The organism is Nonomuraea guangzhouensis (genome assembly GCF_019396345.1).
GTDB classification, from domain to species: Bacteria; Actinomycetota; Actinomycetes; order Streptosporangiales; family Streptosporangiaceae; genus Nonomuraea; species Nonomuraea guangzhouensis.
On record NZ_JAHKRM010000011.1, the window covers coordinates 1 to 57,671 of the forward strand.

Sequence of the window (57,671 nt, forward strand, 5' to 3'; positions counted from 1 at the left end):
ACATCCCCAGCGCGACCACCCCGTCCGCCGAAACCCCCGGCTCCACCGGAGGCGGCGGGGGCGGGGATGGGGGTGGGGGTGACGACAAGGGCAAAGGCGGCGACCAGACCGGCGGCACGGACACCACCGGTCTCGGGAAGGACGCCAAGCTCGCGGGAGGTGGCGTCGGCGGCGGCTGGCGCAAGGCCCACCCCGACGTCATGGAGAAGCTCGGCAAGAAGATCGGTCCTACCGAGGACGGCAAGGGCGACACCCCGGGCGACCACATGGGCGCCGCCGAGAACACGGCCCGGAACGTCGACATCGGCTTTCCAGGGTTCGGCCTGGTGGGCTCGATGACGTTCGGCTCCGCCTACAGCTCGGCCCGCACGTCGGCCGCCGACTATCTCAAGAGCGCCAAGAACCAACTGGGTGTCTGGGACGCGCAGCTCCGAGAGGGAGCCGGCGTCGTCCGGGAGGCCAACGACAAGAGCACCGCGAAGAAGAGCTGATCCCGGGGACGACATGGACTCTTACGAATATGGCATCAGCATGTACACCGCGGCGATAGGCGCCTGCTTCGTCGCCTCGGGCCTGCCATCGAACCCCGCGATCCAAACGATCTGCAGGTTCTCCGGCACTCTCATCGGCACGGTTCTCTCCAGCCCCAGCGACATCCGTGAAGCGGCCAGGAACACCCGCGAGATGACCACCACGGTCAACAACGCGGCGGCGTCCATCGACACCGCTTTGGACACCATCGACCACGACGACTGGGAGAAGATGTCGCGGCCGGAAGTCGACACCGCGGTGAAGAAGTTCACCACGCAGGCGAAGAACAGCTCGCAGGCCTACTCCGAGCTCGCCGGAGCGCTCGACCAGCTCGCCGGACACTCCTTCCAGATGGCCGTGGCCAGCGTCTCCGTGGCCACGGTCCTGGCCACCCTCTCCGCCCTCAGCGCCGCGGGCAAGCTCTTCCCGCCCACGGCGGTGGCGACGGACATCAGCGCCACCGCTTCGAGCAGCGCGGCGCTCGTCGTGCTGAGGTCGATCGTGGGCAAGAGCAAGGCCGTCTACATGGCGGCCGGCGGCGTCGCCACGGCGGCGGGCATGTTCATGGGCCAGAGCGCCTCGGAGAACATGACCAAGGCCGTCACCCCCACGGACCCCAAGAAGATGCCGGCGTTCGAGCAGGTCTACATCCCCAACCTGCCCACGTTCGACAAGGACGGCCAGCCCCTGGGCCCGAAGAAGGAGGCCTAGTCAGAGGTCCAGGCGGCGGCGGATGCGGTCGAGTTCGCCCATGACGTCCTCGAACGTCCGGTTGTAGGCGGACTCGGCCTCCTTGATCTTGCTCAAGGCGGCCTCGGGGTCCTCGACGTACTTCATCGGGTTGTCCTCGTCGCCGAACGCCTGGCCCATGGCCTCGGTGACCTGGCGCTGCAGGTCCGCAGTCGCGGCCTGGAGCTGCTGCTTGATGAGCTCGGACAGCTCGCCCGAGCTCAGCCGCATCGCCTTGGGGTGGAGCAGGAGGTCGCGTAGCCCCTCGCTGCCGTACGCGATCGTGACCAGGCCGTCGTCGTCCTGGGCCCGCCCGACGATGTCGGCCATGTTCTTCTGGAGCTCTTCGATGCGCGCGAACTGTTCGTCCGCGCCCTTGAGAAGCTTCTCGATGTCGATGTTCGCGAAGTCCCCGAACTCCTGCATCTTCACTCCACTCTCACAACATTGTTAAATCGCGCAGCAACCTATCAGCCCGACAAACCGCGCACCCAGGAATAGACCTCCAGAACGCCCAGCGCAAGCGGGAAGAGCTCGACGATCAGGATGACGTCCACGATGTCCGCCGCGCGGCCCCAGAACGGCGACGGCCGGCCCGTAGGCAGCCAGAGGCCGATGCCGACGGCGGTCAGGGCCAGCCACAGCATGACGATCGCCACGGCCACGGCCCCGATGACGCCGGACTTCGGGCCGAGGGTCATCGCCAGCAGGCCGAACGCGGCGAGACCGACGGTGATCAGCCACAGCCGCTGACGGAGGCCGCGGAAGACCCGGGCCCGCATCATCAGCGTCAGTCCGAGCGTTCCGGTCATGAGGGAGGCGACCCAGCCGCCGTACGTCGCCAGCAGCACCTCGGAGACCAGCGCCACCAGCCCGACCGCGATGATCATGCCGGTGGCGTAGCGCTGGGCGATGACGGTCCGCTCCTGGATGGCCGCGCTGTCCAGGCGCTGGTTGTCGGCCCGCAGTTCCTCCGCGGTGGTGGGCATGGCCGGGAGCGGCACCTTGGCCAGGCGGAAGGACAGCGTGGGCACCAGCGGGCTCAGCCCCAGCAGGATCGACACCGTCACCGCGGCCACTCCCGCGGGCGGCGGGCCCCACACCATGACCACGGCCGCGCCGATCGCCCCGCAGGTCGCGGCGACGGCCGTACCGAGGAATCCCGGTACGCCGTCGGAGATCAGCGCGCCCGCGATGGTCGCCACCAGCGCGGTGCAGGCGAGCGCGGCCAGCAGGTGGGGCGGGCCGACGCTCAGGACGCCGCCGCTGGCCGGTGCGAACAGGCCCGCCATGAAGCCGTACGGCAGCGCCGCGTGCCCGATCAGGGCGCCCGCCAGGGAGTCGCCCACCGCCCTCGACAGAGCCGCGCCCGTGGCCACGACCACCAGCGCCATCAGGCCCGCCACCACCGTGACGACCAGCGGGGACGCTCCGGAGAGCGCCAGGGCGAACGCGCCGACGACCAGCAGCCCGAGCGCGCCGCTCGCGCCCATCAGCCGGGTGTGCTTGGGTTCCCAGGTGCCCGAGGACTTCTTCACCCCGGTCGCGACCACGTCGGCCACGTCGTCGTACAGGGCGGGCGGCAGGATCGCCTCGCGCGGCCTGAGGTAGAGCACCTCGCCGTCGAGTATGCCCAGCGCGCCGAGGCTCTGGCCCAGGTCGAGCGGGGAGCCGCCGAGCCGCTGCAGCGTCCACCCCGGCGCGGCGGCGGACTCGCCGCCCAGCTCGTCCAGGGCGCGCAGCAGTCCGGGCAGGACGTGCGGGAGCGGGATGTCGGCGGGCAGCGCCAGGTCGGCCTTGCGCCGTGGTCCCACGATCGTCACGTGGCACAGCGGGGGCAGCGGCACGTGCACCTGGGCGAGCGAGCTGACCTGCATGGGTCCCGGCGGGTGCGGGGGGCCCTGCAGGTGCGGCGGACCTGGCAGGCGCGGTGGCCCCTGCGGAAACGGTCCCTGAACGGACGGTCCGTGGACCATCGATCCCATCGCTGGACTCCGTCCCACGAGCATCATGGACAAGAGAGAACATATCGGGTCGCTTCTGGTAAGAAGGTCAGCAACCGATACGGAGGACCATTCCACGGTGAGCATCGTCGTTGTCCGGCGACCCGAACGTCGTCCCAGCCCCAAACCTCCGCGCGGGGAGATCCTGCTCGAATCGCCTCCTGAGATCCCCGAGGTCCAGGGCCAGGGCTTCATGCTGGTGCTCACGTATCTGCCCATGGTGGCGGGCGCCGCCGCGATGGCCCTGATGTTCACCGCGGGCGGCAACTCCAATCCGATCATGTACGTGGCCAGCGGCATGTTCGCGGTGTCCATGGTCGGCATGACGCTGGGGCAGATGGGCCGCCAGGCGGGCGAGCGCAAGCACAAGCTCAACGGGGCCCGCCGCGACTACTTCCGCTACTTGTCACAGGTACGCAAGAAGGTCAGGCGGGCGGCCAAGCAGCAGCGCGAGGCACTGGAGTGGAGCGGCCCCGAGCCCGACGCGCTCTGGTGGATCGCGATGGGCCCCCGCCTGTGGGAGCGCCGGCCGCGTGACGACGACTTCAGCACGGTACGGCTCGGCACCGGTGTGCAGAAGCTGGCCATCCAGCTCATCCCGCCGGACTCCAAGCCGGTGGAGGACCTCGACGCGCTGTCGGCCGGCGCGCTGCGCAGGTTCGTCAGGGCGCACGCGACGGTGTCGGAGCTGCCGGTGGCCGTGGCGCTGGGCTCGTTCGCGCGCATCAAGCTCACCGGCGACGCGATGGCCATGCGCGAGCTGGTACGGGCCATGATCGGCCAGATGGCGGTGTTCCACTCGCCGGACGACCTGCGGATCATGGTGTGCGCCGGCCAGGAGTGGATGGGCCACTGGGACTGGGTCAAGTGGCTGCCCCACGCGCTGCACCCCGACGAGGTCGACGCCGCCGGGCCGGTGCGCCTGATGGCCGAGAACATGAGCGAGCTGGACCGCCTGGTGGGCGCCGAGCTCAAGGAGCGGGCCAGGTTCCGGCCCGGCTCGCCGGCGGACGCCCTGCCGTACCACGTGCTCATCGTCGACGGCGGGCACGTGCCGCACGACTCGCAGCTCGGCGTCGACGCCATCCAGGGCGTCACAGTGATCGACCTGTCCGGGGCCACCGGGCCGGTGGAGGAGAAGGCCACGCTCCGGCTGGAGATCCAGCTCGACGGCTTCCACATGATCAAGCTGGACCACGCCGGCAAGGAGAACAAGACCCGGCTCGGCAACCCCGACAAGCTCGACTACCTGCGGGTGGAAGGGCTGGCCAGGCAGCTCGCGCCGCTGCGCGCCTCCGCCACCAGCGGCGGCGAGGTCGAGGACGTGCTGTCGGTCAACACCACGCTGACCGACCTGCTCGGCATCGGCGACCCCCTGCGGCTGGACCCGGCGCTGACCTGGCGCCCGCGGGCGGGCCGCAACCGGCTGCGGGTGCCGATCGGCCTCGGCGCCGACGGCCGGATGGTCGAGCTGGACATCAAGGAGTCGGCGCAGGGCGGCATGGGCCCGCACGGCCTGGTCATCGGCGCCACCGGCTCCGGCAAGAGCGAGCTGCTCCGCACGCTGGTGCTCGGCCTGGCCGTCACCCATTCGTCGGAGATCCTGAACTTCGTCCTGGTCGACTTCAAGGGTGGCGCCACCTTCCTCGGGCTCGACACGCTCACCCATGTCTCCGCGGTCATCACCAACCTGGAGGACGAGCTCCCGCTGGTCGACCGCATGTACGACGCGCTGCACGGCGAGATGGTGCGCCGCCAGGAGCTGCTGCGCTCGGCCGGCAACTACGCCTCGCTGCGCGACTACGAGCGGGCCCGCGAGCAGGGCGCCCAACTGGCGCCGATGCCGACGCTCTTCGTGGTGCTGGACGAGTTCAGCGAGCTGCTGTCGGCCAAGCCGGAGTTCATCGAGCTGTTCGTGATGATCGGACGGCTCGGCCGCTCGCTCGGCGTGCACCTGCTGCTGGCCTCCCAGCGGCTGGAGGAGGGCCGGCTGCGCGGCCTGGACACGCACCTGTCGTACCGGATCGGCCTGCGGACGTTCTCGGCCATGGAGAGCCGCGTCGTGCTCGGCGTGGCCGACGCCTACGAGCTGCCGTCCGCGCCGGGCAACGGCTACCTGAAGTTCGACACCACCGGGATGACCCGGTTCAAGGCCGCGTACGTGTCCGGCCCCCACCAGAGCGACCCCCGCCACGCGGCCCCCGAGGGCGACGACAGGACGATCCGCCAGGTCGTCGAGTACGGCCCGGCCTACGCGCCGCTCCCGGTCGTGGAGGAGCCGGCCAAGGAGGTCGCCAGGACCGACGAGGAGAAGGGGCCGCGAAGCAGCCTGCTCGACATCGTCGTGGAGCGGCTGTCCGGGCACGGCCCCGCCGCGCACCGGATCTGGCTGCCGCCGCTCGGCGAGCCGCCGACCCTCGCGCACCTGCTGCCGCCGCTGACCGTCACCCCCGAGCTCGGCCTGTCCACGCCCGGCTGGGAGGGCAGGGGCCGCCTCGCCGGGGTCGTGGGCATCATCGACAAGCCGTTCGAGCAGCGTCGCGACCCGTACTGGCTGGACCTGTCGGGAGCGGCCGGTCACGTCGGCGTCGCGGGCGGCACGCAGAGCGGCAAGAGCAACGTGCTGCGCACGCTGGTGACCAGCATGGCGCTCACGCACACGCCGCGCGAGGTGCAGTTCTACTGCCTGGACTTCGGCGGTGGCGCGCTGGCCGCGCTGGACGGCCTGCCGCACGTCGGCGGCGTGGCCACCCGCATGGACGCCGACCGGGTACGCAGGACCGTCGCGGAGATCGCCACGATCCTCGCGCAGCGCGAGCGCGACTTCGCCGCGCGCGGCATCGACTCGATCAGCACCTACCGCCGACTCGTGGCCTCGGGAGAGTACGAGGGCGACGGCTGGGGCGACATCTTCCTGCTCATCGACGGCTGGCTGACCATCCGCCAGGAGTACGAGGCGCTGGAGGGGGTCATCACCGACCTCGCCGCCAGAGGGCTCGGGTACGGCATCCACATCGTCGCCTCCACCAACAAGTGGTCGGAGTTCCGGGCGGGGATCAGGGACCTGTTCGGCACCCGGCTGGAGTTCAAGCTCGGTGACGCCTACGAGTCGGAGGTCAGCCGCAAGGCGGCGCTGGCCGTACCGGAAGGCGTGCCGGGGCGCGGGTTGACCAAGGAGGGCATGCACTTCCTGTCCGCGCTGCCGCGCATCGACGGGGTGCGTGGTGCCGACGACCTGTCCGCCGGCGTGCGTTCGCTGGTGGAGGTCGTACGGGCCTCCTGGCAGGGTCCTGCCGCCCGCCCCGTGCGGCTGCTGCCGGCGATGCTGCCCGCCGCGTCGCTCCCGGAGCCCGCCCTGACCGGGCCGAACCGGATCGCCATCGGCATCGACGAGGCCGCCCTGGCGCCGGTCGCGCTCGACTTCGACGTCGACCCGCACTTCATCGTGTTCGGCGACACCGAGTGCGGCAAGTCGAACGTGCTGAAGCTCATCATGGAAGGCCTGGTCGCCAGGAAGACGCCCAAGGAATGCATGATGATCGTGTTGGACTACCGGCGCGCCCTGCTCGACACGGCGGTCACCGACCACCGCATCGGGTACGCGGCCTCCAGCACCGCCGCGGCCGAGCTGATCCAGGATGCCCGCACCGCGCTGCTCAAGCGGCTGCCCCCGGCGGACCTCACGCCGGAACAGCTCAGGGAGCGCAGCTGGTGGCAGGGCTCCGACCTGTACATCATCGTGGACGACTACGACCTGGTCGCCACCTCGAACAACCCGCTGGCACCCCTGGCCGAACTGCTGCCGCAGGCCCGCGACATCGGCCTGCACCTGATCATTTCCCGCCAGATGGGTGGCGCGAGCCGGTCCATGTTCGACCCGGCCGTCCAGCGGCTGAAGGAGATGGCGAGCCCGGCTCTGATCATGTCGGGCAACAAGGACGAGGGCGCGCTGTTCGGCAACGTACGTCCGCAGCAGCTCCCGCCGGGCCGCGGCTTCTACGTGGACAGGAGGTCGGGCGCGCGCCTGATCCAGACGGCGTTCCTGGACACGCCGTAGGTTGGCAGCCGTGTCACATGTGCGTTATCGGCTGACCGGCATGTCCTTCCCCGGCGCCGTGGACCTGACGGTGCCGGCCGACGGGCGGGCCCGGCTGGAGCACGCGCGGGCGAGCGGCCTCCGGGCCTGGACGGCCGAGCTGGACCGGGCCGTGTGGCCCTGGCTGCTGGACGCGCTGCGCGCTTCGGGCTTCCCCGAGGTGGCGGCGCCCGCGCCGGTGCCGGGCTCCACGCTGCGCGAACTGAGCATGATCGATGGCGAGCTGACCGGGTCGGTGCTGTTCGGCTGGGACGACGGCGGCGAGCTGGGGTTGGAGCCGGCTCTGCGGATACTCGACGCGCTGGTGCACCAGGTCAGCGGGGGTGCCGTCAGGGAAACGGCGAACGAGCTGCCGAGGCTGGCCCACCGCTCCGCGCCGGACCCCACGCTGCCGCCGCCCGATCCCGGCTCGCCGGCCGCCGCCGCCTTCGGCACCGTGGGCGGGCTGCCCGCCTACGCGCTGTCCCGCCCCGGTCGTACCTTCGCCCTGTACGGGCTGCCGTACGAGGAGGAGCTGGGTGCCGCCACCGTCACCGACGCGCCCACCCGGGCGATCGCGCTCGGCGCGGCCGGTGGCCGGGAGATCGTCGCCACCGGCGGCGACGACCTGGTCATCAGGGTCTGGGACACCGGCACCGGACAGCAGCTCCACGCCGCGGCGGGCCATGACGGCCCGGTCCTGGCGGTGACCGCGGCCGGCGGGCTGATCTACACCGGCGGCGCCGACGGCGTCCTGCGTGTCTGGGACGCCGCGGGATCGCTGGGCTCGCTGGCGGACCGGCACGAGGGCGCGATCAACGCGGTGCGCGCCCACGGCACCCTCCTGGTCGCCGGCTCCGACGACGGGATGGTGCGGCTCACCGACCTGTCGAACGGCCGCACCCTGCACTCGCTGTACGGCCACGAGGGCTGGGTGAACGCGGTCGCCACCGGTGACGGGCTCGTCGCGTCGGCGGGCGCCGACCGGCTCGTCCGGATCTGGGACGCCGGCACCGGGCAGGAGCTACGCGCGCTGGAGGGTCACTCGTCGAGCGTGACCGGGCTGGTGTTCCTCACCGTGGCGGGACGTCCGGCGCTGGCGTCCTGCGCGCTCGACGGCCGGGTGACCATCCACGACCCGCACACCGGCACGCTCCTGGCGGAATGGCGGTCCGGCGACTGGGCCGCCGACATCACCACCGCAGCCCCCCAAGGGTCGGCAACCACCGCGTCCGCCGCAGCGCCGGAACGGCTGGTCACCGCAGGTGACGGGGTCCGGGTCTGGGCGGTCGACGGCACGCTGGTGCGGGAGCTCACCGACTCCGTCGCGGACGCGGTCGCCACCGATGGGACGCTCCTGGCCGCCGGGTCCCCCGACGGCACGTTGCGATCCTGGCGGCCGGCCGACGGCTTCCGGCCCAGGGCATCCGCGGACGGCGGCACCACCGCACCCAGCGACAGCATCCCCGCCGCCCCCACAGATGGCGGCATCACCAGCCTGGCGTTCGACGGTGGAAGCCTGGTCTGCGGCACCGGCAGTGGCACCGTCCGCGTACACGATCCCGTGGGCGGTGTGGTCGCGGTGCCGACCCCGCACACCGGCCAGGTGCTCGCGCTCGCCCTCGACGGCGACCTGCTGGTCTCCGGCGGCATGGACGGCACGGTCAGGACCTGGGACGCGACCTCGGGCCGCCCGCTGCGCCGCCTGACCGCACACACGGCGGGCGTCACGTGCGTGGCCACCGGCCGGTCCGGCGACCGGGTCGTGATCGCGTCGAGCGGGTACGACCGGGTGCTCAGGACCTGGGACGCGGCGACGGGCCGGCCGCTGTCGGCCGTGCATGGGCACCCGCTGCCGGTGTACGCGCTGGCGTTCGGCACGGTCGGCGGCCGGGCGGTGCTCGCCTCCGGCAGCTATGACGGGCTGGTGCCCGTGCGCGACGCCGAGACGGGCGAGGACGTCGTGGTGCTCGGCGGCAACCCGGGCACGGTCAGATGCCTGCGCTTCCTCGGTCCCGACGTGCTGGCGGTGGGCTGCGACGACGGCACCGTACGGCTGTGGCACCTGCCGGACGGCGTGCAGGCCGGCGAGACCCGGCTGGGTGCCGTCCCCCTCGCCCTGTCCGGCGATCTGTACGCGGTCACCCAGAACGGCCTGAGCCGCCTGACACCCCCAGAACCGCACCCCGCCACGCCCCCGTAAGAGCGCCGTCTACCCCGGGCCGAGCACGTCGTCCATGCCCAGCTGATCAAGGACCTTGAGCGCCAGCTCGGCGTATGACGCCTCATAGAGGAAGTCGAACGACCTGCTGCCAGGTGCCTCGTCGCGGTGTCCGATCGTGACACCGCGCAATTCCGTCGGCGCGAACTCCGCCCGTACAAGCAGCACCGAGCCGTCCGGCAGCACGTACCTGCCGTCGACGAACCGGCTGAGAGCCGCCCGCACGCGCCTGCCGAAGTAGCCCAGGTCCGCCTGTGACATGTCGGACCGGTAGGCGAACTTGACGGTGTACTCGGTAACGCGCCGTACCACTCCGTCTTTTGGTTTGAGGGTCAGGTCGCGACGCTCGATGGCCGCGCCCCCCGGATCACGTGCCCCCATCTTCACCGGCTCGACCTGCCTGCGCGCGGCCACCAGCTCGGCCGGGCCGAAGGCGTGCGGTTTCCCCCCGTGCGGCGTGGCCCCCCAGTCGGTGACCGCCTCGCCCACCCTTCGCATGTCCCATGCCGCCTGCCTGTGCGCGGCTACGGCGTCCGGCCTGGGAGCCGGTTCGGTCGTCTGCGGGGGGCCGAGCACGTCGTCCATGCCCAGCTGATCGAGGACCTTGAGCGCCAGATCGACGTGTGACGCCCCGTGGGGGAAGTCGGACGGCTTACTGCCAGGTGCCTCGTCGCGGTGTCCGATCGTGACACCGCGGCGTTCCGCCGGCACGAACTCCGCCCGGACGAGCAGCGTCGAGCCGTCCGGCAGCACGTACCTGCCGTTGACGAACTGGTCGAGACCTGCCCGCACGCGCGTGCCAAGGTGACCCAGCGGCGATGTGTCGGACCGGTAGGCGAACCTGACGGTGTACTCCGTGACGGGCCGCATCACTCCGTCGCGTGCCTTGACGGTCAGGTCGCGACGCTCGATGGCCGCGACCTCCGGGTCACGTGCCCCCATGTGCACCGGCTGGACCCGCCTGCGCGCGGCCACCAGCTCGGCCGGGCTGAAGGCGTGCGGCTTCCCCCCGTGCGGCCTGGCCCCCCAGTCGGCGACCGCCTCGCCCACCCTTCGCGCGTCCCATGCCGGCCCTTTGTTCTGCGGGTGCCCCGCAGGAGCCTTGGGCGGCCCGGCGGGCTGCCCGCCTCCCTGGTCGTCGTGCAGTTGCTCCACGAGCGTGCCGAAGTCATCGCCGCCGTACGCGCGGCCCTGCCACTCGCCCCCCTGCCTGGCCCTCAGTTCGGTCGTGACGCGGACGTAGTCAGGCGATCCGTCGGCCAGGACGGGCGAGCGCTCCGCCGCCTCGCTGAACAAGGTGGCGGCGCGGCGGACGCCGGCCTCGCTGGGTGGCTCGCCGAAGAACTCTCCGGCCGCCCTCCGCATGACCTGCGGTCCTGTCTCGCCCGGTTGTGGCCGCCCGTCGGTGTAGGCGAACCACTCGCGCAGCCTCGACAGGCCCTCGATCATCCTCGCGTCGGCATGACCGCCCCCCAGCACCGCCTCGCTCCGCGCCCTGACCCAGGCCCCGTCGAGCGGTCCCACGTCCGGCTTCCAGCCGAGGAAGGTCACCAGGCCGGACAGTCGGCGCAGATCTCGTACCGTCACGGCATCGGGGGCGGCGCCGTAGAGCGAGTGGGCGGTGTCCACGAGCGCGCGGACGTAGTCGAGATGGCGCTGGGTGAGCCGATCGCCGAACAGGGCATAGGCGCGATCCAGCATCCGCACGTGGTCGATCAGGTCGCCGTCCCGATGCGGGAATTTGCCGAGCAGGTCTCTCAGGTGGTCGGACAGGCGCAGCTGTTCCGGCCTGTACGCGGCCCGCGTCCACTCGTCGGCCGGCTGCCGGAACCCGGCCTCCCCCTCGACGAACCGCTGCGACGCGGGCACCAGGTCGTCGAAGTGCACCAGGTGGTGGTCGCGCAGCGCGGCCACCGGCGGGACTTCGTGGCCCGCGTGGTCCAGCAGCACGCCGCCGTCCGCTTTCACGCGGAGCGCGTCGCCCATCAGGTTGTCGCCCGGCTCCATGTGCCGGTCGGTGAGCGTCCGGCGGCCCCGCTCCGGGGGTTCGAGGTACTCGTCCGCCAGCCCGAGGTGGTGCCCGATCTCGTGGGCGTGGATGTGCCCGTCGTTGTCGGCGTACCAGGTCAGCATGTCGGCGCGGCCATCGGCGGCACGGAAGGTCACCACCTCGAGATCGCCGGGCTGCGCGTTACGCACTTCCTGGAACTCCAGCCGGACGTGCAGCTGGCTGCCGTCGCGGAGCCGGTGCTGGTGGTTGTAGTACCGGTCCACACCGTCGAGCGCGTTGGACTTGAGCCGCGCGACCTGCTCGGACGTCATACCCTTCTCGGCGACGTACTTGATCTTGACCGTGAACTCGGTCACCGTCCGGACCTCGTCGCCGCGGATCGCGAAACGGCGTGCCTCCACGAGAGCGCTGGCATCGAGCACCGGACGCTGCGGGTTACGGCTCTCGACCACCCACGGATCCGCGTTCTTCCTGAGGTGGGCCCATTCGCTCGCTCTGACCGCCTGCCGCGGGTCTATGCAATTGGACAGAACGCCCCGGAGCTTGTCCAAGACGGACTCGCCGTGGACCGGCAGGAGCGGAGTGCGGTAGTCGGGATCGAACTCGTAACTGCGGACCGGGCGCGCCCGCATACGGTCGCCAGAGTCGCCGGCCGACGAGGGCCGCTCCGGCGGGACGGCGTCCGGCGCGCGAGGCGGTGTGGTTCCCTCGAACGTCCGGGGCCGCTGCCCGAACTCCGGGCCCGCCGCCCGCGGCTCCACGATCATGGACCCGGGGGGCGCGTCCAGCACCGACACCGTGCCGCTGGCGTTCTCCGCGATCTTCTCGAAGGCGAACTTGACGCTGGCGTACCAGTCCTCGTGGCCGCGGAACTCCGTCCGCAGCGCCTCGATGCGCGTCCGCAGCGTCTCGACGTCGCTCTTGCTGAGCGGGTTGGGCGCCCAGTCGGCCAGCACTCCCTTGTCGCGGAAGAAGTGGCGGACGAAGGGACTGTCCGTGTCGGGCAGCCGCCCGGTGAAGGTCTTGTCGCCGTCGTAGCCCCTGACGATGCCGTCGCGGCCGGCGAGGAAGTCGTGCGTGGCGCGGCCCGGGGAGAAGCGGTCGTGGTTGCCGGTCAGCGCGTCCAGCAGGCCGAGCAGGATCCCCTCGCGGGTGTTGTGCAGCCGCGACATGTACCACTTGTCGTCCGGCTCGCCCCGGACCGGCACGTGCTCGCCGTCGACCCAGTCGATGAGCAGGTGACGCTCGCCGGTGATGTGGGTCGCGGGGACCTCGGCGCCGACCGTGCGGCCGAGCCGCGAGTTGAGATGCTCGCGGTCCCGCCGGTCCGTCCCGGAGAACTCCTTCTCGACGGCGTGGCTGCCGTCGGCCAGCGTGGCTTTGTCCAGCTTCACGGTTTCACCGCGGGCCCCGCTCAGCGGCTCGCGCGCCACCACGCCGCGGGAGGCGCTCTCGCCGAACGCCGCGTGGTCCCTGAGCCGGGGGGATCCGGGCTCGCCCGAGCGCGACCAGTTGATCAGCTCGTCGACACTGCGCTGCGTGGTCCGCGGGTGCGGCGGGGCGTCCCCGCCGTCGGGCAGCGTGCGGTGGCCGGTCTCGCCGGCGTCCGCGAGCCTGGTGTATCCGGCGTCCGCCGCGTCATCGGGCCTGGTGCCGTCCGGAGGGCCGTCCCGAAGGCCTGGGTTGTCGGGACGCGCGTGCCCGTCCGGCGGCCTGGGTCCGACGTGGCCGCCGTCCGGGCTCCAGCTCGCCCAGTGCGAGTCGGCGCCACCGATCACGCCCGACGTCAGGCCCTTCAGCACCAGCAGCCCGTCGATGTGCTCGTCGCCGTCCCACAGCTGCGAGATCAGCACGGTACCGGCGTTCGCCACCCCCGACTGGCCCATCAGCATCCACAGCGAGCGCGTCGGGAACGCCCACGCCAGCCCGGTCAGCAACCCCCCGGTCAGCGCTCCGGTGGCCGCCGACGACCCCACCTGCCGCCAGTCCACCCCCTCCCGGCGCGACTGCGTCAGCTGGACCAGGAGATCCATCCCGCCGAGCAGCCCGCCGAACAGCGCGATGTTGATCAGCAACCGGCGGGCGAACTGGCGTACCGTCCACCGCGCCGCCTGGGCGCGTACCCCCATCAGCCGTAACGTCAGCCCGCCCGCGGGCGACACCAGCGCCCACATCAGCCACGCCAGCTGCACCACCAGCAGCAGTACGGCCAGCCGCATCATCCGTTTGGTGAACTCGAGCTGCACCCCCAGCTCGTTGCAGGCGAGCGCCAGGTCCACCAGGGACCGCACCAGAGCCGCCTGGCGGCCGCCCACGTCCTTCGACACCCGCTTCTGGAAAGCCCGGAGTGCCGCTCCGTCCCACCCCTCGGCGCCCAGCCGTATGCCGTCGCCGTCCGCTCCGGCGGCCACGTCGCGGGCCGCCTTCACCAGCCCGTCGGCCAGCCGGAACAGACCGCCTTCCTTCCCCTTGGGCCAGTCCGTGCCCAGCACCCAGCCCGCCCACGGACGGGCCCACTCGGGCACCGGTATCCCATCAAGCAGCACGCGGGTCAGCCCTGAGTGTCGATCTCGGCGGCCTCGTACGTGTTGGCGTTGACGCGCATCCCGTCGCCGACACCTTCCAACTCGTCGATGTAGTCCTCGAAGCCCTTGAAGATGGCCTTCGTCCGGAGGGGGAAGCTCTTCTCGAACTCCGCGCCGTACTGGTCGTCCCCCATGGGCCGCCCCTCGGCGATGAACACGTCGCGCAGTGCGTCACGGACCTTGCGCACGTGCTCGGCCTCCTCCTTCGCGACTACGGCCCCCTGCCGGATATTTGCCCATTGCGCAGAGTAGCTGCCTTCCTGCCCCAATCGTTTCTCCTTCCTCAAGGACATCTCAGATAACTGTCCACTATGCTCATGTTTCGTGCACTTCACAGCAGAACGTCTGGGGGTCCGATGAGCGGCTGGGTCGATGTGCACTACCAGGCGCTCGAAGAATGCGGAAAACGGGCCCGCAAGGTGGCGAACATGCTCGACCTGGACGACGCGTTCGAGGGCACCAAGTCCTCGGCACCGACCGGGCAGACCTCGTCGAAGACGTTCGGCGCCCTCAAGGACTCCGGCGACCTGGCCACGGATGTCGACAAGGTGTGGCGGGCGCTCGAGGAAGAGTTACAGGCGGGCAAGAGCCGGCTGAACAGTGTCGAGAAGGCGATCGACCAGGTGGAGACCAACCTGCGCAAGGCCGCGAAGGCCTCCGGCGGATGAGCGGGGTCAGCGACCTGCCCGGTGGTGACCGGCTCGCCGCGCTTCTCACGAAAGTGACCGGGAATCCACAGGCGATCAGGAACACCGCCGGCGCCTGGCGGGCGGCGGCCGGTCACGTCACCAGGTCGACCAACTCCCTGACCAAGGCGGTCGGCGAGGTGGACAAGGCGTGGCAGGGCGGCTCGGCCGACGCCTTCACCAAGTACATGAACGCCTACCCACGGGCGAGCACCGATCTCAACGAAGCGCTGACGGCCTGCGCCGACGCTCTCGACAAGGCGGCCACCTCGCTGGAGGACGCCCACGGCAAGGTCAACGCGCTCTGCCAGGACGCGGTCGAGCGCGCGGCAACGTACAAGACCCAGTACGCGAAGCTGAACCCCAAGGCCACGGCGCAGGACGCCGAAGCCGCGCTGGCCCGTACGACGATCGTCAGCGGCAACGTCACGCAGGCCGAGAGCCTGGTCGAGAAGGCCGAAGGCGACCTCGAGGACGCCAAGAAGGCGCTGGCCAAGCAGCTCGGCGCGGATGCCGGGTTCGGCTTCTTCACCAAGGTCCCCCTGCCGGACGGGGCCGACTTCGAGGCGGGCGACCACAAGGTCGAGTGGGTCAGGACGCCGTTCGATGACAAGCGCACCACGCTGGAGTCGGCGGCCGCCGCCGGTGGCAGCGACGGCGGCGGCGCGAGCGGCGGCGCCGGCTACGCCTACAGCGGCGGCGTCTCCTCGGCCGGCAACACCCCCGCGCCCAAGCCCGAGGTCGTGGCATGGATCAAGGAGGCACTCCGGGTCATCAAGTCGCCGGAGATGGCCGCGGAGCTGCGGAAAAGGGGCCTGCTGGACAAGCTCCAGGACCTCGACCCGAACGACCCCAAGGCCATCGAGCGGATCTGGGCCATCATCCACCACGAGTCCGGGGGCAACCCGAGCGCCATCAACAACTGGGACATCAACGCCAAGAACGGTGTGCCGTCACAGGGACTGATGCAGACCATCCCGCCCACGTTCGACCACAACAGCCTGCCGGGATACAAGCAGATCCTGGAGCCGGTGGACAACATCATCGCCGGGGTGCTGTACACGTACGACCGGTACGGATCGCTCGCCAACCACCCGGGCATCGAGTCGATGGAGCAGGGCGGCCCGTACCGGCCCTACTAGGTCGTGTGCTGCTCGGGCTCCACCCAGTCGAACTTCTCATAGCCCTTGGGCAGGTCGCCGGGCTTGTCCGGCGCCTGGAACGACGGGAACCCCTTCGCGTTGATGGTCGCCTGCTCGAAGTCCACCTCGGCGGCGCCGCTCGGCTTGATGTAGCCGAACTGGTGCTCCTTCTTGACCACGGTGGACATGATGTCTCCCGCTCCACGCAGACCCGACACCAGCGTCAAGGTCATGATGGCCACCGCGCCGTTGGTTCCGGAGGCGATGAACTTCTCCAGCAGGCCGCCATACAGCTTGGTGTGCGGGAACGCCTGCAGTCGCTTGGCGAACAGCAGCAAGGTGAGCGTGGTCACGCCCAGCGTGGCCAGTTTGACCCAGTAGCTCCGGTACCCGGCGGCCACCTCGTCGACCATCCCACCCACGTCACCGAGCACGCCGCGCAGCGCGCCGATCTCCCGGTGGAAGATCCACACGACCCGCTCGAACTCCTGCTGGTCGAGGGCGATCCAGCCGCTCCGCGACGTGGCGACGAGCTGGGGCAGCAGTTGCTTGACCCCGTCGTCGAGCCGGCCCGCGATGCCGTTCTTCCAGTTCGTGGCCGCCTGCGCCATGCCCGGCTCGTTGGCGATGGCCGTGCCCGCGACGACCACGGCGGGGACGAGCCAGGCCGAGATCCGGCCCAGCCTCTTCAGCGACTCCAGCACCTTGGGCCCGATCGGCTCCGGCATCGTCGGAGGCGGCCCGAAGGTGGGCGGCTTGTAGGGGTTGTAGGCGCCGTACGAGGTGGGCGAGTTGTAGCCGGGATATCTGTAGGGCGAGTAGCCGGTGTTCGCGGTGGGGGGCGTGTTGTAGGCGGGGTGCGAGTAGTTGCGTATGTTCCCGTACTCGCTCATTTGCGATACCTCACGGCGCTGTGCTTCTCGGCCGCGCGCCAGTTGCGCTCCCCGATGCTGAGCGCCCCCACCCAGCTGTCCACTGTCTCCTCCGCCTGGCCCAGCGTGCTGTCGGCCCAGCGACACATGCCGTCGTAGGTGCCGCCCAGCACCATTTCCCCCAGTACGCCGAAGCCCGGGGCCTCGACCCCGACCGTGCCGACGAGGCTCCTGACGAAGGAAATGGCCGCCTTCAGCTCGTCGTCAACCCGATCGCGCGTGTGACCGATGGCCGTGGAGGTGACATAGATCTCCTGCCCCGGCGCAACCGCTTTCGTCGTCATATGTACGAATTCTTCCCGATGTCGTCCCTTACCTCCCTGTTTGCACGGCAGTCTTAATGATCAGTTAGACGATTGGACGGCTGCCGATGGCTGTTCGTTAACCTGCTGCCGATGCCGTGGAGCGCATGGATTCCAGTGACCCCCGTCTCGACGAGCTCGACCGGCTCGTACAGGCCAGCGAACGGACGATGCGCGAGCTCGAAGAGGCCACGCGGGAGCTACGTCAGCTGACCGGATCAGGCGAGAGCCGCGGCGGAACGGTGTCCGCGCGGGTGGACGCCGACAGCAAACTCGTCGAGGTGCGGATCACCCATCGGGCCATGCGGCTGGAACCGGAAGAGCTGGGCCACGACGTGGTGGAGGCCGTACGCGCCGCCCAGGAGGACCACGAGCGGCAGGCCCGCGAACTGCTCGGGCTGCAGCCCGTCGGCGAGGATCTGCTGGGCACGTTCAAGCGCGACCTGGACGAACTGCAGGACGCCTACGCCAGGGAGACCGGCGAACGACTCGAAGGGATGCGCCGCACGCAGCGCTCCTGGGAGGACTGAGCGCCAACGACGGCGGGGCCGGTGAGGATCGCTCCTCACCGGCCCCGCTGTTCGCTTACGGGCTGTCTCAGCCGCAGTTGCTGTATCCGGCGTTGGTGCTGCCGGAACCGGCGCTGCCCGAGAACTTCACGCACTTGCCCTTGGCGGGCAGCTTGACCGGACCGGCGTAGTACTCATAGCTGCCGGAGTCGGTCCTGCTCCCCCCGCCCTGAACATCGAGCGTGGCGCTGACCGGGGTCTTCTGACCCACGTTCGCGGTCTTCATGGTGACCACGCAGTTCTCACCGGTACCGCTGTTGTAGAGCTGGTACGTCACCCCGCCCGAGAACGCGCCGCTGCGCTGCACGCTGAACCCGCCTCCGCAGACCTGCGCCGGCGTGTAGGGGTTCGTCTTGGGCGGCGTCGGGGTCGGCTTGGCGGTGGTCTTCGTGGGCGTCGGCTTGGCCGTGGTCTTGGTCGGCGTGGGCGTCGGCTTGGCGGTGGTCTTGGTCGGCGTCGGCTTGGGCGACTGGGTCGTCTTCGTCGGCGTCGGCCTGGGTTCCTCGGTGGTCTTCGTCGGCGTCGGCTCCGGCTCCCTGGTCTTCGTCGGCTCCTGCGTCGGCGTGGGGTCCGGGTCCTTCGACTTCGTCGGCTCCTGCGTCGGCGTCGGGTCCTTCGACTCGGTGGGAGTCGGGGTGGGCCGGTGCTTCCTGTTCTTGCGCTCGCTCGGCGTGGCGGTGGGCTGCGTCGCCGTCGGCTGGGCCGCGGGCTGCGTCACCGTCGGCTGGGTCACCGGCTGCGTGAGGATCGGCTGCGGCGTCGGCACCGTGCTGAACTCCGGAGCGGTGGGCGCCGACGAGGGATAGTCGGTCGGCAGCACCAGCGGGGCCACGTCGGTCGGGTCCGGGCTCGCGGAGGCCCAGGGCACCGTCACGTCGGGCTGCGACTGCTGAGGATTGGGCTGGCCGGGCAACTGCTGCTGCGGCTGCCCCTGCCCCTGCGTGGACGAGTCACCGCCGCCCCCGCCGATCGCGAGCGTGCCGCCCTTCTTGGCCTCGGCCGCGGAGTTGGACACCGGCTCCAGCTTGGCGTAGTGGCCCGCGCCCCACAGCCCCACGCCGGACAGCAGCGCGACCGCCGTGACGGCCGCGGCGAGCCCGATGGGGAACGACTTGCGCCGAGGGGCGGCGCCGCCGCCGTGCTGCGTTGGCGCCTGCCATACCTGGGACGGCGGCTGCTGCCCGCCGGGCGCCCCTTCCCACGGCCCCTGCTGCGGCACGGGCGGCGGGCCCCACGTCTGCTGCGGGACCGGCACCCCTTCGAGCGGCGCCTGGTGCTCGGCCAGCGCCTGGTGCTCGGTCGGCGCCTCCAACGGCGGGAGCTGGATGGTCTGCGGCGGGAAGAGCTCTCCCTCCGGCGCCTGCGGGGGCGGCGGCACCGTGGCGACGACGCCCACCCGCGGCGCTGCGGCGCCACTCTTGTCGCCGAGCAGTTGCAGCAGCGCCGTGTAGGTGGTCGGCCGCTGCGCGACGTCCTTGGACAGAGCGGAGAGCACCACCCGGCGCAGCGGCTCGGCCAGCGCGCCTACCTCGGGCTCCCCGTTGAGCACCGCCTGGGCGTCGTGCCCGAAGGGGGGCTGCCCGGTCGCGGCGAAGACGATCGTGGCGGCCCAGGCGAACACGTCGGCGTAAGGGCCGTATCCCAGCCCGCTGAGCTGCTCGGGCGAGCGGTAACCGAGCTCGCCGGCGGCCTCGCCGAGGTCGATGTCGGTCACGCGGGGGCCGTCCGCGGCGAGGAGCACGTTGTGCGGGGTGAGCCCACGGTGCGTGACGCCGGCGAGGTGCACGGCGGTCAGCGCGGTCAGCACGCCGACGGCCACCCGCTCCAGGGTGTCGCCGTCGAGCGGCCCATCGGCCGCCACCGCCTCTGCCAGGCTGCGGCCCTCGATGTGCTCGCGCACGATGTACGGCTGCTCGTCGTGCATTCCGGCGTCCAGCGTCCTGGCGACGTACACGCTCGAAATACGCTGGACACCCTTGTACCGCTCAGCGTCCTGCGGCCCCGCGCCGGGCACGGCGGGGAGCAGCTTGATCACTCGGGTGGGTCCGTCCTCGGACTCCTTGCCGAGGTACGCGACTCCCCGCGGCCCCTCGTCCAGCCGTCCGGAAAGGGTGTGAGCTCCTAAACGCTCAGGATCACCCGGCCGCAGAGGGTGCATCTCTTTCCCTTCAAGTCAAAACTCGATGCTGCAAGTGCATTCAACCAAATCTGTCACAGCTGTATCAGTAGTTTCGGACGTAGCCCGACATTTAACCCTAATGACATCAAGTGGCCGGACGGCCGGGACGCCATCCGCGGCGGCGGCCCAGCGGAATGAGCGCCGCCGCGGCCGCCGCGGCGGCCGCGATCCCCAGCGCGCCGACCGTCACCAGGAGGGCGACGTTCGTCGCGTGCTCGTCCGGCTGCGGCGCCTTGGCCACCGCGTCGGCGGGCAGCGGCGAGGGCGGCGGGGGGGCGACCACGGGGGCGCCCGCCGGGTCGAAGGACAGCGACGCGGTGACGGCCATCAGCGGGTTGACCATCCCGGCTCCGGTGCCGGTGCCCACCGAGCCGTCGGCCGTGGCGGTGATGCGCTGCCGGACCTGCTGCTGGGTGAGCTTGGGGAAGCGGGCGCGGACGAGCGCGGCGACCCCCGCCACGTACGGCGCGGCGAAGCTGGTGCCCTCCAGGCCGCGCATGTAGCTCTTGCCCGTCCACGGGGCGGTGATGTCCACGCCCGGCCCGAGCACGCCGACCGGCGTGGCCGTGTTGGAGGAGTCGGCGCGGCGGCCGTCGCTGTTGGCCGAGCCCACGGCGAGCACGCCGTCGTAGGCCGCGGGGTAGGCGGGCTCGGGTGGCCCGTCCTCCTTGGTGATGTTGCCGGCGGCGGCCACGATCACGATGTCCCTGGACAGCGCGTACTGGACGACCGCCTTCAGGTCGGGATGGTCGGCGGCCCGCACCGAGACGTTGATCACGTCCGCCTTGCGGTCCACGGCCTCCTTGATCCCCTTGACCAGGTCGGCGACCTGGCCCTCCTCGCTGTTGCTCTGCTTCACCGAGATGAGCTGGACCTCGGGGGCGACGCCGTGGAAGGGGACGCCGGCGAGGTAGCGGCCGGCGATGATGCCCGCGACGGCGGTGCCGTGCCCCACGCAGTCGCGGTAGCCGGTGTGGGTGATGTCGATGAACTTGGAGATCTGGATCTGCGGGTGCTGGTAGTCGACGCCGCTGTCGACCACGGCGACCTTCACGCCCGCGCCGCGGGTGATGCGCCACACGTTCTTGATGTCGAGCCTTCGCTGCGCCCACGGCTCGGTGCCGGGCAGTTGCGTCGTCCCCTTGCGTGGCTTGCACTCCACGGGCGCGCTTCTCTCGGCCCGCACCTGCACCTGCACCTGCTCCGCGGCGAGCGCGGGGGCCGAGGTGAGCTGCAGGGCGAGCACGCCCGCCGCCAGGGTCCGTCCGATCATGGCGGAAGAGCGTAGCTTGCCTACCTGAACGAAAAGAAGCCCCGGTGGTCAGACCGGGGCCTCTCCGCGAGGCTCAGCGGGTCGCGGACTCGATGTTGCCCCGGTAGGTGTTGATCACCCGGGAGGCCTCCTGAAGCTCTTCCGTCATGCGCTGGAAGGCCGTCCGGTAGTTCTGCCAGGCCCCTTGGAAGCGCTCGGCTCCCGGGCCCGTCCAAGCGGTGCCGACCTTGGCGGCCTCGCGGTCCAGCGCGGTCATCGTGGTGCGCACCGCCTCGGACTGCTGGTTGAACTGGGTGGCCATCTGCTGCATTTCCGCGGGGTCGCCACCGAGCAGGCTCTGGCTCATGCATACCTCCTGGATCGACTGAAAGCGCCCTCAACATAAGCGCGTCACTCACGCCTCGCTCCTGTTATGCCGAGCGGCTATGGTCTTCCAGAGGAATATTCGGATCTAAGGAGATTCCGGCCATGCGCGAGGTTGTGGTCACCGGCGGTGGCACCGGGATCGGCTACGCGATCGCCGCGGCGTTCGTGGCCGCGGGCGACCGCGTCACGATCACCGGGCGGCGCGAGCAGGTGCTGAAGGAGGCCGCGGCCCGGCTCGGCGCCACCTACCTGCCGTTCGACGCCGCCGGCCCCGCCGCCGTGAAGGACGCGGCGGGCCGCCTGCCCGAGCGGGTCGACGTCCTGGTCAACAACGCGGGCGGCAACACCAACCTGGACCGGCGGCAGTCCGACGACCTGCTGGACGTGGCCGAGGGCTGGCTGGCCAACCTCAACGCCAACCTGCTGTCCGCCGTGCTCGTCACGACCGCGCTGCTGCCCCGGCTCGCCAAGGGCGGGCGGATCATCACGATCGGCTCGATCGCCGCCCGCGGCACGGGCTCCGGCTCGTACGGCGCGGCCAAGGCGGCCGTCGAGGCGTGGACCGCCGACCTGGCCGCCCAGCTCGGCCCCCGGGGCATCACCGCCAACGTCGTCTCCCCCGGCCTGGTGCTCGACACCGAGTTCTTCCGCGGGCGCCTGACCGAGGAGGGCATCAGGGCCCGCGTCGAGAACACCCGCAACGGCCGCCCCGGCACCCCGTCCGACGTCGCCGACAGCGTGCTCTTCCTGGCCTCTCCGGGCGCGCGGCACCTGACGGGGCAGGTGATCCATGTGAACGGCGGCGCTTATCTGGGTCGCTGACCGGCGGCCGACAGCGAACACTTACACTCCGTCTCAGTGCCCGGCGCGGAAGGATGCCAAGGAAAGGACGTAGGTCGGTGCAGAAGGTTCTGATCGCCAACCGGGGCGAAATCGCCGTCCGGGTCGCACGGGCGTGCAAGGACGCCGGGATCGGCAGCGTGGCCGTTTACGCCGACCAAGACCTCGACTCCCTGCACGCCAAGATCGCCGACGAGGCGTACGCGCTGGGCGGCCAGTCCCCCGCGGAGACCTACCTCGACATCGGCAAGCTGCTGGAGATCGCCCGGCGCTCCGGCGCCGACGCCGTGCATCCCGGTTACGGGTTCCTGGCCGAGAACGCCGACTTCGCCCAGGCCGTCATCGACGCGGGCCTGATCTGGATCGGCCCGCCGCCGGCCGCCATCGCCGCGCTCGGCGACAAGGTCCAGGCCAGGCACATCGCGCAGAAGGTCGGCGCGCCGCTGGTCGCGGGCACCAAGGACCCGGTCTCGGGGGCCGAGGAAGTGGTCGCCTTCGCCGAGGAGCACGGGCTGCCCATCGCGATCAAGGCCGCGTACGGCGGCGGTGGCCGCGGCATCAAGGTCGCCCGGCGGCTGGAAGAGGTCGCCGAGCTCTACGAGTCGGCCGTACGCGAGGCCATCGCCTCGTTCGGCCGCGGCGAGTGCTTCGTGGAGCGCTACCTCGACCGCCCGCGGCACGTCGAGACCCAGTGCCTGGCCGACCGCGACGGCAACGTGGTCGTGGTCGGCACCCGCGACTGCTCACTCCAGCGCCGCCATCAGAAGCTGGTGGAGGAGGCGCCCGCGCCGTTCCTGTCCGAGTCACAGGTCGAGACCCTCTACACCAGCTCCAAGGCGATACTCCGCGAGGCCGGTTACGTCGGCGCGGGCACCTGCGAGTTCCTCGTCGGCCAGGACGGCACGATCTCCTTCCTGGAGGTCAACACCCGGCTGCAGGTCGAGCACCCGATCACCGAGGAGGTGTCGGGCATCGACCTGGTACGCGAGATGTTCCGCATCGCCGACGGCGAGTCGCTCGGCTTCGGCGACCCGGCGCCACGCGGTCACTCCTTCGAGTTCCGCGTCAACGCCGAGGACGCCGGCCGCAACTTCCTGCCCGCGCCGGGCACGCTCACCGTCATGCGCCCGCCGTCGGGTCCTGGTGTGCGGCTCGACTCGGGGTTCGAGGCCGGGATGACCGTGCCTCAGACGTTCGACTCGCTGGTGGCCAAGCTGATCGTGACCGGCCGTACGCGTACGGAGGCGCTGGAGCGCTCACGCCGGGCGCTGGCCGAGTTCGAGATCGACGGCATGCCGACCGTGCTGCCCTTCCACCGCGCCGTCGTGTCCGACCCGGCCTTCACCGCCGAGCCGTTCGCCATCCACACCCGGTGGATCGAGACCGAGTTCGACAACACGATCGCGCCCTACGCGGGCGACGGCGCCGCCGACGAGCCCGCCGCGCGCGAGTCGGTGACGGTCGAGGTCGGCGGCAAGCGCCTCGAAGTGGTCCTGCCCGCCGGCCTCGGCACGTCCGGCGTCTCCAGGGGCGGCGCGCAGCCCGCGGGCAGGAAGCCCAAGCGCGGCGGCGCGAAGAAGCCCGCGGCGGGCGGCGACACGCTGGTCAGCCCGATGCAGGGCACCATCGTCAAGGTCGTCGTGGCCGACGGCGACACGGTGGCCGAGGGCGACGCGATCGTGGTGCTCGAGGCCATGAAGATGGAGCAGCCGCTGACCGCGCACAAGGCGGGCACTGTCACCGGCCTGACCGCCGCGGTCGGGCAGACCGTCACGTCAGGGGCCACGATCTGCGAGATCAAGGACGCTTGACCTCCAGAGGTTCCAGGAACCTTGACCACGCCCCGCGCTCGGACGGCTCCATACGGGTAACGTGCATATGCAAAGGAACTTTGTTGAGCGCCCGTTCGTCATCCTGAGCGAAGGAGGCTTGCTGCCAATGACCCATTCGCTGCGCCGAGCAGGGGCCGCGATCGCGGCTCTGATCGCCGGTCTTTTCGTCGTACTTGCGCTGTCCCCTGCCGCCAACGCGGCGGCCGCACCCCCTGACGCATCGAGCGTTGTGTCCTATTGGAAGGACAAGAAGGATCCGCTCTTCGTGCAGTCGGGCTCGTCGCTGACCTCGGACCAGCAGTCCGACATCCGCGACACGTTGCAGGATTCCAAGAGTGACATCTACGTCGCGGCGCTGCCCGACGGCACATTGACCTCGTCGTCTGACGCCAAGCAATACCTCAACACCTTGGGCTCGGCCACCGCGGCCGCCAAGGGCGGGGGCCGGGTCACCGTGGCCGTGCTCGACGGCAACTCCCTGTTCGCGGAGTCCAATTTCGGCAAGCCCGGCCTCACCGACCAGCTGGCCAAGCTGGCGGTGCGTAACCACGACGACGTCGTGTCCGGCATGAATGACTTCGTGGAGCGGGTCAACCTCGCTTCCGCCGGCAAGCGGTCCGCGCTCGACTCGGGCGCCGTGGGCGGCGGTGGCGGCAGCGGCGCGCTGATCGCCCTGGGCGCGCTCGTCGTGGTCGGCGGCGGCGGCTACTTCCTCTACTCGAAGAACAAGAAGAAGAAGCAGGCCATCCAGGACGCCAAGGACCTGGCCGCGGTCAAGCAGACCGTGGAGGAGGACGTCACGAAGCTCGGTGAGGAGATCACCACGCTCGACGCCGACGTCGCGCTCTCCGGCCAGAGCGGCCAGCACATCACCGAGTGGCAGCAGGCGCTCGACTCCTACGAGAAGGCCAAGACGCAGCTCGCGACCGTGCAGCGGGCCGACCAGGTCCGCGAGGTGACCCAGACGCTGGAGGACGGCCGCTACTGGCTGGCCGTGGTGAAGGCCAAGGTCAACAACCAGCCGGCCCCCGAGCGGCGGGCGCCCTGCTTCTTCAACCCGCAGCACGGCCCGTCGGTGCGTGACGTGCGCTGGGCGCCGCCCGGTGGCGCGGTGCGCGACGTGCCCGCCTGCTCGGCCGACGCGGAGGCCGTGGAGCGCGGCTTCGACCCGCAGATGCGGGAGGTCATGGTCGACGGCCAGCGGCGTCCCTACTACGACGCGGGCCCGGCCTACCAGCCCTACGCCTACGGCTACTACGGCGGCTTCGGCGACGTCATGACCGGCATGTTCGTCGGCACCCTGATGGGCAGCATGCTCAGCGGCGGCTTCGGTTACGGCGGCTTCGGCTACGGCGGCGGCTTCGGTGACGGTGGCGGCGGCGACATCAGCGGTGGCGGCGGCGACTTCGGCGGCGGAGACGGCGGCGGCTGGGGTGACTTCGGCGGCGGCGACTTCGGTGGTGGTGACTTCGGCGGCGGCGACTGGTAACCCGTCCAACGAATGATCGGGCGCGTTCCCCTCTGGGGGACGCGCCCGATTCTTGTTGACGCCGGGTCAGATCCCGATCTGCGCCTCGGGCTGCATCAGGCGGCGGGCCGCCTCGGTGATGGATCCCGACAAAGACGGATAAACCGCGAAAGTGTGGGCCAGTTGGTCCACCGTGAGCCGCTGCTGCACCGCCACGGAGAGCGCCAGGATCAGCTCGGACGCCCTCGGCGCCACCACCACGCCGCCCAGCACGATCCCGGTGTGCGGACGGCAGAACAGCTTGACGAAGCCGTCGTTGAACCCCTGCATCTTCGCCCGGGCATTGGTGGCCAGCGGCAGCTTGACCACGTTGGCCTCGATCTCGCCGGCCTCGATCGAGCGCTGCGCGACGCCGACCGCGGCGATCTCCGGGTCGGTGAAGATGTTGGAGGCCACCGTGGCCAGGCGCAACGGCTGAACGGCCTCACCCAGCGCGTGCCAGACCCCGATGCGGCCCTGCATGGCGGCGACCGAGGCGAGCATGAGCACGCCGGTGCAGTCGCCCGCCGCGTAGACGCCCGGCGCGGAGGTGCGCGAGACCTTGTCGACCTTGATGAAGCCGTTTCTGTCGAGCTGGACCCCGGCCTCCTCCAGGCCGATGCCGCCCGTGTTGGGCACCATGCCGACCGTCATCAGCGCGTGGGAGCCCTCGGCCGTACGGCCGTCTTCGAGCGTGACCACGACGCCGTCGGCGGTCCGCTTGACGGAGGCGGCGCGCGAGCGGCCCATGACGTTCATGCCGCGGCGCCGGTAGACCTCTTCGAGGACCTCGGCGCCGTCGGCGTCCTCGTTGGGCATCATCCGGTCCCGGCTGGAGACCAGCGTGACCTCGGCGCCCAGCGAACGGTAGGCGCCCGCGAACTCGGCGCCCGTCACCCCGGAGCCGACCACGATCAGATGCTCGGGCAGCGCGTCGAGGTCGTAGAGCTGGCGCCAGGTGAGCACGCGTTCGCCGTCGGGCTCGGCCCCCGGCAGGATGCGCGGCGTCGCGCCGGTCGCCACGATGACCACGTCGGCCTTGATCGCCCGGTCGCCCGCCTTGACCAGCTGCGGGTCGGCCAGCCGCCCGCGGGCCTTGATGATCTCGACGCCCTCGGCGGCCACCCGGGTCTCGATGTCGGCCGACTGGGCCTGTGCCAGCTCCTTGACCCGTTTGTTGACCAGCGGCAGGTCGACGCTCGCCACGCCGACGTCGCCGTCGAGCCCGCCGGTGAAACCGACGCCCAGCGAGGGCGCGTCGAGCAGGGCCTGCTTACGTACGGAGGTGGCGATGAGGGTCTTGGACGGCACGCAGTCGGTCAGCACGCACGCGCCGCCTGGTCCGTCCTGTTCGACCATGGTGACCTGCGCGCCTAGCTGCGCTGCCACCAGGGCCGCCTCGTAGCCGCCTGGTCCGCCACCGATGATCACGATCCTCGTCACGTGCCCATTCTCCCGCATGGCGCGCGCTGACGACGAACGGGGCGGCCTCTCGCCCGCTACTCTTATCTGCTGTGCCTGTATACGCGGCCTACGGCAGCAACATGGACCCCGAGCAGATGGCCATGCGCGCCCCTCATTCCCCGATCCGGGGTGTGGGCTGGCTGCAGGGTTGGCGCCTGACGTTCGGCGGCGACGACATCGGCTGGGAGGGCTCGCTCTCCACCATCGTCGAAGACCCCGACGAGCACGTGTTCGTCGTCCTCTACGACGTGCCCGAGTCGGACGCCAACTCGCTGGACCAGTGGGAGGGCGCCGTCCGCGGTCTTTACCACAAGGTGCGGCTGCGGGTGCAGACCCTCGACGGCGAGCAGGTGGCCTGGTTCTACGTGCTCGACGGCTACGAGGGCGGCCTGCCTTCCGCCCGCTACCTGGGCATCCTGGCCGACGCCGCCGAGCGCGCGGGCGCCCCCGACGACTACGTCAAGGAGCTGCGGGGACGCCCCTGCAGGTCGATCGGCGACTAGCTCAGCGGCTGGTCCTTGGTCTCCTTCAGCGCGAAGACATAGACCAGCGTGGAGACCAGGGCGAGCGCCGACATATACCACGGGAAGAGTCCCGAGTTGCCCGCGTCCTTCAGCGCCGTGCCGATGAGCGGCGCGGTGCCGCCGAAGATCGCGACGGTCAGCGAGTACGGGAAGCCCGCCCCCGCCGCCCGCACCCGGGTCGGGAAGAGCTCGGAGTTGACCGCGGCCGAGACCGAGGTGAAGCAGCCGAGGAAGATCATGCCGAGGCACTGGATGAACAGCAGGCTGGAGAAGGAGTTCGTCAGCATGCCGAGCAGCGGCACCGGCAGGATCGTGAACGCCAGGCCGAAGGTGATCAGCATGGGCCGGCGCCCGATCCGGTCCGAGAGCATGCCGAGCAGCGGCTGCAGGAACATGAAGAAGACCAGCGAGATCGTGCTGACCGTGAGCGACTCGCCCTTGTCGAAGCTCACGTTCTGCTGGGCGTAGGTCGGCAGGAAGGTCGTCCAGGTGTAGTAGGCGACCGTGCCCGCCACGGTGATACCGACGATCAACGCGGCCTTGGTCGGGTAACGGACCAGGAACTCGAACAGGCCAGGACGCTCCGCCTTGCCCTCCTGGATCTCGCTGACCACCGCGCTGGTCTCCTCGGCGCCCTTGCGGATCCACAGGCCCACGAGGCTGATGACCGCGCCGACGACGAACGGGATGCGCCAGCCGTAGGAGTTCATGTCGGCTTCGACGAGGGTGGCGGCCAGCAGCGCGGCCAGGCCGGAGGCGAGAAGCTGGCCGATGGTGGTGCTGACGTACTGGAAGCTCGAGAACAACCCGCGGCGCCCGGGAGGTGCCGACTCGACCAGGAACGTGGTGGCCGCGGCGAACTCGCCGCCGACCGAGAGTCCCTGGATGAGCCGCGCCAGCGTCAGGATGATCGGCGCGAGCACGCCCGCCGCCTCGTACGTCGGCGTGATCGCCAGCAGCAGCGAGCCGCCGCCCATCAGAATGATCGTGAACGTCATCGCAGCCTTACGGCCGTACCGGTCGGCGAACGCGCCCACCAGCAGGCCGCCCAGCGGGCGCATGAAGAAACCGACCGCGAACACCGCGAAGGCGCTCAGCACCGGGACCAGACTGTTCGTGCCGGACTTGGGGAAGATCTGCTCGGCGAAGTAGACGGTCAGGAAGCTGTATGTGTACCAGTCGAACCACTCGACGACGTTGCCGATGCTGGCCGCCATGAGCTGGCGGACACGGCTCTTGGGAATGCCGACTGGGGATGAGGCCACGGGGGAAGTAGCCACGGGGGCTCCTTTGCTGACAACTGCGATGATGGCTTACTGTGCATTCGGGCGACCGAAACAGTCAAATGCCTCGCCACATATTTACAAACCCGACATAGAGACGGCTCCCTGTGGATGTTCTCGACCGGCGCCTGGTCGCCGCCCTCCAGATCAGCCCCCGCGCGGCGTGGGGCGAGATCGCCAGGGCCGTCGACGAGCACGAGCGCACGGTCGCGCGCCGGTTGCAGCGGCTGATGGCCGATGGCATGGTGCGCGTCACCGCGATCTATGACGACCTGCGTTCGGGCCACGGGCGACCCGTGCACCTGCACGTCCAGGTCCGTCCCGGTGCGGCGGCGCAGGTCGCCAAGGCGCTGGCCGACCGGCCCGACACGCGCTCGGTCTACTCGCTGACCGGAGCCGCCGACCTCGCCTGCGAGCTGGTCGCCCGGACGCGTGAGGAGCTGCACGACATCCTCACCGCGGAGATCAGCGAGATCGACGGGGTGCTGCAGACACAGACGCAGGTCGTGCTCCACACGTTCAGGACCGTGGCCGAATGGCACGCGCCCTACCTCAGCGAGCAGGAGGCGGCCCAGCTCCGCCCGGCCATGCTCCATGATCCCCTTCCCGATCAGGACGGTCTGTCACCTCTGGAGCAGGAGATCGCCGAGCTGCTGGCCGGTGACGGCAGGATCGCCTTCACCGCGATCGCCGAGCGGCTGGACATCTCCGTGCCCACCGCGCGCCGACGGGTGTCCTCGCTGCTCGAACGGCGGGTGCTGCTGCTGCGGGCCGAGGTCGAGCCCGCGCTGCTCGGCCTGGAGGTGGAGGGCAAGCTCTGGCTCAAGGTCCGCCCGTACGGCCTCGACCGGGTCGGCCAGACACTAGCGGCGCACCCCAGCGTGCGTTACTGCGCGGCCACCTCGGGCACGCATTCTCTGATCGTCCAGGTCGCGGTGGCCCATGAGGCCGACCTCTACCGTTTCCTGACCGGTGTCGTCGGCCCCCTCGACGAGGTCACCGACTTGGACGTCACCCTGATCACCCGCGCCTACAAGCGCGGTCACCTCCGCAAGTCCGGCCTGCTCACCCTGGAGAGGACCCCATGACGCCCGCTGAGAACGAAGTCGCCGACCTCTGCGCCGAACTGATCCGCGTCGACAGCAGCAACTACGGGGACGGCAGCGGCCCCGGCGAGCGGGCCGCCGCCGAGGCCGTCATGGCCAGGCTGGACGAGGTCGGCATCGAGGCCACCTACATCGAGAGCGAGCCGGGCCGGGGCAACGTCATCACTCGCGTCGAAGGCGCCGACCCGTCGCTGCCCGCGCTCCTGGTCCACGGCCACCTGGACGTGGTGCCCGCCAACGCGGCCGACTGGTCCGTCGACCCGTTCGCCGGCGAGGTGCGTGACGGCTACATCTGGGGCCGGGGCGCGGTGGACATGAAGGACATGGACGCGATGATGCTGGCCGTACTCCGGCAGCTCACCCGCGAGGGGCGCAAGCCGCGCCGCGACCTGGTCTTCGCCTGGCTCGCCGACGAGGAGGCGGGCGGCACGTACGGCGCCAAGCACCTCACCAAGCACCACCCCGAGCTGTTCGAGGGCGTCACCGAGGCGATCAGCGAGGTGGGCGGCTACTCCCTGGAGGTCGACCCGTCGCTGCGGCTCTACCTGATCGAGACCGCGCAGAAGGGCCTCGGCTGGATGAAGCTCATCGCCGACGGCACCGCCGGGCACGGCTCGATGCTCAACACCGACAACGCGGTCACCGAGGTGGCCAAGGCCGTGGCCAGGATCGGCGCCCACGAGTGGCCGATCACCCTCACCCCGACGGTCCGCCAGTTCCTCACCGAGGTCGCGGACGCGTTCGGCCTGCCCTTCGACGAGGACGACCCGGCGCCCCTGCTGGACAAGCTCGGGCCGCTCGTCCGCTTCGTCGGCGCCACCCTGAACCACACCGCCAACCCGACCCAGCTCAACGCCGGCTACAAGTCGAACGTCATCCCCGGCCAGGCCACGGCCGTGATCGACGGCCGCTTCCTGCCCGGCCACGAGGACGAGTTCTTCAAGACCATCGACTCGCTGATCGGGCCGGGCGTACGCCGTGAGTTCGTGCACCACGACATCGCGCTGGAGACCACGTTCGACGGCGCCCTGGTCGAGTCGATGATCGCGGCGCTGAAGGCCGAGGACCCGGCCGCGCGGGCCGTGCCCTACTGCATGTCCGGCGGCACCGACAACAAGACGTTCTTCGCCGATCTGGGCGTGCGCGGGTTCGGGTTCGTGCCGCTGCGGCTGCCCGGGGACATGGACTTCGCGTCGATGTTCCACGGCGTGGACGAGCGGGTGCCGGTGGACGCCCTTCAGTTCGGGGTACGGGTGCTCGACAGGCTCCTCCTAAACTACTGACGTGAGCAACGACCCGTACACCCTGGCCAGAGCGGCTGCCGACGCGCTGAGGAGCGCGTCCGGCCTCGACACCTTCGACGTGGCCCTCGTCATGGGGTCCGGCTGGGTGCCGGCCGCCGACGCGATCGGCGAGACGGTCACGGAGATCCCCTTCACCGACCTGCCCGGCTTCTCGGCTCCGGCCGTGGCCGGGCACGGCGGCAAGATCCGGGTCATCCGCACCCCCGGCGGACGGCACGCGCTCGTCTTCCTCGGCCGCAGCCATCTCTACGAGGGCCGCGGGGTCGACTCCGTCGTCCACGGCGTACGCACCGCGGCCGCCGCGGGCGTCGGCACGATCGTGCTGACCAACGCGGCGGGCGGTCTGCGCCCCGAGACGCAGCAGGTCGGCGACCCGGTGCTGATCAGCGACCACATCAACATGACCGGTGCCAACCCGATCACCGGCACCACGTTCATCGACCTCACCGAGGTCTACTCGCGGCGGCTGCGGGCGCTCGTCCACGAGGTCGACCCGACCATCTCCGAGGGCGTCTACGTGGCCTTCCGCGGCCCGACCTACGAGACGCCCGCCGAGATCCGCATGCTGCGCACGCTGGGCGGCGACCTGATCGGCATGTCCACCGTCCTTGAGGCCATCGCGGCCCGTGAGGCCGGTCTCGACGTGCTGGGCGTCTCCCTGGTCACCAACCCGGGGGCGGGGCTGGCGGACGAGCCGCTCAACCACGAAGAGGTCCTGCAGGTCGGCCGCGAGACGGCGGCCCGCATGGGCACGCTGCTGTCCAAGATCGTGGACCGGCTCTGACCGGCGACCCGGCTCCCCCGTCCCGCGTGATCTCGCCGACCTGACTCGTGAGGCCCGACCGTGACCACTGATCCGACCCCCGCCGCCTCCCCTGACCGACCCTCCCCTGACCGACCCGGCTGGGCCGCCTCTGACCAGCCCGGCTGGGCCTTCCCGGGCCAGCCCGGCTGGGACTCCCCTGACCAGCCCGACCCGCGAGGCCGGCAGTGAGCGCCGACCTGGCCCGCGAGGCCCGTCTCTGGCTGGCCCAGGATCCCGATCCCGAGACCAGGGCCGAGCTGTCGGCCCTGCTCGAATCCGGCGATGACGAGGCGCTGCGTGACCGCTTCGGCGCCCGGCTCGAGTTCGGTACGGCCGGCCTGCGCGGCGAGCTGGGCACCGGCCCCAACCGGATGAACCGGGTGACCGTCATGCGGGCCGCGGCGGGTCTGGCCAAGGTGCTCGGCCCCGGCAGGCACGTCGTCATCGGCTATGACGCCCGCCACAAGTCCGACCTGTTCGCCCGCGACACCGCGGCCGTGCTGACCGGTGCCGGGCTGCACGCCTCGCTGCTCCCCTGCCCGCTGCCGACCCCCGTGCTGGCCTTCGCCGTCCGCCACCTCGGCGCCGACGCCGGGGTGACGGTCACCGCCAGCCACAACCCGCCGCGCGACAACGGCTACAAGGTCTACTGGGGCGACGGCTCCCAGATCGTGCCGCCGATCGACGCCGAGATCTCCGCCGCCATCGAGGCGGTGGGCCGCGTCGACGAGTTGCCGCTCGACGGACCCGGCACGCTCACCGAGCTGGGCGAGAGCATCATCGACGACTACATCGACGCGGTGACCGCGCTGCCGCTCGGCGACGCGCGCGAGCTGCGGGTCGCCTACACGCCGCTGCACGGCGTCGGATCGGCCACGCTGACCGGCGCGTTCCTGGCCGCCGGGTTCGAGAGCCCGATGGCCGTCGAGGAGCAGCGCAATCCCGACCCCGAGTTCCCGACGGTGGCGTTCCCCAACCCGGAGGAGCCGGGCGCGATCGACCTGGCCGTGGCGCTGGCCGTCAAGATCAACGCCGATGTGGTGCTGGCCAACGACCCCGACGCCGACCGCTGCGCCGTGGCCGTGCCGCTGGGCGACGGCTCCTGGCGCATGCTGACCGGTGACGAGGTGGGCGGCCTGCTGGCCGAGCACGTGATCACGCACACGTCCGGCGATCGCATGGTGGCCACCACGATCGTCTCCTCGACGCTGCTCAGCAAGATCGCCGCCGCCCACGGTGTCCGCTACGGCGAGACGCTGACCGGCTTCAAGTGGATCATCAAAGCGGGCCCCGGGCTGGTCTTCGGGTACGAGGAAGCGATCGGCTACAGCGTCGGCTCCGACGCCGGGCTGCCGGTCCACGACAAGGACGGCATCGGCGCCGCCCTGACCGTGGCCGGCATCGCCGCGGCGGCCAAGCGCGCCGGTCGGACCCTGCTCGACCTGCTCGACGACCAGGCCAGGCGTTACGGGCTGCACGCGACCGCGCAGCTGTCCGTCCGGGTCGACGACCTGTCGCTCATCGCCGGCGCCATGGCCCGGCTGCGCGCCGACCCCCCGGCCGCGCTCGGCGGGCGCGCGGTCGAGCGGGCCGACGATCTGCGCCTGGGTGACGGCGGGCTGCCGCCTACCGACGGGCTGCGCTACACGCTGTCCGGCGACGCCCGGGTGGTGGTCCGGCCTTCGGGGACCGAGCCCAAGCTCAAGTGCTACCTGGAGGTGGTCGTGCCGGTGACCGGGCCGGTGGGTGATGCCCGGGCGCTGGCCGTACGAGAGCTCGACGCCCTGAAAGCCGACGTCGGCGCCGCACTCGGCCTCTAGGCACCACCCCGGCATCGTCAGGCCAGGCGGAACTCCAGGTCGGTGTCCCAGTTGCCGGGGTCGGGCTCGACGCGCGGGTCCGTCTGGTAGAGCTCCAGGCGGCAGCCCCAGTGCTCGGTGTCGCCGTCGCGCGTCATGTCCCACTTGAGGCCCTGCTTGTCCGCCCAGAGCAGGAGGTTCTCGATGACGCCGACGAGCTGGTCGGGGTGGCCGTGGTGGCGTACCGTCGCGTAGCGGCCGGCCGGCAGGTGAGCGGCGAAGATGTCATGCTCGCCCGCCACCGGGGCCGCGACCGGCACGCCCGCCTCGACCTCCAGCCGGTCGGCCGGCATGTCGATGGCGAGGTATCTGAGGAACGGCGCCCCGGCGGGTGCCACGCCCCGCTCGGCCAGCCAGCCGATCAGCTCGCCGATGCGGTCGGCCACCAGACCGAAGGTGGTCATGCTGATGGTCCTGCGGATCCCCACGTAGGGGCGGTCGGGATGGTCAATGATGTGCGGCATAGTTCTGCCCTCCTTCACTTACCTAGACGATCCGGGCCCCCGAAACTCATCGGCTAGACCGGTGCCACGTCGATCTGGAGCTCCGTCACCCATTCGGCCAGGTCGTCCGGGCAGTGCAGATAGACCTCCCTGCCCAGGCCGCTGGCCCGGTAGCCGTTCTCCTCGATCCAGTGCGCCAGCGCCTGGAACGTCGAGCCGACCTCCTCCATCGAGCCGTGGTGGATGATCGTCGCCGCCGTCTCGATGCCGGGCAGGGCGACGATCTGGAAATCGTGACGGTCCTCTGGTCCCACCGTCACGGGGAACGCGGCGTGCACGATGACCGCGCCGTCGTCCTCGGGGATGTAGTACGCGATGCCGGGGCCCGGTGTGGTCACCTGTGCCGCCTCCAGCCGTTCGCAGAGCTCGCGGTACAGCGGCTGGATGACCGGGCCGATGTCCTCAGCCTCGTAGCTGGCGGCCTTCGCGCTGAGCTCGGCGACCCTGACCGCGGCGACCTGCTTGAGCACGACCTCGTCCGTCTTCATGTGCCCCTCCGTCTCGATGCTTCGGAGCCTCGCCTCGACGCCGCGCAGCCTGGCCAGGTCGGCGCTGATCCGCGCCTCCAGTTGCGCGCGGCGCAGCCGGACCATGCCGTGCAGCTCCTCCGTGCTCACCTTGTCGTCGAGGATCGCCCTGACCTGCTCCAGCGTGAAGCCGAGGTCCTTGATCGCGACGATGCGGTTGAGCCTGGACAGCTGCGCCGCCTGGTACGAGCGGTAGCCGGTGGCCGGGTCGACGTGCGCGGGCCGCAGCAGCCCTATCGCGTCGTAGTGGCGCAGCATGCGCACGGACACGAGCCCGAGCCTGGCGAAGTCTCCAATACTGAACATGACTCCTCCAGGTGTAGGGCCTGACACGGTGTCAGGGTCAACGCCATGGCGGCGCCCCGCACCTCTGGCTAGATCACGACCGCCACTACCACGAGCGCGATCGCTGCGGCGAGCACCGCGAACGAGTCGATCGCCCAGCTGGCGTGGGCGGGCGGGGCCTCCACGTCGCGGCGCCGAGCCGACTCCGCCCGCTCGGTGATCTGCTCCCCCACCCAGTCGGCGTGCGTCTTACCGGCGAACGCCTCCGCCGCGGCCTGCTCCGCCTTGCTCAGCGTGGGCTCGGTCTTGAAGCGACCGCGCTGCTGCTTGGGCGCGGCCCGGCGCTGCGCCCTGGCCCGCTCGCGAGCCGTGCTCATCGGCGTCCACAGCCGCAGCATCTGCTCGGCGCCGTAGCTGACGTTGATGGTGTGGCCCACGACCACGTCGTTGACCGACGCCCACGGCACGAACGTCGAGCGGAGCGGGTTGCGCCCCTCCAGCCCCTCCTCGGTCACCACGGTCGCGGGCCGGAGCGCGACCAGGTAGACCACGGCGGTCAGCGCGCCCAGCACGGCACCCGCCACCAGCGAGGGCTTGCCGTTGTAGCGGGCGGTCAGATCCCAGACGTTGAAGGCGACGAACGCCAGCCACACCCACCCGAGCACGAAGGCGGTCTTGGAGCGATAGATCTGTTTCACGGCTGCCACTTCATCCGTGCGAACCCGGGCTTGATCACACCGTTGATCAGCGCCAGCCGTTCGTCGAACGGGATGAACGCCGACTTCATCGCGTTGACCGTGAACCACTGCAGGTCGTCCCAGCCATAGCCGAACGCCTCCACCAGCTTGTCGAACTCGTGCGACAGGCTGGTGCGGCTCATCAGCCGGTTGTCGGTGTTGACCGTCACCCTGAAGTGCAGGCCGCGCAGCAGCCCGATCGGGTGCTCGGCGATGGAGTCGGCGGCCCCGGTCTGCAGGTTGGAGGTGGGGCACATCTCCAGGGGGATGCGCTTGTCACGGACGTACGCGGCCAGGCGGCCCAGCTTGGCCGAGCCGTCGCCGGACACCGAGATGTCGTCGATGATCCGCACCCCGTGCCCGAGCCGGTCGGCGCCGCACCACTGGATGGCCTGCCAGATGGACGGCAGCCCGAACGCCTCACCGGCGTGAATCGTGAAGTGCGCGTTCTCCCGCTGCAGGTATTCGAACGCGTCGAGGTGCCTGGTGGGCGGGTAGCCCGCCTCGGCACCGGCGATGTCGAACCCCACCACGCCGACATCCCGATAGCGCACGGCCAGCTCGGCGATCTCCATCGACCGCGCCTGGTGCCGCATCGCGGTCAGCAGCGTGCCGACCTTGATCTCGCGCCCCGCGGACCCCTGCCTGAACCCCTCCAGCACCGCCTCGACCACCTGATCGAGGCTGAGCCCCGTGGTGGTGTGCTGCTCGGGCGCGAACCGCACCTCGGCGTAGACGACCCCATCATCGGCGAGATCCTCGGCGCACTCGGCGGCGACGCGGATCAGCGCCTCGCGCGTCTGCATGACGCCGACGGTGTGCTGGAACGTCTCCAGGTAGCGTTCGAGCGAGCCCGAGTCGGCCGCCGCCTCGAACCACTCCCGGAGGTTGCCTGCGTCGGTGGTGGGCAACTCGCCATAGCCGCTGTCGCGAGCCAGCTCGACGATGCTCTCGGCCCGCAGGCCGCCGTCAAGATGGTCATGCAGCAGCACCTTGGGCGCCCGTCGGATCTCGTCAAGCGTGGGCCTCATCCGCCCATGATATGCGCCTCCGGCCCACGAACTTTTCGCTCCGACACGGCGGCATACTCATCGAATGACCATCGACAAGATCGCCTGGGTCCACCTCCAAGACGGCAAGATCCTCAGCACCCGATCACGGGGCAAGGACGCCTACTACATCCCCGGCGGCAAACGCGAGCCGGGCGAAACCGATCTCGACACCCTCATCCGAGAGATCGACGAAGAACTCGCCGTCGCCATCATCCCGGCCAGCGCGACCCACTTCGGCACCTTCCAGGCCCAGGCACACGGCCACGCCAACGGCGTCACCGTCCAGATGACCTGCTACACCGCCGACTACCGAGGAACACCCACCCCGAGCAGCGAAATCGAGGAGCTCACCTGGCTGACCTACGCCGACCGGGACCGCGTATCCCCCGTCGACCAGATCATCTTCGACCACCTGCACCAGACGGGCCGGCTCACCTGAGAGCAAGCGTGATGCGTGAGACGGCCGGCTGACGTCCCAGGAAACCGGCCAAGAACACGCCGTAACGGCGCCCGGCCCCGTGCGGGTCAGAGGCCGTCTCCCTGGAGGCCCTCAACCACGTGCGGCGTTTGGCGGTGGGGCGGCGGTGCCGTAAAAGAAAAAGTATTCAGATGCGGTTCGCGGCGTCCGGGGAGAAGGCGGGCAGGCAGACGGCGATGTATTCGGCGCCGTCAGGACCCGTGCTGTAGCGGATCTTCTCACCCGGCTCCGTCACCACGGACTGCCCGGCAGTCACCTCGACGGTGCCGTTCGCGTGTTCGACCAGGAGCGTGCCGCGCAGTACGACGGTGTACTCCGTGAACGACGGCGTTTGGGCGGGCTCGTCCCAGCCGGGCGGGGCGACCATGTGGGCGATGGAGACCGCCTCGTCGCCGCTGTTCACCCGCCCCACGTGCTCGTCGATGAGCTTGCCGCCGGGCACCGGGATGCGGGTCGCCGCCTCGATCTTTCTTACCACCAGGTCAGTGTGCCACGTCGATGACGAGCCGGTCAGGGCCGGTCTGCTCTTTCAGGTCGAACGCCGCCTGGTGGTCGAGCACGAGGCCGACGCCGACGTAGCCCTCGAAGTCGCCGGTCTTGACCACATGCGTGATGTTGCCGAGCTTGGCCGGGAAGACGGGGCCGCCTTTCCAGGTGGGCGCGCCCTTGGCGTCGTGGGCCTCGGCGGGGTTGAGCAGGATCTGGAGGTACGCGCCGCCGGGGACGTGGAAATTCTTGCCCGAGCCGTCCTGGAGCAGCTTCGCCACCCATTGGGCGTTGTAGCCGGGCATGGCGCCTTTGAGGTCGATCACCACGCGGTCGTAGGTGTCATGAGCGGCGTATCGGACGCCCAGCACGATCGCGGGGTCGCCGCCGCCGTGATCTACGTCCACCTCGACCTTGCTCGTCGACGTCGACGATGACGACGACTGCTGCTGCTTGACGTAGCTCGGCGTAGGCGCACTACTGACCGTCGTCGATGGAGTGGCGGCGGCCTTGGGTATCGCACTCGCGGTGGTGCCGCCCGATGGGGTCGAACCGCACGCGGTCAGTACGGCGAGACAGGCGACGGCGACGAGAGCGGCGGCGTGGGCTGGTCGGAGCCCAGACGAATGCCCGGGCGCGGATGACGGGCGCATACCAGAGTGATTCCCCAGTACAGGGGCCCACAAGCAGGCCCCGCGCGGTGGACCACCGCGCGGGGCCGGACAACGAATCGGTCAGACCGTCTCCAAGACCTTCCCGTCCTCCTGCTCGGCCACCGCCGGCTTCCGCGCCCGCAGTCCGGTGGCCGAGATCGCCACCCCCACCAGCGCCAGCACCAGCGACACCACGATCGCCGACCGCAGCGTGTCGATCGACAGGGTGGTACCACTTGAGGAGAGCACCGCCGAGACCACGGCGAGCACGATCGCGCCGCCCACCTGTCCGGAGGTGTTGAGCAGCCCGGAGGCCAGCCCCTGCTCGTCGTCGTTCACGCCGTTCGTGGCCTGGATGTTCAGCGGCGCGAACGACAGCGCGAACGCGATCCCCAGCAGCAGCATGCCGGGAATGACCAGACCGCCCAGGCTGGGCCGCTCGTCGATGCCCAGGAACATCGCGTAGCCACCGGCCAGCGCGGCCGCGCCGATGGTGGACAGCTTGGTGGTGCCGAACCTGTCGGCGAAGTCGCCCATCTTGGTCGAGGTGATCGCGACGAGCAGTCCGGCGGGCAGGAACGCCAGCGCGGTGCCCAGTGCCGACCAGCCGAGCAGGTTCTGGAAGTACTGCATGGCCACGAACTGGAAGGCCACGTAGGAGCCCATCAGGATGAGCAGCCCCAGGTTCGCACGGACGAGCGAGCCCGAGCGCAGGATGCCGAGCCGCACCAGCGGGTGCTTCATCCGGAGCTCGGCGAAGACGAACAGGCCGAGCAGCGCGGCGACGGCGACCAGCGAGCCGATCGTCCGCACCGAGGCCCAGCCGGCCTCGGGCGCCTGGACGACGGTGAAGACGAGCAGCAGCATCGAGGCGGTGATCAGCACGGCGCCGATCAGGTCGTGGCCGCCTTCGGCCCGCTCCTCCTCGCCACGCGGCAGCACCTTGAGCGCGGCGACCAGCGCGATGATCGCGACCGGTACCGGCATCAGCAGCGTCCACCGCCAGCCGATCTCGGTCAGCAGGCCGGACAGCACCAGCCCGAGCGAGTAGCCACTGGCGCCACACGCGGTGAAGATACTGAGCGCCTTGTTGCGCTCAGGGCCCTCGGGAAACGTGGTCGTGATGATCGAAAGCGCGGCCGGCGCGGTGAAGGCGGCGCCCACCCCCTTCACGAACCTGGCCACGATCAGCAGAGTGCCGTCGTCCACCAGCCCACCGAGCAACGACGCGATGGCGAAGACGCCCAGCGCGACCAGGAACACCCTGCGTCGCCCGAGCAAGTCGGCGGTCCTGCCACCCAGCAGCAGAAGACCGCCATAACCGAGCACGTAGCCGCTGACAACCCACTGCAGAGAAGAGGTAGAAAGGCCCAGGTCGTGCTGGATCGCGGGCAGCGCCACACCGACCATCGACACATCAAGGGCATCAAGGAAGATCACTGCACAGAGCACGACGAGCGCGCCCCAACGGGATGAAGAAGAGGACATGGGTCAGTACACTACATGCATCCGCATCTAATGCAAACGCATTTAATTCCGTTGCATAAGATTTAGCGAGGTGGTAACCTCCGCGTCATGGACGAGGAGTTCGTGGTCGGGACCTGGCACTACGTCCTGGCCAAGCACGCCAAGGCGATGTGCTCGCTGGAACGCGAGCTGGGTGACAAGCACGGCCTGGGGCCGAGCGAGTTCGAGGTGCTGGACCGGATCGTCCATCACGACAGGGAGCTCCGGATCCAGGAGCTCTGCGACGAGGTCCATCTGAGCCAGAGCGCGCTGTCCAGGGTCGTGGCGCGGCTGGAGAAGTCTCAGCTGGTCTCGCGCGGCGTGTGCGCCCAGGACCGCCGTGGCGTCTTCGTCTGCATCACCGACGCGGGCAGAGAGCGCCACCGGGAGGCTCTCCCGACGCAGCGCGCCGTGCTCGCCGACGTGTTCGCCGACGCCCCCGCCCTCGCGGCTAGGCCGTGATCCGGTCCATCACCAGGGGCAGCACCTCGGTGCTCGCCGGCCCGACCTCGTAGCCACCCCGCAACGCCTCCAAGGCCCGTTCGAAGCGCGCCGTCTCGTCCGCGTGCAGCGTCATCAAGGGCTGCCCCGCACGAACGAGGTCCCCCGGCTTGGCATGCACCATGATCCCCGCGCCGAACGACACCGGATCCTCCTTACGAGCCCGGCCCGCCCCCAACCGCCAGGCCGCCAGACCGACGGCATAGGCGTCCAGCCGCGACAGGACCCCCGAGGCAGGCGCCTCGACCACCATCGTCTCCGCCGCCTTGGGCAGCACCGCGTCCGGATCGCCGCCCTGGGCGGTGATCATCCGGCGCCAGGCGTCCATGGCCGAGCCGTCCGCCAGCGCCTTCGCCGGGTCCGGGCCGGAGATCCCGGCCGCCTCCAGCATCTCGCGCGCCAGCCGTACGGTGAGCTCCACGACGTCCGACGGGCCGCCGCCCGCCAGGACCTCGACCGACTCCTGGACCTCCAGGGCGTTGCCCACAGCGCGGCCCAGCGGGCGGTCCATCGCGGTGAGCAGCGCGACCGTGCGCACGCCCGCGTCGGTGCCCAGCGCGACCATGGTCTCGGCCAGCTCGCGGGCCCGCTCCGGCGTCTTCATGAACGCTCCGGAGCCCACCTTGACGTCGAGCACCAGCGACCCGGTGCCCTCGGCGATCTTCTTCGACATGATCGACGAGGCGATGAGCGGGATCGACTCGACCGTGCCCGTGACGTCGCGCAGCGCGTACAGCTTCTTGTCGGCCGGAGCCAGGCCCGAGCCGGCGGCGCACACGACCGCGCCCGCCGACCGCAGCACCGAGAGCATCTCGTCGTTGGACAGCGAGGCCCGCCAGCCGGGAATGGACTCCAGCTTGTCGAGCGTGCCGCCGGTGTGGCCGAGGCCGCGGCCCGACAGCTGCGGGACGTAGGCGCCGCACGCGGCCACCAGCGGGGCGAGCGGCAGCGTGATCTTGTCGCCGACGCCGCCGGTGGAGTGCTTGTCGGCGGTGGGCCGGTCGAGCGCGGACCAGTCCATCCGCTCGCCCGAGCGGATCATCGCCTGCGTCCAGCCGGCGATCTCGCGCCGGTTCATGCCGTTCAGCAGAATCGCCATGGCCAGCGCGGACATCTGCTCGTCGGCGACCTCGCCGCGGGTGTAGGCGTCGATCACCCAGTCGATCTGGGCGGCCGTCAGCTCGCCACCGTCGCGCTTGGCGACGATGACCTCGATGGCGTCCATCAGGCGGACCTGGACAGGTCGTCGGGACCGAACGCGTAGGGCAGGATCTCGGCCATCCGCTTCGGCCCGTCCACGGTCTCGACCAGCAGTTCCTCGCCGCCGAACTCGAACAGCAGCTGCCGGCAGCGCCCGCACGGCATCAGCAGCTCACCGTGGCCGTCCACGCAGGTGAAGGCCACCAGCCGGCCGCCGCCCGACGAGTGCAACGCCGAGACCAGCCCGCACTCGGCGCACAGGCCCAGGCCGTAGGAGGCGTTCTCCACGTTGCAGCCGGTGATGACGCGGCCGTCGTCCACGACCGCCGCCGCGCCGACCGGGAACTTTGAATAGGGCGCGTACGCGTTGTGCATGGCCTCGACGGCCTCCGTGCGCAGGCCGTCCCAGTCGATGTTCAATGCTGTTCCCCCCGGCGATAGCGCACGCCGTCGGCCTTGGGCATCCGCAGTCGCTGCGAAGCCACCAGGAGCACGAGCAGCGTGAGCACGTGTGGTGTGATGAAGACGAACTCGTTCGGCAGCTTGTCGACGGTCAGCCACAGCCAGATCAGCACGATCATGCCCCCGGCGGCTGCCGCGATCAGGTTGTACTCCCGGGTGCCCCTGGCCACCATCTCCGCGGGCTGGCCGGACGACACCATCGCGCGCACCTTGGCGGCGATGTAGATGAGCAGCAGTATGGCACCGAACAGGAAGAACGACGTGACGGCCCCGGAGCTGCGCAGTTGCAGGCCGTCGGCGTATCCGAACAGCGCGGCGCCCGCGGCCAGCCCGCCGGGCCGCCAGTTGCCGAAGATCATGGCGGCCAGGCCGATGAACCCGCGGCCCGCCGTCTGGCCCTCGACGTACTTGGTGGAGACGAAGACCAGGAACACGCCGCCGAGCCCGGCGAACGCGCCGGAGATGACGACGGCCACGTACTTGATGAGGTAGACGTTCACGCCCAGCGACTCGGCCGCCCACGGGTTCTCGCCCGACGAGCGCAGCCGCAGGCCGAAGGCCGTCCGCCAGAGCACGAAGAACGTCAGCGGGAGCAGCAGCACGGCGAGGATCACCAGGACGTTCACGTCGTGCGTGAGCCCGCGCAGGATGCCCGCGAGGTCGGAGACCAGGAACCAGTGGGTGCGCTCCAGGCTGCCGAGCCAGTCGGGACCGGCCGAGAACAGCGGCAGGCTGATCTCGGGCGCCTCCGACGACATGGCCGGCGAGGTGGTGATGCCCGCGCCCGCCGCGGCCGCGGCGGTGCCCTCCTTGTAGAGGACCTCCGACAGGAAGCGGGTGATGCCGGGGCCGAGCAGGTTGATGGCCACGCCGCTGATGATGTGGTCGACGCCGAACGTCACGGTCGCCACCGCGTGGATGAGGCCGCCGAGCGCGCCCGCGATCAGACCGGCGACCAGCGCGGCCATGAAGCCCCACTGGTATCCGGCCCAGCCGGCGAACCAGGTGCCGAGCACCATCATGCCTTCGAGGCCGATGTTGACCACGCCCGACCGTTCGGCCCAGAGGCCGCCGAGTCCGGCCAGGCCGATCGGCACCGACAGCAGCAGCGCGGCGTTGAACGTGCCGGACGAGGTGATGTCGTCCTGCCCGGACACGACGCGCACCACCGACATCAGCAGGATGAGCACGGCCATGCCGATGAGCGCCAGGTGGTAACGGCTGAACTTGCTCATGCTGCCACCTCAACGGGAGTGTTCCTGCCGAGCTGCTGAGCGGCCCGCCGTTCCTCGCGCCGCAGCGCGACCCTGCTGGTGATCTCGTTGGCGATGACCACCAGCAGCACGATCGTGCCCTGCATGATCATGATGACCGAGGGCGGCACGTTGGCGAACTGCAGCGGCCCCTGCGCCCGGTCCAGGAAGCCGAACAGCAGTGCCGCGACCGCGATGCCACCGGGCTTGTTCCGGCCGAGCAGCGCCACGGCGATGCCCAGGAAGCCCAGGCCCGGGGTGAAGTTGGAGCCATAGGAGTGCTTGTCACCCAGGATCTCCGGCATGCCGATCAGCCCGGCGATCGCGCCGGAGAGCACCATTGCGGAGATGACCATCTTCTTCGGGTTGACGCCGGAGGCCAGCGCGGCCGAGGCGTTGAGGCCGCTGGCCTTGACGTCGAAGCCGAACCGGGTCCGCTCCAGCACGACCCAGAGCACGATGCCGAGCACGACGGCCACCAGCAGGAAGCCCCAGAGCCCGCCGCCGCGAGGGGCGGGCAGCCCGAACATCTCGAACACGATGTTGAGGTTGGGGAACCAGGCCGACTGGGGCAGCGTGGGCGTCGTGGTGGTCAGCACGCCCTTGGCCCGCTCCCCGGTGAAGGGGCCGCGGACGAGGAAGGCGGCCAGGTTGATCGCGATGTAGTTCAGCATGATCGTGGCGATGACCTCGTTCACCCCCCGGGTCACCTTCATCACGGCGGGGATCAGCGCGTACAGGCCGCCCACGGCCATCGCCACCACGATGATCACGGGGATCTGGATCCAGGCGGGCGCCACGAACGTGGAGCCGACGTACGCGGCGCAGACGGCCGCGATCCGGTACTGGCCCTCCACGCCGATGTTGAAGAGGTTCATCCGGAAGCCGACGGCCACCGCCAGGCCCGCGATGAACAGCGGCACGGCCCGGTTGAGCATGGTCACGATGCCGTTGACCACCGCCCGCTCGGTCTCGCCGAAGTCGAAGAAGGCGGCGAACGCGGCCTCGGGGCTGGCCCCCGCCGCGATGATCGCCACGCTGGAGATCACGATCGCCAGGATGATGGCCGCGATCGCGCCGGCGACCGTCAGCAGCGCCCGGTAGAGCCCGGCGGGCATCACGTCTCCTCAGTACTGGTGATGGCGCCGGTCATGTAGCCGCCCAGCCGTTCGGGTGTGACGTCGGACGGGTCGAGGCGGGCGACGAGCCGGCCGCGGTAGATCACCTGCAGCGTGTCGGACAGCCCGATGAGCTCGTCGAGGTCGGCCGAGATCAGGAGTACGGCCAAGCCCGCGGCCCTGGCGTGACGCAGGTGGTCCCAGATCGCCGCCTGCGCGCCCACGTCGACGCCGCGCGTGGGGTGGGCGGCGATGAGGAACTTGGGCTCGCCGCTCATCTCCCGCCCGACGATCAGCTTCTGCTGGTTGCCGCCCGACAGGGCCAGCGCCAGCGTGTCGACGCTCGGCGTGCGGACGTCATAGTCCTTGACGATGCGTTCGGTGTCGGCCCTGGACGCCCGCCGGTTGATCCAGATGCCCGAGCGCGCGGGCGGCCTGGTCTGGTGGCCGAGCACCCGGTTCTCCCAGAGTGACGCCTCCAGCAGCAGACCCTGGCGGTGGCGATCTTCCGGGATGTAGCCGATGCCCGACTCGCGGCGTTTGAGGGTAGACCAGGTGCTGATGTCGGCGCCGTCGAGCGTGATGTCGCCGTGCACGGGCAACATGCCCATGATGGCCTCGATCAGCTCGGACTGGCCGTTGCCCTCGACCCCGGCGATGCCGAGGATCTCACCCTTGCGGATCTCGAACGACACGTCGTCGAGGAGCAGCCGCCGGCCCTTCTCACGGAGCTTCTCGACATAGAGGGCGACCGACGTGCCCTTGGGCACCGGGCGGAAGCCTTCGGCCTCCATGGTCAGGCCCGACACCGTCAGCGCCACGTCCTCGGTCACCGTGGACTCGCGCGTCTCCGGCGTGGGCAGCTCGCTGCCGACCATGAGCTCGGCCAGCTGCCGCGCGGTGACCTGGCCGGGGTCGACGCTGGCGACCGTGGTGCCGCGCCGGATCACGGTGATCGCGTCGGCGATGCTGAGCACCTCGTCGAGCTTGTGCGAGATGAAGATGACGGTCAGCCCGTCGGCCTTGAGCTCGCGCAGGTTGCCGAAGAGCTCGTCGACCTCCTGGGGTACGAGCACCGCGGTCGGCTCGTCGAGGATCAGGATGCGCGCGCCGCGATAGAGGACCTTGAGGATCTCCACCCGCTGCCGGTCGCCGACACCGAGATCCTCCACCAGCCGGTCGGGATCCACCCGCAGGCCATGGCGGGCGGCCAGCTCGATGATGCGCGCGCGGGCCCCGGCGGCGTCCAGCATGCCGGCCCTCTTCGGCTCGGCGCCGAGGACGATGTTCTCCAGCACGGTGAAGTTGTCGGCCAGCATGAAGTGCTGGTGCACCATGCCGATGCCCGAGGCGATGGCGTCACTCGGGGTCCGGAAGGCCACTTCCTCGCCGTTCACCTTGATGGTGCCCTCGTCCGGCTTCTGCATGCCGTACAGGATCTTCATCAGGGTGGACTTGCCCGCGCCGTTCTCCCCGACGATCGCGTGCACCGTGCCGGGGTCGACGGTGATGCGGATGTCGTGGTTGGCGACGACACCGGGGAAGCGTTTGGTGATGCCCTCCAGCTCGACGGCGGGTTGCACCGCGGCGAGGGTGTCGGCGTTCACTGGTCGCTCACCGCTCCTCAATCGCTCCGCTCATGTGTGTGAGGGACATTTGTGTGAGGGATAGGCCGAAGGCCCGGGGTCGGTTCGGACCCCGGGCCCTCGATCAACGTTCCTATCTCAATTACGGCTTGGACGGAACCGTGATTTTGCCGTCGATGATGTCCTGCTTCGCGGCGTCCAGCTTGTCCTTGATGTCGTCGATCTCGCCACCGGTGGTGGCCAGGCCCACGCCGTCGACCTTGAGGTCGTAGATGGTGTTGCTGCCACCCTTGGCGCCACCCTGGAACGCCTTGATGAACTCGAACACGCCCACGTCCACGCGCTTGAGCATGGAGGTCATGATGACCGACTGCAGGTCGGTCTCCTTGACCGTCAGGCGCTGGTCGGAGTCGACGCCGATGGCCTTCTTCTTGGCCGCGGCCGCCGCCTGGAACACGCCCAGACCCGAGTCGCCGGCGGCGTGGTAAACGATCTCCGCGCCGTCCTGGTACATCTTCTCGGCCGCGACCTTGCCCTTGTCAGGTGCCTTGAAGCCGCTGAAGTCACCGTCGGGGGTCAGGTACTTGACGTCGATCTTGGCGTCCTTCTTGACCGACTTCACGCCGGCCTCGAAGCCTGCCTGGAACTTCTTGATCAGATCGTTCTCGACGCCGCCCACGAAGCCGACGTGGCCGCTCTTGGCCTTGAGCGCCGCGGCGACGCCCGCCAGGTAGGAGCCCTGCTCCTCGGCGAACAGCAGGCCGGTGACGTTGGCCGCGTTCGAGGCGGAGTCGACGACCGCGAACTGGATCTCCGGGTATTCCTCGGCCGTCTTCTTGATGTCGTCGCCGTAGGCGAAGCCGACACCGATGATCGGGTTGTAGCCCGCGTCGGCCAGCTGGCGGAGCAGCTCACCGCGGTTGGAGCCGTCAGCCGCGGGGCTCAGCTCCTTGATGTCGGCGCTGAGCTCGGTCTTGGCCTTCTCCAGGCCCGCGTAGGCGGCGTCGTTGAAGGACTTGTCGCCACGCCCGCCGACGTCGAAAGCGAGACCCACCTTGAGCGCGCCGGACTTCGGCGCCTCACTGCTGGCCGCGGAGCTGGGCGCCGCGCTGGACGTGGCGTCCCCTCCGGTACCGCCGCTGCCGCCACAGGCAGCGGCCGCCATGAGCATGGCACCGGCTATCGAACCGGCCGCCATCCTGCCGAATCGCTTGCTGAGCAAGGCGACTCCCTTCCATTTCCCCGCCGTCAAACTTCATCGCGGGCGCGAAGAAATGTACGGCAACCCTGCACGGAAGATAGTTGGTTGACCAGGGCGGACAAAACCGGCACACAGGGTCGCAACCGCTCCGTTATCGACATCAGTCGCGTCCGTGACCTGAATCTGCGGATGCGAGACGGGGACCGCCACCCGAAGCTTTGCCCAACCTTGAACAATCTTGAACGCAGGGGGGCCCTTGCCGTCCGGCCGATCATGACAGAGATTCACTGATCAACGGTGGTTATCTCATCCTGGAGCCCTAGATGCATCCTTGGAAGGCCATGATCGTGCCCATGGCCGCGATCCTTGTCGCGGCCATGGGCACGGCGCCCGCCACAGCGGAGGCGGGCACCCCCACCATCACGATCGAGAACATAGCGATAGAGAACATAGCGATAGAGAACAACGCCACCCAGCCCGTCTTCTCCCGCGCCGACGCCGTCAAGCAGACGGTGTACGTCGAGGTCGCGGGGACCGACAGCGACAGCGACGGGCTGCCCGACCGCGTCGCCGTGGACATCCTGCGCCCGAAGGAGACCGACGCGGGCCTGAAGGTCCCGGTCATCATGGAGGCCAGTCCCTACTACGCGGGCGGCAACGACGTGCCGAATCACGTGGTGGACGTGGACGAGAACGGCAACCCGCTGCCGACCCTGCGCGCGTTCGCCAACAAGCTGGCGGCCGAGCCGTTCGACGGCTACTACGACAACTACTTCCTGCCCCGCGGCTACGCGATCGCGCTGGTCGAGAACCTGGGCAGCGGCCGCGCCACCGGCTGCCCCACCACCGGCGACCGCAACGAGACAGCCGGCCCGAAGGCCGCGATCGACTGGCTGAACGGCCGCGCGAAGGGTTTCACCCCGGAGGGCGAGCCCGTCTCGGCCACCTGGTCGACCGGGAAGGTGGGCATGATCGGCGTCTCCTACAACGGCACGCTGCCCAACGCGGTCGCCGCGACGGGCGTCGAGGGGCTGCGGACGATCGTGCCGATCGCCGCGATCTCCTCCTGGTACGACTACTACCGGGCCAACGGCGGCGTGCTGGCTGCGGGCGGCTTCCAGGGCGAGGACGCGGACGTGCTGGCCAAGTACGTGCTCACCCGCGCGAACGGCCAGCAGGTCTGCGGACCCGTCATGGACTACCTGACGGCGACCCAGGACCGGATCAGCGGCGACTACAGCCGCTTCTGGAACACCCGCAACTACCTCAACGACGTGGACAAGGTCAAAGCCAGCGTCTTCCTCGTGCACGGCCTCAACGACTGGAACGTCAAGACCAAGCAGTTCGCCCAATGGTGGTACGCCCTGTCCAAGCGCCACGTGCCACGCAAGATCTGGCTGCACCAGGGCACCCACATGAACCCCTTCAACCTACGCACCGTCGAATGGCTCCGGCAACTGCACGGCTGGTTCGACTACTGGCTGTACGGGATCGACAGCGGCATCATGCGGGAGCCCCAGGCGGACGTCGAAATCGCCCCCGGCGAGTGGGGCACTCACAGATCGTGGCCACTTCCGGCCACCAAACCCGTAGCCCTCCATCTCGGCTCCGGCGCCAAGCTGAGCCTCTCGCCGCAGCGCTCGACCCGCGAATCCTTCATCGACCAGAAGACCCGCACCGCCGAACAACTCGTGGAAACGGCCCCCGCCCCGGACCCCAACCGCCTGGCCTACCTGACTCCGGAGCTGCCGGCGGACGTCCGGATCTCCGGCACCCCGGAGATCTCACTCCGCGCCGCCCGCGACGCCGGCCCCTCCCCCTATCTCACGGCCCTGCTGGTCGACTACGGCACGGACACGAGAGCGGACGGAACCCTGGTCCCGACCGGCGAAACCCTCTGCTACGGCCAAGGCATCCCAGGCGACACGGGCTGCACGGCGTTGCGCAGGCTGGGCACGGCGACAACCCCCTACAAGATCGTCTCAAGAGGCTGGCTGGACATCAGAAACCGCCACGACCCCGCAAGAACAGAAACCATCAGCCCGTCAAAGGCCTACACCTTCACCTGGGACTTCCAGCCCAAGGACTACCGCTTCAAACAGGGCCACAAGATCGGCTTGATCATCACCTCAACCGACCACGACTACACCCTGCGCTACCCCGAAGGCAGCAAATTCACGATCGACCCGGCCCACTCATCACTGATCCTGCCGGTGACCAAGCCGTAGGACGGCCGGGGCCAAGCTTTGCGGGCGGCCGGGGCCAAGAATGCGCACGTCACGGCGCCCAGCCCCGTAAACCCCAGGAGCGTGCCCCTGGAAAGAGGCCAGCCCCGCCCAGAAGGGTGGGGCTGGCCCATGCTGGCCGTAACAGAAAATCAAGCACGCAGGGTGGGGCTGGCCCATGCTGGCCGTAACTGAAAAAATTCAGGCGAGGATCGAGTCCACGACCGGCTCCCAGAGCGCGGTCAGGGCGGTGGCGGACATCAGACGGACGCCCATCCCGATGGCCGCCTCGTCGACGTCGAAGGTCCCCTGGTGGATGTCGTACGTGACGCCGCCGGGCGAGCGCGTGCCCAGGCGGGCCAGCGCCCCCGGGATCGACTCCAGGTACCAGGCGAAGTCCTCGCCGCCGAGCGACTGCTGCGTGGGCACCACCGCGCCCGGCCCCAGCGCCCGCTCGACCGCCTCGGCCAGCATGTCGACGCTCATCTCGTCGTTGACGACGGGCGGCACACCGCGGGTGTATTCCATCGTCGCCTCGATCCCGTACGCGCTGGCGACCGACTCCAGCAGCGACTTGATCAGGTCGGGCGCGGCGTGCCAGGCGTTCTCGTCGAGGCAGCGCACGGTGCCTTCGGCCACGCCCTCGTCGGGGATGGCGTTGGCCGCGGTGCCGGCCTCCACCTTGCCCCAGACCAGGCTGAGCGAGGAGCGCGGGTCCACCCGGCGCGAGAGCGCGGCGGGCAGCTCGGTGAGCACCTTGGCGAGGGCGAAGACCAGGTCGGCGGTGAGGTGCGGCCGGGCCGTGTGACCGCCGGGACCCGACACCCTGATGACCAGCTTGTCGCAGGCGGAGGTGATCGGGCCGGGCTTGAGCCCGACCTGGCCGAGGTCGACGCGCGGGTCGCAGTGCAGGCCGAAGATGCGCTCCACGCCGCTGATGCCGCCGTGCGCCATGACCTCCAGCGCACCGCCGGGCAGCTCCTCGGCGGGCTGGAAGATCAGCCGGACCCGGCCGGGCAGCAGGCCGGCGGCGGCCTGCTGGGCGAGAAAGATCGAGGTGCCGAGCAGGATCGTGGTGTGCACGTCGTGGCCGCACGCGTGGCAGGCGCCCGGAACGGTCGAGCGGTAGGGCACGTCCTTCTCGTCGTGCAGCGGCAGCGCGTCGATGTCCGCGCGCAGCGCGACCGTCGGGCCGTCTCCACTGCCCACGTCGCAGATCAGGCCGGTGCCGCGTGGCAGCACCGACGGCATCAGACCGGCGGCGGTGAGCCGCTCGGCGATGCGCTGCGTCGTGCGATATTCGGCGAAGGCCAGCTCAGGATGCATGTGCAAGTCGCGGCGGAATGCCACCAACTCCTGATCGGTCTCCGTCAGGAACGCGTCGAGTTCCCCCCGAAGCTCACGTCCCCGCATGAGTCACCGTCCCGTCCAATTGCCACGCGATCGTCGACTGCCCGAAGTCGCACGGCTTATAGCGCCGTAAATCGTCCTTTGGCATCGCTGAGGCCAGCTGTCCGGTCAGAGCAGCCGTCCGGCGATAATGCCGCCACCCACAGGTTTCGGTGCCAGAGATCGTCGGCACGGGGGTTGTGATCCCCTCCTGAGGACAACCCACTACGGAAACACGGCGGTCGGCCATGAACCCGAAGGCGATGCACCAACTTTATCTCTTAGGCGCGGTCTCGCGCCGACAGATACCCCGAAAGTCAGCCGACTGCATGCCCGTAACCGCAGGTCGTCACCGTGCGTGAGCGCTCGGCTGACCCGAAAAATAGTCACAAGGGATCATTAGTTCGTGACCCACGGACGCCACTTCCAAACGTGGTCAAGGATTTCGAATCCTGTCACCTCCCGTCATGGTCATGACACTCCGACGATGGATGCTTTCGTATAGACTGCGTGTTTCACTCGCAATATGATCACTAAAATCCCGTTCGGGGAGAAGTATGCCGGGTTGAGCATCTTCGAGCCGGGCGAGGGGACCCTGGTGGTCGTGCCCTCGCTCTCCCTTCCGCAGGATGAGCTCCGCCGCATCACCGGAGCGAGGTGCTACGAGGAACGGCTGCTCTTCCTCCTGCTCACGCTCCGCGAACCCGGCGTCAAGGTGGTCTACCTCTCCTCCGCGCCCATCGATCCGGACATCATCGCCTACTACTTCGGCTTCCTGCCCGATCCGGATGACGCCGCCAAGCGGCTGCGCCTGATCAGCCTCGACGACCCGCACTCGCAGCCGCTGACCAGAACCCTGCTCTCGCGGCCCGAGGTCCTCGAACAGGTACGCGAGGCGATCGACGGCGACGCGTGGATGGTGCCGTTCGTGCTGAGCGAGCTGGAGGAGGAGCTGGCCGCGTTCCTGAACATTCCCATCTACGGCCCGGCCACCTCGCTCGCCTATTACGGCTCCAAGAGCGGCTCCCGCGAGGTCGGCCAGGAGGCCGGCGTGCCGATGGCCCGCGGCTTCGGTGACCTGCACTCCCTGGCCGAGATCGAGGACGCCATCGAGTCGCTGCCGGGCGAGCGGGTGATGGTCAAGCTGAACGACGGCTACTCGGGCCTCGGCAACGCCATCGTGACCAAGGGTGACATCTCTCGGACGTGCTTCTCCGCGTACGGCGAGACCTGGAAGAGCTTCACCACGAAGATCCGCGAACGCGGCGCGGTGGTCGAGGAGTTCATCGAGCAGCGCCCGCTCCACCACCCCAGCGCGCTGGCCCGCATCACGCCCGACGGCCGGCACCACGTCATCGCCACCCACGACCAGGTGCTCGGCGGCGCCAACAACGACGTCTACCAGGGCTGCACGTTCCCGGCGGCGCCGGAGTACCGCGACGAGGTGGGCGCGTCGGCCGAGCGGATCGCCCGCATCATGGCGGAGCGGGGCGTGGTGGGGCTGTTCGGCATGGACTTCTTCGCGCTGGAGACCGATGCCGGCTACGCGGCGCTGCTGTGCGAGGTCAACCTGCGGATCGGCGGCACCACACATCCCTTCGGCGCCACGGTGCTGACCACCGGCGCCTCCTATGACCCGGCCACCGGCCTGCTCATGGCCGGCGACCAGCCCAAGTACTACACCGCGACCGACAACTGCGCGGCCGGCTGCCTGCGCGGGCGGTCCCCCGGTCAGGTCGTCCGGATGGCCGAGGAGCTCGGTCTCGGCTTCGATCGCGCCCGGCGTACCGGAAACGTCTTCCACCTGCTCGGAGCGATCCCCGAGCACGGCAAGCTCGGCTTCACCACGATCGGCGACTCCCGCGAGGAGGCCGACGAGTTGCACCGGCTCACCTGTCGCGCGCTCCGCGGAGCCCCTTCCAGCCGATGACGCCCAGCACGATCGCGAGTATGAGGTTCACTCCGATCAGGATGCCGTGCACCACGTAGAAGCTCGTGGGATGGCCGTCTTGCAGGTTAAACCCGAGGTTGACCCACTCGAAGACCATGAACACGCCGAGCAAGATGAGGAATCCGGCGATCTTTCGCGACATGACCACTTCTCTAGTATCAGGCGCCGAGCATCGGGGGATGTGTCGGCACATGTGCAATGACACGAAGCTACGCTGAGACCGCCATGCTGATGAAACTGGTGCCTGTCACGGCACTCCTCGCGGCGGTCGCTCTCACGGGGTCGGCCCATTCCGCGTCGACGACACCCGTCGGCGGGGATCTGCTGGGCAGCCGCGGTCTGGTGAAGCCCGACGGCATCAAGGCACCGCCGAAATCCAAGGCCACGTCGTACGTGATCGCCGATCTGGAGACCGGCGACGTGCTCGCGGCCAAGAACCCGCACGGGCGCTACCTGCCGGCCAGCACGCTCAAGACGCTCACCGCGCTCACGCTCATCCCCAAGCTGGACAAGAACCTCACGGTCAAGCCGAGCAGGAACGCGGTCAACCAGGAGGGCACCGCCGTCGGCCTGACGACCAAGCCGCTCTACAAGGTCGACGACCTGTTCAGGGCGCTGATGATGTCGTCGGGCAACGACGCGGCGATGGCCCTGGCCGAGGCGAACGGCAGCCTGGCCAAGACCATGAACGACATGAACGCCGAGGCCAAGCGCCTCCAGGCGAACGACACGGTGGCCAAGACGCCCAGCGGGCTGGACAAGCCAGGGCAGAGCAGTTCGGCGTACGACCTGGCGCTCATCGCGCGGGCCGGTCTGGCGAACCCCGATTTTCGGCGATATATCAGCACAAAGACGGCCAAGTTTCCGGCGCCCAAGCACTACTACGAGATCAGCAACCACAACAAACTGCTGTGGCGCTACAAGGGCATGATCGGCGTCAAGAACGGCTGGACGTCCAAGGCCCTGGGCAGCTTCGTCGGCGCCGCGACGCGTGGCGGCCACACGATCATCGTGACCATCATGCGGCACGACGGCTACTTCTGGGACGAGGTGGCGGACCTGCTCGACTGGGGCTTCGCCGCCCGCGGCAAGGTCACGCCGGTCGGCCGGCTCGTCGATCCGCTGCCGGCCGTGCTGCCCGCGCAGCAGGCGACCGCGCCGGTCATCACCGCGACGCCGGTCCCGGCGCCGCTGCTCGACCGGGCCGCGTCGAAGCAGACGGACTCCAGCCGCACGGTCGGCTCGATCGTGATCGGTGGCGGGCTGCTGTTCGGCCTGATCTGGCTGGGGTACGGCATCCGCCGCAGGCGACGCTTGGCCCTGCGGTCCCGAGAGTCCGAGGACTTGCGGCTCTGAGGACTTGCGGCTCTGAGGGTTCGAGGCTCTGCCGGTCAGGTGAACCCGTTCGAGGGGATGGGTGAGGGTGACGGTGGCGGGTTGAGTCCGGCCGTGGCGGTCCAGGCCGCGACGTACAGGACGAGCCTGGCGGACAGGTTGATCCAGACCAGCAGCCCCACCATGACGGCGAACGCGCCGTAGATCGGGTTGGCCAGCGTCAGCGCCAGCAGCAGCGACGCGACCTGCTTGAGCAGCCCGAACCCGATGGCGCCGAGCAGCGCGCCCTGGGCCAGCACCCGGAAGGGCTGGGTGGTCCTGCCCACCCAGCCCAGCACGATCAGGAACAGCAGCCAGTCGGCGGCCACGCTGGCCACCAGTCCTACCAGCCAGAGTGTGCCGGTCGTCACCGGCGCGCTGCCCAGTCCGAGGGTCGTCGCGACATTGGTCGTCGCCTGCGTGGCGGCCCCGCCGACCAGCACCGACACGACCATGGTGACCCCGAGCATGAGCAGGGAGATCAGGTCGCGCAGCTTGCCGACGAAGAAGTTCAGCGGCGGGGCCGTGGTCATCGACATCTCCGCCAACGCCCCGCGCAGCGCGTCCACCGCGCCCATGCCCGCGTAGAGGAGGCCGGCCAGGCCGATGATCCCGGCGGTCGCCCTGGCCCCGGCGATGGCCTGCAGGTCGATCTGGTCGGCGAGTCCGGGCAACTGCTCCTTGATCGCCTTTTCCAGCGCCCTGATCGCGTTCGTGTCGTTCGACAGGACGTACCCGAACACCGCGTAGGCGAGCGCGACCAGCGGGAAGAACGACAGGAACGCGAAGTAGGTCACCGCGCCGGCCAGCCGGTCGCCGAATCGCAGCTGGTAGCGCTGCACGGTCCTCATCAGATGGTCGAGCCAGGGGCGGCGGATCCGCCAGGACTCGACGATGCGGCCGCCCCGCGCCTTGGCCGACTCGACGCGCGCCATCACTTTCGCCAACACGCGCGCCGCCTTCCGAGGTGCCCCGCCGTCACCGGGCACCTGCCCTGGCTACCGCTCTTGTACCACGGAGTCGCGCGAACCTTGGGCTCGTGAACCGCGAGGTTCGTTCAGGAGCGTGGGGCAGTCAGGAGCGTGGGGCGGTCAGGAGCGCGGGGCGGTCACGGCGCGGGCTGATTCCGCGAGTCGGGCGAGCACCTCCGTGACGTCGTGGCGCAGCAGCCGCCCGTCCCGCTTGACCGTCTGCCCGGCGACCAGGACGGTGTCGACGGCGCTGGTGTCGGCGTTCAGCACCACCGCGCCGATCGGATCATGCGCGGCCGCCATGCCCAGCGTGCCGGTACGCAGCAGCACGAGGTCGGCCTGCTTCCCGACGCGCAGCGAGCCGACGGTGTCGCCGAGCCCCACCACCTCGGCGCCTTCGATGGTGGCCATCCGCAGCGCGTCACGGGCGCGGAACCCCAACCCCTGCCCGTCGGGACGCCCCCGCTCCAGCGCGAACGCGGTCCGCATCAGGCTGAACATGTCACCGGGCGCGCACGTCACGGTGTCGATGCTGAACGAGGTGGGCACCCCGGCGGCCCGCGCCCGCCCGCTGATCGGGTAGCCGATGCCCAGGGCCATCTCGTCGATCGGTGACACGGACACGCCGCCGCCGCTGTCGGCGATGAGCTTGAGCTGGTCGTCGCTGTAGTGGTTGGCGTGCACGTACGTCGTACGCGGCGCCAGCAGCCCGTTGGCCGATAGGAACGCCAGCCCCTTGGTGGCGCTCTCCCTGTTGTGGCCGCCGAGGTGCGCGGTCACGGGCAGGTCGAGCTCGCGGGCCAGCCGCCACTCCTCAAGCGCGTCCTCCTCGCTGACGATCTCCGGCCCGAGAGCGGCGATCGCCATGCTGACCAGGCCGGCCGTACCGAAGTGCTCGTCATGGACCCGGCGCCCCTCCTTCAGCAGGTTCTCGCGCGGGCCGCCGTGGCAGTACCCGAAGATCGCCCTGATGCCGGACTCGCGCAGCGCCCGCACGGCGGAGTCGGTGTGCTCGGGCGTGAACTGCACGTGCGACCAGTCGAGCAGCGTGGTGATCCCGGCGTCCAGGCATTCCAGCGCCCCGGCCAGGTTGCCCGCGTAGACGTCCTCGGGCCGGTAACCGGGGGCCAGCTCTCCCAGGATGCGCTGCAGATATCCGCCGAACGTGATGTCGGGCGCGATCGCCCTGATGCCGGCCTGCCAGGTGTGCCGGTGACTGTCGACGAACCCGGGCAGCACGATCATCCCGGTCGCGTCGATGACCTCCGCCCCCGGCACCTCGGGCAGATCCGGCCCCACCTCGGCGATGAGACCGCCCTCGACCCGTACGTCCACCTGCCCGAACACGACCGGCTCCGGCTCCGTGTCGACGACGATCCCGTTCTTGATCAAAGTTGTCATGCCGAAAAGCTTAATAAGAAGCTTTTCAGAAAGCAATATACCGCCAAGTATCCTCGATCCATGAAGCACGATGAGGTCGACGCGATGGTCCCCCGCTGGCAGGACTCGGGCCTGTCACCGTCCCTCATCGCCGGCCTCGAACTGAGCAAGCGCATGTCCCGCCTCAACATGCTCTTCGAGACGGCGATCAAGGCCGAGCTGGCGGACCTGGGCCTGACCTACGCCGAGTTCGACGTCCTGGCCGCCCTGACCCGCACCGGCCCCCCGCACCGCCTCAAGCCCAGCGAGCTGTCGAAGAGCCTCTACCTCACCTCGGGCGGCACGAGCAACGTCCTGCAGCGCCTGACCTCGTCCGGATACGTGGAGCGCGCGGCCAACACCGGCGACGCGCGCAGCCGCTGGGTCCAGCTCACCCCCGAGGGCCTGCGCCTGGCCAACACCGCCCTGGACGCCTCAGGGAAGGCGCACGAGGAGGTGATGGCGGGCGTCCCGGAGGAAGCGGTACGACAGGCGGCGGACGCCCTCCGGGAGGTGCTCCTGGCAGTGGGCCGCCGCCGCTTCCGCTAGTGGGACTCCCGATCCCAGGCTCGGCGGTGCTCTGCCGATCCCGCGCGACCTCCGTAAGCCTGAGGTCATGACGTACCCGACGAAGCAGAAGATCGTCCTCATCACCGGAGCCAACAA

The 57,671-nt window shown here is 69.9% G+C and carries 50 protein-coding genes (1 of these 50 running past the window's edge); 22 read left to right on the forward strand and 28 right to left on the reverse strand.

Features of this window, described 5'->3' with window-relative positions:
• Both KME78_RS23215 and KME78_RS23220 read left to right on the forward strand, forming a co-directional pair.
• On the forward strand, positions 1 to 491 hold a 491-nt coding region (locus KME78_RS23215; protein ID WP_219531253.1), incomplete at its 5' end, for a hypothetical protein.
• Between the two features lie 13 nt (positions 492 to 504).
• Positions 505 to 1,242: a hypothetical protein gene (locus tag KME78_RS23220; RefSeq protein ID WP_219531254.1), complete on the forward strand. Its 738-nt coding sequence runs from the start codon at positions 505 to 507 to the stop codon at positions 1,240 to 1,242.
• On the opposite strand, the gene KME78_RS23225 is transcribed toward KME78_RS23220, so the two are convergent.
• A complete protein-coding gene (locus KME78_RS23225; RefSeq protein ID WP_219531255.1) occupies positions 1,243 to 1,686 on the reverse strand; it encodes a YbaB/EbfC family nucleoid-associated protein in 444 nt (147 codons plus the stop codon).
• A 44-nt stretch (positions 1,687 to 1,730) separates the two neighbouring features.
• Positions 1,731 to 3,137, reverse strand: coding sequence for a type VII secretion integral membrane protein EccD (gene eccD / locus KME78_RS23230; protein WP_246651711.1), 1,407 nt, complete (start codon positions 3,135 to 3,137; stop codon positions 1,731 to 1,733).
• Between the two features lie 205 nt (positions 3,138 to 3,342).
• Between eccD and eccCa the strand changes: the two genes are divergently transcribed.
• Together eccCa and KME78_RS67260 are read left to right on the forward strand one after the other, a co-directional pair.
• Positions 3,343 to 7,320: a type VII secretion protein EccCa gene (eccCa, locus tag KME78_RS23235; RefSeq protein WP_219531256.1), complete on the forward strand. Its 3,978-nt coding sequence runs from the start codon at positions 3,343 to 3,345 to the stop codon at positions 7,318 to 7,320.
• Positions 7,321 to 7,330: 10 nt separating this feature from the next.
• Positions 7,331 to 9,541 carry a WD40 repeat domain-containing protein gene (locus KME78_RS67260; RefSeq protein ID WP_219531257.1) on the forward strand — a complete coding sequence of 737 codons (2,211 nt, stop codon included), beginning with the start codon at positions 7,331 to 7,333 and terminating at the stop codon, positions 9,539 to 9,541.
• 9 nt (positions 9,542 to 9,550) lie between these two features.
• On the opposite strand, the gene KME78_RS23245 is transcribed toward KME78_RS67260, so the two are convergent.
• Together KME78_RS23245 and KME78_RS23250 are read right to left on the reverse strand one after the other, a co-directional pair.
• Entirely contained in the window at positions 9,551 to 14,116 is a 4,566-nt protein-coding gene (locus KME78_RS23245; protein WP_219531258.1) for a WXG100-like domain-containing protein, read from the reverse strand.
• A gap of 5 nt (positions 14,117 to 14,121) precedes the next feature.
• On the reverse strand, positions 14,122 to 14,343 hold the full coding sequence (locus tag KME78_RS23250; protein WP_219531259.1) for a hypothetical protein: 222 nt from the start codon (positions 14,341 to 14,343) through the stop codon (positions 14,122 to 14,124).
• Positions 14,344 to 14,511: 168 nt separating this feature from the next.
• Here KME78_RS23250 and KME78_RS23255 point away from each other — a divergent pair, with 168 nt between their 5' ends.
• On the forward strand, positions 14,512 to 14,823 hold the full coding sequence (locus KME78_RS23255; RefSeq protein ID WP_214633413.1) for a hypothetical protein: 312 nt from the start codon (positions 14,512 to 14,514) through the stop codon (positions 14,821 to 14,823).
• Positions 14,820 to 15,983 (forward strand): WXG100 family type VII secretion target, encoded by a 1,164-nt coding sequence (locus tag KME78_RS23260; protein WP_219531260.1) that lies wholly within the window; start codon positions 14,820 to 14,822, stop codon positions 15,981 to 15,983. Before KME78_RS23255 ends, KME78_RS23260 begins: the two co-directional genes overlap by 4 nt.
• Here KME78_RS23260 and KME78_RS23265 read toward each other — a convergent pair.
• Together KME78_RS23265 and KME78_RS23270 are read right to left on the reverse strand one after the other, a co-directional pair.
• The gene (locus KME78_RS23265) at positions 15,980 to 16,876 is read right to left on the reverse strand and encodes a hypothetical protein (RefSeq protein ID WP_219531261.1); all 897 of its coding nucleotides are present in this window, start codon (positions 16,874 to 16,876) and stop codon (positions 15,980 to 15,982) included. The two genes, KME78_RS23260 and KME78_RS23265, sit on opposite strands and share 4 nt — an antisense overlap.
• Positions 16,873 to 17,199 carry a hypothetical protein gene (locus KME78_RS23270; protein WP_219531262.1) on the reverse strand — a complete coding sequence of 109 codons (327 nt, stop codon included), beginning with the start codon at positions 17,197 to 17,199 and terminating at the stop codon, positions 16,873 to 16,875. Before KME78_RS23270 ends, KME78_RS23265 begins: the two co-directional genes overlap by 4 nt.
• A 125-nt stretch (positions 17,200 to 17,324) precedes the next feature.
• Between KME78_RS23270 and KME78_RS23275 the strand changes: the two genes are divergently transcribed.
• Positions 17,325 to 17,747 (forward strand): YbaB/EbfC family nucleoid-associated protein, encoded by a 423-nt coding sequence (locus KME78_RS23275; RefSeq protein WP_219531263.1) that lies wholly within the window; start codon positions 17,325 to 17,327, stop codon positions 17,745 to 17,747.
• Positions 17,748 to 17,814: 67 nt separating this feature from the next.
• On the opposite strand, the gene KME78_RS23280 is transcribed toward KME78_RS23275, so the two are convergent.
• From KME78_RS23280 to KME78_RS23290, 3 genes are all read right to left on the reverse strand, one after another.
• Entirely contained in the window at positions 17,815 to 19,944 is a 2,130-nt protein-coding gene (locus KME78_RS23280) for a serine/threonine protein kinase (protein ID WP_219531264.1), read from the reverse strand.
• 106 nt (positions 19,945 to 20,050) lie between these two features.
• Positions 20,051 to 21,238: a S8 family serine peptidase gene (locus tag KME78_RS23285; RefSeq protein ID WP_219531265.1), complete on the reverse strand. Its 1,188-nt coding sequence runs from the start codon at positions 21,236 to 21,238 to the stop codon at positions 20,051 to 20,053.
• 73 nt (positions 21,239 to 21,311) lie between these two features.
• A complete protein-coding gene (locus tag KME78_RS23290; RefSeq protein WP_219531266.1) occupies positions 21,312 to 21,584 on the reverse strand; it encodes a WXG100 family type VII secretion target in 273 nt (90 codons plus the stop codon).
• Positions 21,585 to 21,706: 122 nt separating this feature from the next.
• Here KME78_RS23290 and KME78_RS23295 point away from each other — a divergent pair, with 122 nt between their 5' ends.
• The 3 genes from KME78_RS23295 to KME78_RS23305 all read left to right on the forward strand — a co-directional run bounded on the left by KME78_RS23295 (position 21,707) and on the right by KME78_RS23305 (position 25,765).
• Positions 21,707 to 22,426, forward strand: a complete 720-nt coding sequence (locus tag KME78_RS23295; protein WP_219531267.1) for an SDR family oxidoreductase — start codon at positions 21,707 to 21,709, stop codon at positions 22,424 to 22,426.
• A 77-nt stretch (positions 22,427 to 22,503) separates the two neighbouring features.
• Entirely contained in the window at positions 22,504 to 24,255 is a 1,752-nt protein-coding gene (locus KME78_RS23300; protein WP_219531268.1) for an acetyl/propionyl/methylcrotonyl-CoA carboxylase subunit alpha, read from the forward strand.
• Positions 24,256 to 24,382: 127 nt separating this feature from the next.
• Positions 24,383 to 25,765: a hypothetical protein gene (locus tag KME78_RS23305; RefSeq protein ID WP_246651722.1), complete on the forward strand. Its 1,383-nt coding sequence runs from the start codon at positions 24,383 to 24,385 to the stop codon at positions 25,763 to 25,765.
• A gap of 66 nt (positions 25,766 to 25,831) precedes the next feature.
• Here KME78_RS23305 and KME78_RS23310 read toward each other — a convergent pair whose 3' ends face one another.
• Entirely contained in the window at positions 25,832 to 27,226 is a 1,395-nt protein-coding gene (locus tag KME78_RS23310) for an NAD(P)H-quinone dehydrogenase (RefSeq protein WP_219531269.1), read from the reverse strand.
• A gap of 71 nt (positions 27,227 to 27,297) precedes the next feature.
• Here KME78_RS23310 and KME78_RS23315 point away from each other — a divergent pair, with 71 nt between their 5' ends.
• A complete protein-coding gene (locus KME78_RS23315) occupies positions 27,298 to 27,750 on the forward strand; it encodes a gamma-glutamylcyclotransferase family protein (protein ID WP_219531270.1) in 453 nt (150 codons plus the stop codon).
• Here the strand turns inward: KME78_RS23315 and KME78_RS23320 are convergent.
• A complete protein-coding gene (locus KME78_RS23320; protein WP_308127098.1) occupies positions 27,747 to 29,051 on the reverse strand; it encodes an MFS transporter in 1,305 nt (434 codons plus the stop codon). The genes KME78_RS23315 and KME78_RS23320 overlap by 4 nt on opposite strands.
• A 110-nt stretch (positions 29,052 to 29,161) precedes the next feature.
• Here KME78_RS23320 and KME78_RS67265 point away from each other — a divergent pair, with 110 nt between their 5' ends.
• The 4 genes from KME78_RS67265 to KME78_RS23340 all read left to right on the forward strand — a co-directional run bounded on the left by KME78_RS67265 (position 29,162) and on the right by KME78_RS23340 (position 34,089).
• A complete protein-coding gene (locus KME78_RS67265; protein WP_219531271.1) occupies positions 29,162 to 30,142 on the forward strand; it encodes an Lrp/AsnC family transcriptional regulator in 981 nt (326 codons plus the stop codon).
• Complete coding sequence (locus KME78_RS23330; protein ID WP_219531272.1) at positions 30,139 to 31,443, forward strand: M20/M25/M40 family metallo-hydrolase; 1,305 nt, start codon at positions 30,139 to 30,141, stop codon at positions 31,441 to 31,443. The genes KME78_RS67265 and KME78_RS23330 overlap by 4 nt, the downstream gene beginning before the upstream one ends.
• Position 31,444: 1 nt before the next feature.
• Entirely contained in the window at positions 31,445 to 32,248 is an 804-nt protein-coding gene (locus tag KME78_RS23335) for a purine-nucleoside phosphorylase (RefSeq protein WP_219531273.1), read from the forward strand.
• Between the two features lie 206 nt (positions 32,249 to 32,454).
• On the forward strand, positions 32,455 to 34,089 hold the full coding sequence (locus KME78_RS23340) for a phospho-sugar mutase (protein ID WP_219531274.1): 1,635 nt from the start codon (positions 32,455 to 32,457) through the stop codon (positions 34,087 to 34,089).
• A gap of 17 nt (positions 34,090 to 34,106) precedes the next feature.
• Here the strand turns inward: KME78_RS23340 and KME78_RS23345 are convergent, their stop codons facing one another.
• From KME78_RS23345 to KME78_RS23360, 4 genes are all read right to left on the reverse strand, one after another.
• On the reverse strand, positions 34,107 to 34,592 hold the full coding sequence (locus tag KME78_RS23345; protein ID WP_219531275.1) for a GyrI-like domain-containing protein: 486 nt from the start codon (positions 34,590 to 34,592) through the stop codon (positions 34,107 to 34,109).
• A 53-nt stretch (positions 34,593 to 34,645) separates the two neighbouring features.
• A complete protein-coding gene (locus tag KME78_RS23350; RefSeq protein WP_219531276.1) occupies positions 34,646 to 35,464 on the reverse strand; it encodes a MerR family transcriptional regulator in 819 nt (272 codons plus the stop codon).
• A gap of 68 nt (positions 35,465 to 35,532) precedes the next feature.
• Positions 35,533 to 36,141: a PH domain-containing protein gene (locus KME78_RS23355; protein WP_219531277.1), complete on the reverse strand. Its 609-nt coding sequence runs from the start codon at positions 36,139 to 36,141 to the stop codon at positions 35,533 to 35,535.
• Positions 36,138 to 37,211 (reverse strand): adenosine deaminase, encoded by a 1,074-nt coding sequence (locus KME78_RS23360; protein WP_219531278.1) that lies wholly within the window; start codon positions 37,209 to 37,211, stop codon positions 36,138 to 36,140. Before KME78_RS23360 ends, KME78_RS23355 begins: the two co-directional genes overlap by 4 nt.
• A 64-nt stretch (positions 37,212 to 37,275) precedes the next feature.
• Here KME78_RS23360 and KME78_RS23365 point away from each other — a divergent pair, with 64 nt between their 5' ends.
• Positions 37,276 to 37,671, forward strand: coding sequence for an NUDIX hydrolase (locus KME78_RS23365; RefSeq protein ID WP_219531279.1), 396 nt, complete (start codon positions 37,276 to 37,278; stop codon positions 37,669 to 37,671).
• 166 nt (positions 37,672 to 37,837) lie between these two features.
• On the opposite strand, the gene KME78_RS23370 is transcribed toward KME78_RS23365, so the two are convergent.
• The 3 genes from KME78_RS23370 to KME78_RS23380 all read right to left on the reverse strand — a co-directional run bounded on the left by KME78_RS23370 (position 37,838) and on the right by KME78_RS23380 (position 40,289).
• A complete protein-coding gene (locus KME78_RS23370; protein WP_219531280.1) occupies positions 37,838 to 38,188 on the reverse strand; it encodes a cupin domain-containing protein in 351 nt (116 codons plus the stop codon).
• A 4-nt stretch (positions 38,189 to 38,192) separates the two neighbouring features.
• Positions 38,193 to 38,849 carry an AMIN-like domain-containing (lipo)protein gene (locus KME78_RS23375; RefSeq protein ID WP_219531281.1) on the reverse strand — a complete coding sequence of 219 codons (657 nt, stop codon included), beginning with the start codon at positions 38,847 to 38,849 and terminating at the stop codon, positions 38,193 to 38,195.
• Between the two features lie 81 nt (positions 38,850 to 38,930).
• Positions 38,931 to 40,289 carry an MFS transporter gene (locus KME78_RS23380; RefSeq protein WP_308127099.1) on the reverse strand — a complete coding sequence of 453 codons (1,359 nt, stop codon included), beginning with the start codon at positions 40,287 to 40,289 and terminating at the stop codon, positions 38,931 to 38,933.
• Between the two features lie 135 nt (positions 40,290 to 40,424).
• On the opposite strand from KME78_RS23380, the gene KME78_RS23385 reads away from it, so the two are divergent.
• On the forward strand, positions 40,425 to 40,817 hold the full coding sequence (locus tag KME78_RS23385) for a MarR family winged helix-turn-helix transcriptional regulator (RefSeq protein ID WP_219531283.1): 393 nt from the start codon (positions 40,425 to 40,427) through the stop codon (positions 40,815 to 40,817).
• On the opposite strand, the gene KME78_RS23390 is transcribed toward KME78_RS23385, so the two are convergent.
• From KME78_RS23390 to KME78_RS23415, 6 genes are all read right to left on the reverse strand, one after another.
• Positions 40,807 to 42,081 (reverse strand): thymidine phosphorylase, encoded by a 1,275-nt coding sequence (locus tag KME78_RS23390; protein WP_219531284.1) that lies wholly within the window; start codon positions 42,079 to 42,081, stop codon positions 40,807 to 40,809. The two genes, KME78_RS23385 and KME78_RS23390, sit on opposite strands and share 11 nt — an antisense overlap.
• Positions 42,081 to 42,476, reverse strand: coding sequence for a cytidine deaminase (locus KME78_RS23395; RefSeq protein WP_219531285.1), 396 nt, complete (start codon positions 42,474 to 42,476; stop codon positions 42,081 to 42,083). The genes KME78_RS23390 and KME78_RS23395 overlap by 1 nt, the downstream gene beginning before the upstream one ends.
• Positions 42,473 to 43,753, reverse strand: coding sequence for an ABC transporter permease (locus tag KME78_RS23400; RefSeq protein WP_219531286.1), 1,281 nt, complete (start codon positions 43,751 to 43,753; stop codon positions 42,473 to 42,475). The genes KME78_RS23395 and KME78_RS23400 overlap by 4 nt, the downstream gene beginning before the upstream one ends.
• The gene (locus KME78_RS23405; RefSeq protein ID WP_219531287.1) at positions 43,750 to 44,889 is read right to left on the reverse strand and encodes an ABC transporter permease; all 1,140 of its coding nucleotides are present in this window, start codon (positions 44,887 to 44,889) and stop codon (positions 43,750 to 43,752) included. The genes KME78_RS23400 and KME78_RS23405 overlap by 4 nt, the downstream gene beginning before the upstream one ends.
• On the reverse strand, positions 44,889 to 46,496 hold the full coding sequence (locus tag KME78_RS23410; protein WP_219531288.1) for an ABC transporter ATP-binding protein: 1,608 nt from the start codon (positions 46,494 to 46,496) through the stop codon (positions 44,889 to 44,891). The genes KME78_RS23405 and KME78_RS23410 overlap by 1 nt, the downstream gene beginning before the upstream one ends.
• A 121-nt stretch (positions 46,497 to 46,617) precedes the next feature.
• The gene (locus KME78_RS23415) at positions 46,618 to 47,697 is read right to left on the reverse strand and encodes a BMP family lipoprotein (RefSeq protein WP_219531289.1); all 1,080 of its coding nucleotides are present in this window, start codon (positions 47,695 to 47,697) and stop codon (positions 46,618 to 46,620) included.
• A 302-nt stretch (positions 47,698 to 47,999) separates the two neighbouring features.
• Here KME78_RS23415 and KME78_RS23420 point away from each other — a divergent pair, with 302 nt between their 5' ends.
• Positions 48,000 to 49,904: a Xaa-Pro dipeptidyl-peptidase gene (locus KME78_RS23420; protein WP_219531290.1), complete on the forward strand. Its 1,905-nt coding sequence runs from the start codon at positions 48,000 to 48,002 to the stop codon at positions 49,902 to 49,904.
• Between the two features lie 198 nt (positions 49,905 to 50,102).
• Here KME78_RS23420 and KME78_RS23425 read toward each other — a convergent pair whose 3' ends face one another.
• Complete coding sequence (locus KME78_RS23425; RefSeq protein ID WP_219531291.1) at positions 50,103 to 51,314, reverse strand: M20 family metallopeptidase; 1,212 nt, start codon at positions 51,312 to 51,314, stop codon at positions 50,103 to 50,105.
• A gap of 502 nt (positions 51,315 to 51,816) precedes the next feature.
• On the opposite strand from KME78_RS23425, the gene KME78_RS23430 reads away from it, so the two are divergent.
• Entirely contained in the window at positions 51,817 to 53,220 is a 1,404-nt protein-coding gene (locus KME78_RS23430; protein WP_219531292.1) for a peptide ligase PGM1-related protein, read from the forward strand.
• Here the strand turns inward: KME78_RS23430 and KME78_RS23435 are convergent.
• Positions 53,180 to 53,383: an SCO4848 family membrane protein gene (locus KME78_RS23435; protein WP_246651727.1), complete on the reverse strand. Its 204-nt coding sequence runs from the start codon at positions 53,381 to 53,383 to the stop codon at positions 53,180 to 53,182. The genes KME78_RS23430 and KME78_RS23435 overlap by 41 nt on opposite strands.
• Before the next feature lie 89 nt (positions 53,384 to 53,472).
• Here KME78_RS23435 and KME78_RS23440 point away from each other — a divergent pair, with 89 nt between their 5' ends.
• Positions 53,473 to 54,597, forward strand: a complete 1,125-nt coding sequence (locus KME78_RS23440; RefSeq protein ID WP_246651732.1) for a D-alanyl-D-alanine carboxypeptidase family protein — start codon at positions 53,473 to 53,475, stop codon at positions 54,595 to 54,597.
• Positions 54,598 to 54,632: 35 nt separating this feature from the next.
• Here the strand turns inward: KME78_RS23440 and KME78_RS23445 are convergent, their stop codons facing one another.
• Together KME78_RS23445 and KME78_RS23450 are read right to left on the reverse strand one after the other, a co-directional pair.
• Positions 54,633 to 55,565 (reverse strand): YihY/virulence factor BrkB family protein, encoded by a 933-nt coding sequence (locus tag KME78_RS23445; protein WP_308127100.1) that lies wholly within the window; start codon positions 55,563 to 55,565, stop codon positions 54,633 to 54,635.
• 141 nt (positions 55,566 to 55,706) lie between these two features.
• Positions 55,707 to 56,987 (reverse strand): amidohydrolase family protein, encoded by a 1,281-nt coding sequence (locus KME78_RS23450; protein ID WP_219531295.1) that lies wholly within the window; start codon positions 56,985 to 56,987, stop codon positions 55,707 to 55,709.
• Positions 56,988 to 57,047: 60 nt separating this feature from the next.
• Between KME78_RS23450 and KME78_RS23455 the strand changes: the two genes are divergently transcribed.
• Both KME78_RS23455 and KME78_RS23460 read left to right on the forward strand, forming a co-directional pair.
• Positions 57,048 to 57,554: a MarR family winged helix-turn-helix transcriptional regulator gene (locus KME78_RS23455; RefSeq protein ID WP_219531296.1), complete on the forward strand. Its 507-nt coding sequence runs from the start codon at positions 57,048 to 57,050 to the stop codon at positions 57,552 to 57,554.
• A 67-nt stretch (positions 57,555 to 57,621) separates the two neighbouring features.
• A protein-coding gene (locus tag KME78_RS23460) for an SDR family oxidoreductase (RefSeq protein WP_219531297.1) crosses the window boundary here: on the forward strand, positions 57,622 to 57,671 show its 5' end (the start). Its footprint extends 688 nt past the window's final position; only the first 50 of its 738 coding nucleotides appear in the window; the start codon lies at positions 57,622 to 57,624; the stop codon falls past the right edge of the window.

Coding starts and splice junctions, on each gene's coding strand:
- KME78_RS23295 (WP_219531267.1), top strand. CDS start 21,707: ATGCGCGAGGTTGTGGTCACCGGCGGTGGCACCGGGATCGGCTACGCG.
- KME78_RS23405 (WP_219531287.1), bottom strand. CDS start 44,889: ATGCCCGCCGGGCTCTACCGGGCGCTGCTGACGGTCGCCGGCGCGATC.
- KME78_RS23305 (WP_246651722.1), top strand. CDS start 24,383: ATGACCCATTCGCTGCGCCGAGCAGGGGCCGCGATCGCGGCTCTGATC.
- KME78_RS23330 (WP_219531272.1), top strand. CDS start 30,139: ATGACGCCCGCTGAGAACGAAGTCGCCGACCTCTGCGCCGAACTGATC.
- KME78_RS23375 (WP_219531281.1), bottom strand. CDS start 38,849: ATGCGCCCGTCATCCGCGCCCGGGCATTCGTCTGGGCTCCGACCAGCC.
- KME78_RS23455 (WP_219531296.1), top strand. CDS start 57,048: ATGAAGCACGATGAGGTCGACGCGATGGTCCCCCGCTGGCAGGACTCG.
- KME78_RS23420 (WP_219531290.1), top strand. CDS start 48,000: ATGCATCCTTGGAAGGCCATGATCGTGCCCATGGCCGCGATCCTTGTC.
- KME78_RS23280 (WP_219531264.1), bottom strand. CDS start 19,944: ATGCACCCTCTGCGGCCGGGTGATCCTGAGCGTTTAGGAGCTCACACC.
- KME78_RS23270 (WP_219531262.1), bottom strand. CDS start 17,199: ATGACGACGAAAGCGGTTGCGCCGGGGCAGGAGATCTATGTCACCTCC.
- eccD (WP_246651711.1), bottom strand. CDS start 3,137: ATGCAGGTCAGCTCGCTCGCCCAGGTGCACGTGCCGCTGCCCCCGCTG.
- KME78_RS23260 (WP_219531260.1), top strand. CDS start 14,820: ATGAGCGGGGTCAGCGACCTGCCCGGTGGTGACCGGCTCGCCGCGCTT.
- KME78_RS23425 (WP_219531291.1), bottom strand. CDS start 51,314: ATGCGGGGACGTGAGCTTCGGGGGGAACTCGACGCGTTCCTGACGGAG.
- KME78_RS23430 (WP_219531292.1), top strand. CDS start 51,817: ATGATCACTAAAATCCCGTTCGGGGAGAAGTATGCCGGGTTGAGCATC.
- KME78_RS23225 (WP_219531255.1), bottom strand. CDS start 1,686: ATGCAGGAGTTCGGGGACTTCGCGAACATCGACATCGAGAAGCTTCTC.
- KME78_RS23265 (WP_219531261.1), bottom strand. CDS start 16,876: ATGAGCGAGTACGGGAACATACGCAACTACTCGCACCCCGCCTACAAC.
- KME78_RS23275 (WP_219531263.1), top strand. CDS start 17,325: ATGGATTCCAGTGACCCCCGTCTCGACGAGCTCGACCGGCTCGTACAG.
- KME78_RS23400 (WP_219531286.1), bottom strand. CDS start 43,753: ATGAGCAAGTTCAGCCGTTACCACCTGGCGCTCATCGGCATGGCCGTG.
- KME78_RS23390 (WP_219531284.1), bottom strand. CDS start 42,081: ATGGACGCCATCGAGGTCATCGTCGCCAAGCGCGACGGTGGCGAGCTG.
- KME78_RS23365 (WP_219531279.1), top strand. CDS start 37,276: ATGACCATCGACAAGATCGCCTGGGTCCACCTCCAAGACGGCAAGATC.
- KME78_RS23220 (WP_219531254.1), top strand. CDS start 505: ATGGACTCTTACGAATATGGCATCAGCATGTACACCGCGGCGATAGGC.
- KME78_RS23450 (WP_219531295.1), bottom strand. CDS start 56,987: ATGACAACTTTGATCAAGAACGGGATCGTCGTCGACACGGAGCCGGAG.
- KME78_RS23385 (WP_219531283.1), top strand. CDS start 40,425: ATGGACGAGGAGTTCGTGGTCGGGACCTGGCACTACGTCCTGGCCAAG.
- KME78_RS23255 (WP_214633413.1), top strand. CDS start 14,512: ATGAGCGGCTGGGTCGATGTGCACTACCAGGCGCTCGAAGAATGCGGA.
- KME78_RS23285 (WP_219531265.1), bottom strand. CDS start 21,238: ATGATCGGACGGACCCTGGCGGCGGGCGTGCTCGCCCTGCAGCTCACC.
- KME78_RS23350 (WP_219531276.1), bottom strand. CDS start 35,464: ATGTTCAGTATTGGAGACTTCGCCAGGCTCGGGCTCGTGTCCGTGCGC.
- KME78_RS23435 (WP_246651727.1), bottom strand. CDS start 53,383: ATGTCGCGAAAGATCGCCGGATTCCTCATCTTGCTCGGCGTGTTCATG.
- KME78_RS23290 (WP_219531266.1), bottom strand. CDS start 21,584: ATGAGCCAGAGCCTGCTCGGTGGCGACCCCGCGGAAATGCAGCAGATG.
- KME78_RS23345 (WP_219531275.1), bottom strand. CDS start 34,592: ATGCCGCACATCATTGACCATCCCGACCGCCCCTACGTGGGGATCCGC.
- KME78_RS23360 (WP_219531278.1), bottom strand. CDS start 37,211: ATGAGGCCCACGCTTGACGAGATCCGACGGGCGCCCAAGGTGCTGCTG.
- KME78_RS23440 (WP_246651732.1), top strand. CDS start 53,473: ATGAAACTGGTGCCTGTCACGGCACTCCTCGCGGCGGTCGCTCTCACG.